Annotated in this window: 40 protein-coding genes, 2 tRNA genes and 5 pseudogenes (2 of these 47 cut by a window edge); 31 read left to right on the forward strand and 16 right to left on the reverse strand. The window is 61.0% G+C overall.

What is annotated here, in order from left to right:
* Both feoB and AC15MQ_RS16575 read right to left on the reverse strand, forming a co-directional pair.
* A protein-coding gene (feoB, locus tag AC15MQ_RS16570) for a ferrous iron transporter B (protein WP_483080716.1) crosses the window boundary here: on the reverse strand, window positions 1-1,590 show its 5' portion. The gene continues 318 nt to the left of window position 1, outside the view; only the first 1,590 of its 1,908 coding nucleotides appear in the window; its start codon is at window positions 1,588-1,590; its stop codon lies off the left edge, out of view.
* Window positions 1,587-1,883: a FeoA family protein gene (locus AC15MQ_RS16575; protein WP_332337450.1), complete on the reverse strand. Its 297-nt coding sequence runs from the start codon at window positions 1,881-1,883 to the stop codon at window positions 1,587-1,589. The genes feoB and AC15MQ_RS16575 overlap by 4 nt, the downstream gene beginning before the upstream one ends.
* A gap of 360 nt (window positions 1,884-2,243) precedes the next feature.
* On the opposite strand from AC15MQ_RS16575, the gene aceE reads away from it, so the two are divergent.
* From aceE to AC15MQ_RS16615, 8 genes are all read left to right on the forward strand, one after another.
* Complete coding sequence (gene aceE, locus AC15MQ_RS16580) at window positions 2,244-4,937, forward strand: pyruvate dehydrogenase (acetyl-transferring), homodimeric type (RefSeq protein ID WP_483080717.1); 2,694 nt, start codon at window positions 2,244-2,246, stop codon at window positions 4,935-4,937.
* Between the two features lie 12 nt (window positions 4,938-4,949).
* Complete coding sequence (gene aceF, locus AC15MQ_RS16585) at window positions 4,950-6,581, forward strand: dihydrolipoyllysine-residue acetyltransferase (RefSeq protein WP_483080718.1); 1,632 nt, start codon at window positions 4,950-4,952, stop codon at window positions 6,579-6,581.
* Between the two features lie 16 nt (window positions 6,582-6,597).
* Complete coding sequence (gene lpdA / locus AC15MQ_RS16590) at window positions 6,598-8,337, forward strand: dihydrolipoyl dehydrogenase (protein ID WP_483080719.1); 1,740 nt, start codon at window positions 6,598-6,600, stop codon at window positions 8,335-8,337.
* 533 nt (window positions 8,338-8,870) lie between these two features.
* Entirely contained in the window at window positions 8,871-9,071 is a 201-nt protein-coding gene (locus AC15MQ_RS16595; RefSeq protein ID WP_350496672.1) for a hypothetical protein, read from the forward strand.
* Window positions 9,072-9,083: 12 nt separating this feature from the next.
* Window positions 9,084-11,849: an ATP-binding protein gene (locus AC15MQ_RS16600; protein ID WP_483080720.1), complete on the forward strand. Its 2,766-nt coding sequence runs from the start codon at window positions 9,084-9,086 to the stop codon at window positions 11,847-11,849.
* A 131-nt stretch (window positions 11,850-11,980) separates the two neighbouring features.
* The gene (locus AC15MQ_RS16605) at window positions 11,981-12,349 is read left to right on the forward strand and encodes a response regulator transcription factor (protein ID WP_287652328.1); all 369 of its coding nucleotides are present in this window, start codon (window positions 11,981-11,983) and stop codon (window positions 12,347-12,349) included.
* 3 nt (window positions 12,350-12,352) lie between these two features.
* Window positions 12,353-14,554: a 3'-5' exonuclease gene (locus AC15MQ_RS16610; RefSeq protein WP_483080721.1), complete on the forward strand. Its 2,202-nt coding sequence runs from the start codon at window positions 12,353-12,355 to the stop codon at window positions 14,552-14,554.
* The gene (locus AC15MQ_RS16615; RefSeq protein ID WP_483080722.1) at window positions 14,535-15,998 is read left to right on the forward strand and encodes a DUF294 nucleotidyltransferase-like domain-containing protein; all 1,464 of its coding nucleotides are present in this window, start codon (window positions 14,535-14,537) and stop codon (window positions 15,996-15,998) included. The genes AC15MQ_RS16610 and AC15MQ_RS16615 overlap by 20 nt, the downstream gene beginning before the upstream one ends.
* Before the next feature lie 53 nt (window positions 15,999-16,051).
* Here the strand turns inward: AC15MQ_RS16615 and AC15MQ_RS16620 are convergent, their stop codons facing one another.
* Both AC15MQ_RS16620 and AC15MQ_RS16625 read right to left on the reverse strand, forming a co-directional pair.
* Window positions 16,052-16,477 carry an acyl-CoA thioesterase gene (locus tag AC15MQ_RS16620; RefSeq protein ID WP_287652325.1) on the reverse strand — a complete coding sequence of 142 codons (426 nt, stop codon included), beginning with the start codon at window positions 16,475-16,477 and terminating at the stop codon, window positions 16,052-16,054.
* Between the two features lie 158 nt (window positions 16,478-16,635).
* A complete protein-coding gene (locus tag AC15MQ_RS16625) occupies window positions 16,636-16,815 on the reverse strand; it encodes a hypothetical protein (protein WP_287652324.1) in 180 nt (59 codons plus the stop codon).
* 115 nt (window positions 16,816-16,930) lie between these two features.
* On the opposite strand from AC15MQ_RS16625, the gene gcvA reads away from it, so the two are divergent.
* On the forward strand, window positions 16,931-17,887 hold the full coding sequence (gcvA, locus tag AC15MQ_RS16630; RefSeq protein WP_287652323.1) for a transcriptional regulator GcvA: 957 nt from the start codon (window positions 16,931-16,933) through the stop codon (window positions 17,885-17,887).
* Between the two features lie 142 nt (window positions 17,888-18,029).
* Here the strand turns inward: gcvA and AC15MQ_RS16635 are convergent, their stop codons facing one another.
* Entirely contained in the window at window positions 18,030-18,533 is a 504-nt protein-coding gene (locus tag AC15MQ_RS16635) for a phasin family protein (protein WP_483080723.1), read from the reverse strand.
* A gap of 308 nt (window positions 18,534-18,841) precedes the next feature.
* Here AC15MQ_RS16635 and AC15MQ_RS16640 point away from each other — a divergent pair, with 308 nt between their 5' ends.
* The 6 genes and pseudogenes from AC15MQ_RS16640 to AC15MQ_RS16665 all read left to right on the forward strand — a co-directional run.
* Window positions 18,842-20,263, forward strand: a complete 1,422-nt coding sequence (locus AC15MQ_RS16640) for a wax ester/triacylglycerol synthase family O-acyltransferase (protein ID WP_287652321.1) — start codon at window positions 18,842-18,844, stop codon at window positions 20,261-20,263.
* 402 nt (window positions 20,264-20,665) lie between these two features.
* Window positions 20,666-21,982, forward strand: coding sequence for a replication-associated recombination protein A (locus tag AC15MQ_RS16645; RefSeq protein ID WP_483080724.1), 1,317 nt, complete (start codon window positions 20,666-20,668; stop codon window positions 21,980-21,982).
* A 48-nt stretch (window positions 21,983-22,030) separates the two neighbouring features.
* A complete protein-coding gene (gene serS, locus AC15MQ_RS16650; RefSeq protein WP_483080725.1) occupies window positions 22,031-23,314 on the forward strand; it encodes a serine--tRNA ligase in 1,284 nt (427 codons plus the stop codon).
* 137 nt (window positions 23,315-23,451) lie between these two features.
* Window positions 23,452-23,541, forward strand: a tRNA-Ser gene (locus tag AC15MQ_RS16655).
* A 270-nt stretch (window positions 23,542-23,811) separates the two neighbouring features.
* A complete protein-coding gene (locus AC15MQ_RS16660; protein ID WP_483080830.1) occupies window positions 23,812-25,311 on the forward strand; it encodes a type I restriction-modification system subunit M in 1,500 nt (499 codons plus the stop codon).
* Window positions 25,308-26,381, forward strand: a pseudogene (locus AC15MQ_RS16665) (type I restriction-modification system subunit M); the annotation flags it as partial. The gene AC15MQ_RS16660 and the pseudogene AC15MQ_RS16665, both read left to right, overlap by 4 nt.
* A gap of 13 nt (window positions 26,382-26,394) precedes the next feature.
* Here the strand turns inward: AC15MQ_RS16665 and AC15MQ_RS16670 are convergent.
* Window positions 26,395-28,026, reverse strand: coding sequence for a transposase (locus AC15MQ_RS16670; RefSeq protein WP_483080726.1), 1,632 nt, complete (start codon window positions 28,024-28,026; stop codon window positions 26,395-26,397).
* Between the two features lie 83 nt (window positions 28,027-28,109).
* Between AC15MQ_RS16670 and AC15MQ_RS16675 the strand changes: the two are divergent.
* From AC15MQ_RS16675 to AC15MQ_RS16685, 3 genes and pseudogenes are all read left to right on the forward strand, one after another.
* Window positions 28,110-28,475, forward strand: a pseudogene (locus AC15MQ_RS16675) (N-6 DNA methylase); the annotation flags it as partial.
* 646 nt (window positions 28,476-29,121) lie between these two features.
* A complete protein-coding gene (locus AC15MQ_RS16680) occupies window positions 29,122-29,703 on the forward strand; it encodes a hypothetical protein (RefSeq protein WP_483080727.1) in 582 nt (193 codons plus the stop codon).
* Window positions 29,704-29,758: 55 nt separating this feature from the next.
* Complete coding sequence (locus AC15MQ_RS16685; RefSeq protein ID WP_483080728.1) at window positions 29,759-30,871, forward strand: phage major capsid protein; 1,113 nt, start codon at window positions 29,759-29,761, stop codon at window positions 30,869-30,871.
* Window positions 30,872-30,997: 126 nt separating this feature from the next.
* Here the strand turns inward: AC15MQ_RS16685 and istB are convergent, their stop codons facing one another.
* The 4 genes from istB to AC15MQ_RS16705 all read right to left on the reverse strand — a co-directional run bounded on the left by istB (window position 30,998) and on the right by AC15MQ_RS16705 (window position 34,841).
* On the reverse strand, window positions 30,998-31,744 hold the full coding sequence (istB, locus tag AC15MQ_RS16690) for an IS21-like element helper ATPase IstB (RefSeq protein WP_287664040.1): 747 nt from the start codon (window positions 31,742-31,744) through the stop codon (window positions 30,998-31,000).
* Window positions 31,731-33,221 (reverse strand): IS21 family transposase, encoded by a 1,491-nt coding sequence (istA, locus tag AC15MQ_RS16695; RefSeq protein WP_324522577.1) that lies wholly within the window; start codon window positions 33,219-33,221, stop codon window positions 31,731-31,733. Before istA ends, istB begins: the two co-directional genes overlap by 14 nt.
* Entirely contained in the window at window positions 33,218-33,583 is a 366-nt protein-coding gene (locus AC15MQ_RS16700) for a hypothetical protein (protein ID WP_324568620.1), read from the reverse strand. Before AC15MQ_RS16700 ends, istA begins: the two co-directional genes overlap by 4 nt.
* Window positions 33,584-34,214: 631 nt before the next feature.
* Window positions 34,215-34,841 carry a hypothetical protein gene (locus tag AC15MQ_RS16705; RefSeq protein ID WP_483080729.1) on the reverse strand — a complete coding sequence of 209 codons (627 nt, stop codon included), beginning with the start codon at window positions 34,839-34,841 and terminating at the stop codon, window positions 34,215-34,217.
* Here AC15MQ_RS16705 and AC15MQ_RS16710 point away from each other — a divergent pair.
* Together AC15MQ_RS16710 and AC15MQ_RS16715 are read left to right on the forward strand one after the other, a co-directional pair.
* Entirely contained in the window at window positions 34,840-35,169 is a 330-nt protein-coding gene (locus AC15MQ_RS16710; RefSeq protein WP_483080730.1) for a DUF6794 domain-containing protein, read from the forward strand. The two genes, AC15MQ_RS16705 and AC15MQ_RS16710, sit on opposite strands and share 2 nt — an antisense overlap.
* Before the next feature lie 229 nt (window positions 35,170-35,398).
* A pseudogene (locus AC15MQ_RS16715) lies at window positions 35,399-35,741 on the forward strand (transposase); the annotation flags it as partial.
* 157 nt (window positions 35,742-35,898) lie between these two features.
* Here the strand turns inward: AC15MQ_RS16715 and AC15MQ_RS16720 are convergent.
* Window positions 35,899-37,287: an IS1380 family transposase gene (locus tag AC15MQ_RS16720; RefSeq protein ID WP_483080831.1), complete on the reverse strand. Its 1,389-nt coding sequence runs from the start codon at window positions 37,285-37,287 to the stop codon at window positions 35,899-35,901.
* 296 nt (window positions 37,288-37,583) lie between these two features.
* Between AC15MQ_RS16720 and AC15MQ_RS16725 the strand changes: the two genes are divergently transcribed.
* Complete coding sequence (locus AC15MQ_RS16725; protein WP_483080731.1) at window positions 37,584-38,723, forward strand: AAA family ATPase; 1,140 nt, start codon at window positions 37,584-37,586, stop codon at window positions 38,721-38,723.
* A gap of 284 nt (window positions 38,724-39,007) precedes the next feature.
* Here AC15MQ_RS16725 and AC15MQ_RS16730 read toward each other — a convergent pair whose 3' ends face one another.
* Together AC15MQ_RS16730 and AC15MQ_RS16735 are read right to left on the reverse strand one after the other, a co-directional pair.
* On the reverse strand, window positions 39,008-39,526 hold the full coding sequence (locus tag AC15MQ_RS16730) for an IS630 family transposase (RefSeq protein WP_287652176.1): 519 nt from the start codon (window positions 39,524-39,526) through the stop codon (window positions 39,008-39,010).
* A gap of 37 nt (window positions 39,527-39,563) precedes the next feature.
* Window positions 39,564-40,010: a helix-turn-helix domain-containing protein gene (locus AC15MQ_RS16735; RefSeq protein ID WP_287652175.1), complete on the reverse strand. Its 447-nt coding sequence runs from the start codon at window positions 40,008-40,010 to the stop codon at window positions 39,564-39,566.
* A 1,088-nt stretch (window positions 40,011-41,098) separates the two neighbouring features.
* On the opposite strand from AC15MQ_RS16735, the gene AC15MQ_RS16740 reads away from it, so the two are divergent.
* Window positions 41,099-41,575, forward strand: coding sequence for a hypothetical protein (locus AC15MQ_RS16740; RefSeq protein ID WP_483080732.1), 477 nt, complete (start codon window positions 41,099-41,101; stop codon window positions 41,573-41,575).
* A gap of 1,224 nt (window positions 41,576-42,799) precedes the next feature.
* Here AC15MQ_RS16740 and AC15MQ_RS16745 read toward each other — a convergent pair.
* Together AC15MQ_RS16745 and AC15MQ_RS16750 are read right to left on the reverse strand one after the other, a co-directional pair.
* Window positions 42,800-43,720, reverse strand: a complete 921-nt coding sequence (locus AC15MQ_RS16745) for a hypothetical protein (protein WP_483080733.1) — start codon at window positions 43,718-43,720, stop codon at window positions 42,800-42,802.
* Window positions 43,721-43,982: 262 nt separating this feature from the next.
* Window positions 43,983-44,570 (reverse strand): BRO-N domain-containing protein, encoded by a 588-nt coding sequence (locus AC15MQ_RS16750; RefSeq protein WP_483080734.1) that lies wholly within the window; start codon window positions 44,568-44,570, stop codon window positions 43,983-43,985.
* A 311-nt stretch (window positions 44,571-44,881) separates the two neighbouring features.
* Here AC15MQ_RS16750 and AC15MQ_RS16755 point away from each other — a divergent pair.
* From AC15MQ_RS16755 to AC15MQ_RS16780, 6 genes and pseudogenes are all read left to right on the forward strand, one after another.
* A pseudogene (locus AC15MQ_RS16755) lies at window positions 44,882-45,082 on the forward strand (DUF4124 domain-containing protein); the annotation flags it as partial.
* An 18-nt stretch (window positions 45,083-45,100) separates the two neighbouring features.
* Window positions 45,101-45,490: a hypothetical protein gene (locus AC15MQ_RS16760; protein WP_483080836.1), complete on the forward strand. Its 390-nt coding sequence runs from the start codon at window positions 45,101-45,103 to the stop codon at window positions 45,488-45,490.
* Window positions 45,491-45,621: 131 nt separating this feature from the next.
* A tRNA-Ser gene (locus AC15MQ_RS16765) sits at window positions 45,622-45,728 on the forward strand.
* A 621-nt stretch (window positions 45,729-46,349) separates the two neighbouring features.
* Entirely contained in the window at window positions 46,350-47,684 is a 1,335-nt protein-coding gene (gltA, locus tag AC15MQ_RS16770; RefSeq protein WP_483080735.1) for a citrate synthase, read from the forward strand.
* Between the two features lie 512 nt (window positions 47,685-48,196).
* Window positions 48,197-48,445, forward strand: a pseudogene (locus AC15MQ_RS16775) (transposase); the annotation flags it as partial.
* Between the two features lie 637 nt (window positions 48,446-49,082).
* Window positions 49,083-49,817: a c-type cytochrome gene (locus AC15MQ_RS16780; RefSeq protein WP_483080736.1), complete on the forward strand. Its 735-nt coding sequence runs from the start codon at window positions 49,083-49,085 to the stop codon at window positions 49,815-49,817.
* Window positions 49,818-50,009: 192 nt separating this feature from the next.
* Here AC15MQ_RS16780 and AC15MQ_RS16785 read toward each other — a convergent pair whose 3' ends face one another.
* Window positions 50,010-51,065, reverse strand: coding sequence for an NAD(P)-dependent alcohol dehydrogenase (locus AC15MQ_RS16785; RefSeq protein WP_287654398.1), 1,056 nt, complete (start codon window positions 51,063-51,065; stop codon window positions 50,010-50,012).
* 256 nt (window positions 51,066-51,321) lie between these two features.
* On the opposite strand from AC15MQ_RS16785, the gene AC15MQ_RS16790 reads away from it, so the two are divergent.
* The 3 genes in view from AC15MQ_RS16790 to AC15MQ_RS16800 are tightly spaced (at most 15 nt apart) and all read left to right on the forward strand, a layout consistent with a single transcriptional unit that may run on beyond the window.
* Window positions 51,322-54,267, forward strand: a complete 2,946-nt coding sequence (locus AC15MQ_RS16790; RefSeq protein ID WP_483080737.1) for a transporter substrate-binding domain-containing protein — start codon at window positions 51,322-51,324, stop codon at window positions 54,265-54,267.
* 15 nt (window positions 54,268-54,282) lie between these two features.
* The gene (locus tag AC15MQ_RS16795) at window positions 54,283-55,548 is read left to right on the forward strand and encodes a metallophosphoesterase family protein (RefSeq protein WP_483080738.1); all 1,266 of its coding nucleotides are present in this window, start codon (window positions 54,283-54,285) and stop codon (window positions 55,546-55,548) included.
* Window positions 55,545-57,671: the 5' portion of an AAA family ATPase gene (locus tag AC15MQ_RS16800; protein WP_483080739.1), read on the forward strand. It continues 1,383 nt past the right edge of the window; only the first 2,127 of its 3,510 coding nucleotides appear in the window; the start codon lies at window positions 55,545-55,547; its stop codon lies off the right edge, out of view. Before AC15MQ_RS16795 ends, AC15MQ_RS16800 begins: the two co-directional genes overlap by 4 nt.

Consider the following 57,671-nt stretch of genomic DNA (forward strand, 5'->3'; position numbering starts at 1 on the left):
GCTGATCTGCCAGTTGAAGCCGATCGGTTCGAACACCACCGCCAGCGCCTGTCCCAGCATGCCCGCCAGGCTGTACTCGATCGCCGGTCCGGTGGCGCCTTCCGGTGGTGCGGGAAAGCTTGCCAGAAGCCACAGCAGGATCGTGAGAATGAGGATGATGCCGCCAACCCGCTTGAGGAAGATCGCCACCCGTTGCCAGACGCCGAGGCCGACGTTGAGCGGCGTCGGCCAGTGATAATTGGGCAGTTCCATCATCAGCGGACGGACCTCGCGTCCCGCCGCGGTGAAGCGCTTCAGCCCCCAGGCGACAGCCAGGGCGCCGACGATGCCGGCAAGGTACAAAGACAGCAACACCAGCCCCTGCAGTTCCAGCATCCCATAAACTTCACGCTGCGGCACGAATGCGCCGATCAGCAGCGCGTATACCGGTAGCCTTGCCGAACAGGTCATCAGCGGTGCGATCATGATGGTGACCAGGCGATCACGCGGGTTGGCGATGGTGCGCGCGGCCATGATGCCGGGGATGGCACAGGCAAAGCTCGACAGCAAGGGGATGAACGAGCGGCCGCTGAGCCCCACGCCGCCCATCAGGCGGTCGAGCAGGAACGCTGCGCGCGGCAGATAGCCGGACTCTTCGAGCAGGAGAATGAAGAAATAGAGAATCACGATCTGCGGCAGGAACACCAGGACCCCGCCGGCACCGGCGATCACGCCGTCCACGATCAAGCTCCTGATCCACGTGTCCGGCAAGGCCGCACCGATCGCCTGGCCCAGCCCGGAGGTGGCTGCCTTGATCAGGTTCATCGGTGTTTCGGCCCAGGCGAAGACCAACTGGAACACCAGGAACAGGATTGACGCCAGTAGCAGCGGCCCGATGATCGGATGCAGGACGACCCGGTCGATGCGGTCGCTCGGCGTGTGCGGCACGATCTCGTCCAGACCCAGATTCTGCAGGATCTGGCGCACCGCGACATGGTCGGACTGGTTGCTGTGGGGATCGCCGATGGGGGCCGCATGGCCCGGGATGGGCGTGTCCGCCGTGGCGCGGCGCCAGGTCTGCTGATCGTCGAACAGCGCCAGCAGGGGTTCCGCGCCCGTGTGCCTGATCGCGACGGTGCTCACCACCGGCATGCCCAGTTCGGCGGACAGCCTTTCCGGTACGATCCTGAGTCCGCGTTTCTCGGCCAGGTCGGTCATGTTGAGGGCGACCACGCAGGGCAGGCCGAGACGCTTCACGGCCAGTGCCAGTCGCAGATTGCGCCGCAGATTGGTGGCGTCAACGACACAGACCACGAGGTCCGGGCGCTTTTCGCCGGCGGCACGGCCGAACAGGACGTCACAGGTCACCCGCTCGTCAGGCGAACGCGGATACAGGCTGTAGGCTCCCGGCAGATCGAGGACACGCAGCGTCCTGCCGGCGGGGGTCGTGAGCCGCCCTTCCTTGCGTTCCACCGTAACCCCGGCGTAGTTGGCGACCTTCTGCCGACTACCGGTGAGCAGGTTGAAGAGGGCGGTCTTGCCGCAGTTTGGGTTGCCCACCAAAGCGAGCAGGGGCCCGCTCGGGTGGAAGTGAATGACGGCCTCGTTCATGCCACGATCTCCTGGGTGTCCGTCTGGTCTACCGGGGTGACTCCGATGCAGGCCGCCTCGGCTCTTCGCAAGGCGAAGGTGGACTGGGCGACGCGCACCACCAGCGGGTCGCCGCCAGGTAGGCCGCGGGCCATCAGCATCACCCGTTCGCCGACGATGAAACCGATTTCCTCCAGCCAGCGTGCCCATTCCGGCGCGGCAGTTGGGGGCTGAACGTACTGCACGGCAAGCGCCTCACCGATCGATGCCAAATCGAGCGTCCGGACGGAACATGCCTTGCTGGTGTCTGTCACATCAGTCAACTCAATCTCCTGAAGGGGTTTGCTCGCAAAGGCGCTTCGCAATCCGTAAGCCGCGGGCAATGCCGCGATGTGTCAGGGCTTCCGGGCAGCGACAGCCCAACTGCCGATCAGCTTTTGTTGCGAACGATTCTTATTGTACACAAGAAATCCTGCGACTGGCAAAGAGTCTCGTGCATGAATTGGTTGCCGGATATTGCACGATATAAAATTAGATTTTACAATGCGAGATAAGCTTGCTTGCTGCACTGCGGTACCGCGTAGGGCAGCAACGTATTACCCTCGTTGCTGGCGCAAAAACTGCGCGCAGCACAACTTTTCATTTCACGATTCTGCAGATCAGGAGACAAATTCATGGCAGCTCTGCCCGAAAACGCGCTGTCGGCCAGCATCAGCGATGCGGACCCCCAAGAAACCCAGGAATGGCAGGACGCGCTTAGCGGCGTGATCGACCAGGAAGGTCCCGATCGTGCCCACTTTCTGATCGAAGGCCTGATTGCACAGGCGCGCCAGGAGGGGATCGACATCCCCTACAGCGCCACTACCGAATACGTCAACACCATTCCAGTCGAGCGGCAACCGAAATATCCCGGCAACGCGGACATGGAAATCAGGATTCACAACTACATCCGCTGGAACGCCATGGCGATGGTCGTGCGCGCCAACAAGAACAGCAACGTCGGCGGCCATATCGCCTCCTTCGCCTCGGCGGCGGCCCTTTACGATGTCGGCTTTTCCTGGTTCTGGCATGCCCCCTCGGAACAGCATGGCGGCGACCTGATCTTTTTCCAGGGGCACTCGGTCCCCGGGGTCTATGCGCGTGCTCACCTGCTCGGGCGCCTGACCGACGAGCAGATGGACTGCTTCCGCCAGGAAGTCGACGGCAAGGGCATCTCGTCCTACCCGCACCCCTGGCTGATGCCGGATTTCTGGCAGTTTCCGACGGTATCGATGGGTCTCGGCCCGCTGCAGGCCATCTATAGCGCCCGCTTCATGAAATACCTCGACAGCCGGGGTTTCATTGAAGCCAGGGACCGCAAGGTCTGGGCCTTCCTTGGTGACGGCGAGACGGACGAGGTCGAATCCCTGGGTGCCATCGGCATGGCGGCGCGCGAGAGGCTCGATAATCTGATCTTCGTGATCAACTGCAATCTGCAGCGCCTTGACGGCCCGGTGCGTGGCAACGGCAAGATCATTCAGGAGCTCGAAGGCACTTTTCGCGGTGCTGGCTGGAACGTCATCAAGCTGATCTGGGGAACCAACTGGGACACGCTTTTCCTGCGCGACAAGAAAGGCATCCTCAAGCAGCGGATGATGGCTGCCCTCGACGGCGAATACCAGACCTTCAAGGCCAAGGACGGGGCCTACGTGCGCGAGCACTTCTTCAACACGCCGGAACTCAAGGCGCTCGTCGCCGACTGGACCGACGACCAGGTCTGGGCGCTGAACCGTGGCGGCCACGACATCTTCAAGATTTTCAGCGCCTACAAGAGCGCGGTCGAGCATCAAGGCCAGCCGACCCTGATCCTGGCCAAGACCATCAAGGGCTTCGGCATGGGCCAGGCAGGCGAAGCGATGAACATCTCGCATCAGCAAAAGAAACTCGATTACGAAGCGATCAAGCGTTTTCGTGACCGTTTCAACCTGCCGGTGCGCGACGATCAGGTCGAGGAACTGCCCTACCTCAAGTTCGCCGAAGGCTCGCCCGAACTCACCTACATGCGCCAGCGGCGAATGGACCTCGGCGGTTACCTGCCGAAGCGTCGACGTACCGCGCCGGCGCTGGAGGTGCCGGCACTGGCTGCCTTCGATGCGCTGCTCAAGGCCTCGGGCGAGGGGCGCGAGGTGTCCACGACCATGGCCATCGTCCGTTTCCTCAACATCCTACTCAAGGACAAGAAGGTCGGCCGGCACGTCGTCCCGATCGTTCCCGATGAATCACGCACCTTCGGGATGGAGGGTCTGTTCCGCCAGATCGGCATCTGGAATCAGGAAGGCCAGAAATACGTTCCGGAAGACCACGACCAGTTGATGTTCTACAAGGAGTCGAAAGACGGCCAGGTCCTCCAGGAAGGGATCAACGAGGCCGGTGCGATGAGCGACTGGATCGCCGCCGCGACGGCATATTCGGTGCATGGCGTGCAGATGATCCCGTTCTACATCTGTTACTCGATGTTCGGCCTGCAACGCACGATGGACCTTTGCTGGGCGGCCGCCGATCAGCGCTCGCGTGGCTTCCTGATCGGCGGCACCGCCGGCCGGACGACACTAAACGGCGAAGGCCTGCAGCACGAAGACGGCCATTCGCTGGTGCTCTCCAGCCTGATTCCGAACTGCCTGAGCTACGATCCGACCTTCTCCTTCGAAATCGCCGTGATCATGCAGGAAGGCATGCGCCGGATGTATCAGGAACAGGAGGACATCTTCTATTACGTCACCGTGATGAACGAGAACTACGAGCATCCGGAAATGCCGGTCGACGCTGCGGCCGACATCCTCAAGGGGATGTACCTGTTGCGCCGCGGCCATTCGTCGGACACCAATCCGGCTGCGCCGCGCGTACAGTTGCTCGGTTCCGGGACGATCTTCCGTGAAGTGATCGCCGCTGCCGAGTTGCTCAAGAACGACTGGGGCATCGATGCCGACCTATGGGGTTGCCCGAGCTTCACCGAACTGGCGCGCAACGGCAACGACGTCCAGCGCTGGAACATGCTCAACCCGATCGCCAAGCCGAAGCTGTCGCACGTTGAAAGCTGCCTCGGCGACACGCGCGGCCCGATCGTCGCGGCGACCGACTACGTGCGCATGTACGCCGAGCAGATCCGTCCATTCCTCAACCGTCGCTACGTGACGCTGGGCACCGACGGCTTTGGTCGCTCGGACACGCGCGCGAAGTTGCGCCATTTCTTCGAGGTCGATCGCCGCTGGGTCACCGTGGCCGCCCTGAAGGCTCTCGCCGACGACGGCACGATCGAGCGCGGCAAGGTCGCCGAGGCGATCGCCCGTTACGGCATCGACGTGAACAAACCTAACCCGACGACGGTTTAAGGGAGCCCTCTGATGAGTCAATTGATCGAAGTAACAGTCCCCGACATTGGTGATTACACCGACGTGCCGGTGATCGACATCTGCGTCATCGTCGGCGACGTGGTCAAGGTCGATGATGCGCTGGTGACCCTGGAATCTGACAAGGCGACGATGGATGTGCCGTCTTCGGCAGCCGGGGTGGTCAGGGAAATCCGCGTCGCACTCGGCGAAAGGATTTCCGCAGGCGCCGTCGTCGTCGTCCTCGAAGCATCCGAGCAGGCTGCCGCGACGCCGGTCGCCGCCGCCCCCCTTGCCGCCCCAGTTGCGGCGCCAGCGCCGGCTGTTGCCGCGGCAGTTCCGGTGGCAGTCCCTGCTGGTGGAGCGGTCGAGGTCAAGGTGCCCGACATTGGTGACTATCACGATGTTCCGGTGATCGACGTGTGTGTCAAGGTTGGCGATACGGTCAAGGTCGATGACGCGTTGGTCACGCTCGAATCCGACAAGGCAACGATGGATGTGCCCTCGTCGGTGGCCGGGGTGGTCCGCGAGATCAGGGTCAAGCTTGGCGACAAGGTCTCCGAGGGCGCAGTAGTCGTCGTCGTTGACAGCGGTGGTGGCTCTGCTGTCGTTGCCGCTGTTCCCGCTGCCGCCGCGCCGGTCGCGCCGGTCGCGGCGGAACCGGTGGTCGCCAGTGTTCCGGTGCCGGCGGTGCCAGCTGCGACGCCGGGTGTTGGCCTGGCCCCCGGCGCCCGGACGCATGCCAGCCCGTCGGTGCGCCTGCTGGCCCGCGAACTCGGCGTCGATCTCAACAAGGTCACGGCCAGCGGACCAAAAGGCCGCATCCTCAAGGAAGACGTCACGGCTTACGTCAAGGGTGTCATGACCGCCGTCCCGGCGGTCGCCGTGGCTGCCGCACCCTCGCTCGGCGGCGGTCTCGACCTGCTGCCCTGGCCGAAGGTCGACTTCGCCAAATTCGGCGCCGTCGAAATCAAGCCTCTGGCGCGGATCAAGAAGATCTCCGCGCAGAACCTGGCGCGTAACTGGGTGATGATTCCCGCGGTCACCTATCACGAAGACGCCGACATTACCGACCTGGAAGCCTTCCGCGTGGCGATGAACAAGGAGAACGAGAAGTCGGGACTCAAGATCACCATGCTGGCTTTCCTGATCAAGGCCTGCACGGTGGCCCTGAAGAAGTTCCCCGAGTTCAACAGTTCGCTGGATGGCGACAACCTGGTGCTCAAGCAGTATTACCATGTCGCCTTCGCGGCCGACACGCCAAATGGCCTGGTGGTGCCGGTGATCAAGAACGCCGACCAGAAATCGGTGGCCCAACTGGCCATCGAAAGTGGTGATCTGGCCAGGAAGGCGCGCGACGGCAAGCTTTCGCCGGCCGAGATGTCCGGGGCCTGCTTCACCATTTCCAGCGTCGGCGGCATCGGCGGCACGCACTTCTCGCCGATCGTCAATGCGCCCGAGGTGGCCATCCTCGGGGTCAGCAAGTCGGTCATGAAGCCGGTCTGGAACGGCGCAGCCTTCGCGCCGCGCCTGATCCTGCCGATGTCGCTATCCGCCGACCACCGCGTCATCGACGGCGCACTGGCAACCCGCTTCAACGTCTTTGTCGCGCAACTCCTCGCCGACATGCGGCGCGTGCTGCTCTGATCGGGAGAAGAAAATCATGAGCCAGATCATTGAAGCAAAAGTGCCCGACATCGGCGACTATCACGATGTCCCGGTCATCGACGTGTGTGTCCAGGCCGGCGACACGGTCAGGATCGATGACGCCCTGATCACCCTCGAATCCGACAAGGCGACGATGGACGTCCCGAGCAGCGTCGCCGGCGTGGTCAAGGAGGTGAAGGTCAAACTCGGCGACAAACTCTCCGAGGGCGCGGTGGTTGCCCTGATCGAGAGCGGTGGGACTGCCGAGGCAACCGCCACGCCAGTAGCTGCCGGCGCGCCGCCGGCAAGCGCCGCCCCGGCGTCGCAGGCAGCGGCGCCGATCACCGGCAGTGCCGACCTCGAATGCGAGATGCTGGTTCTCGGCGCCGGACCGGGGGGCTACTCGGCGGCTTTCCGCAGTGCCGACCTGGGGATGCAGACGGTGCTCGTCGAGCGTTACGCGACGCTCGGTGGCGTCTGCCTGAACGTCGGCTGCATCCCCTCGAAAGCGCTGCTGCACATCGCCGGCGTAATGGAAGAAGCGCAGCACATGGGCGATTGCGGCGTCAGCTTCGCTGCCCCGAGCATCGATCTCGACAAGCTGCGTGCCCACAAGGACAAGGTCGTCGGCAAACTGACCGGCGGTCTTGCCGGGATGGCCAAGGGGCGCAAGGTCCAGGTCGTGCAGGGCGTCGGCCAGTTCCTGGACCCGAACCATCTCGAAGTCGCGCTGGCGGACGGTGGCAGGAAAGTCATCAGGTTCGGGAAAGCGATCATCGCTGCCGGTTCGCAACCGATCGCGCTACCGTTCATGCCCGACGACCCGCGCGTCGTCGACTCGACCGGTGCCCTCGAACTGCGGCAGATCCCGCCGCGCATGCTGGTCGTCGGTGGCGGCATCATCGGCCTCGAAATGGCCAGCGTCTATTCGGCGCTCGGTTCGCGCATCACCGTCGTCGAACTCGGGGCGGTACTGATGCCCGGGGCCGACCGCGATCTGGTGAAGGTCTGGGAAAAGAAGAACGCCCATCGTTTCGACCGCATCCTGCTCAACACCGGCGTCGTCGCCGCTGCGGCCAGTGCCGATGGCATCGAAGTCACCTACAGCAGCGACGAAAAAGAGCGCTTCGATCTCGTGCTGGTGGCCGTCGGTCGCTCGCCCAACGGTCGCAAGCTCGCTGCCGAGAAGGCCGGCGTCGCGGTCAATCAGCGCGGCTTCATTCCGGTCGATACGCAGTTGCGCACCAACGTTCCGCACATTTTTGCGATCGGCGACATCGTCGGGCAACCGATGCTCGCGCACAAAGGGGTGCACGAAGCGCACGTCGCCGCCGAAGCCGCGCACGGCGGCAAGCGCTGCTTCGACGCCCTGCAGATCCCGTCGGTCGCCTACACCGACCCGGAAATCGCCTGGGCCGGCAAGACCGAAGAGCAATGCCGGGCCGAGGGGATCACCTACGGCAAGAGCGTCTTCCCCTGGGCGGCTTCGGGGAGAGCCCTGGCCAATGGCCGTGAGGAGGGCTTCACCAAGCTGATCTTCGATGAAACGACGCATCGCATCATCGGCGGCAGCATCGTCGGTACCGACGCCGGCGATCTGATCGGCGAAGTCTGCCTGGCGATCGAAATGGGCTGCGACGCCACCGACATCGGCCACACCATCCACCCGCACCCGACGCTGGGCGAGTCGGTGGGGATGGCGGCGGAAGTCTATGAGGGCGTGTGTACCGATCTGCCGGCGGTCAAGAAGAGGTAGGCAACGACGCCGTTGGCCGCAAGCGACGCCGCCGCACGTGCAGTTCGGTGGCGTTTTTTTGCGGCGTAGCTTGCTCTGCATCGCTTCTTCTCGAAGATTAGCACGAGGTCGGTGGGTCGTCGGGTTGCCATTTGAGGCTCCCGACGATATCGACGAACACAACGCCGAGGTCGCCAGACTCTTTCAGCGGAGGACTTGTCTGGAACCACTTGCTTCCATTATCAACAGTAAAATCCAGCCACACTGTTCGAAGCTGACTCGGTTGTTGAGGGGTTTGGGGTCAAAGGCATTGCGTCGCTCGGGCCGATTGATGACAATGCGGGCGTTGCCCCCGGCCTCGCCAGCGATTTTGTAGCCGGCGTACCCGGAAAAGCGTGGCTGCCGGGAGCGAGCGGAGCGGATCACGGGGGTGGGTTTGTACGCTGACGGGTAACGGCCAGTAATCCCGTTGCTGACGATGGCGGTGTGACGATGGCCATGATCAGGGAGCCGCACGGCTGCCGGGGGCGATCACTTTCGAACGGGAGGGTGACATGCATCGCAGGGTACTCGCTGGTGACCGACTGGTAGCGGCTTTCCTGATTGGCTGCGTGCTGTTCAATTATCCGCTGCTTTCCCTGTTCGATCGGCACACGCAGATCTTCGGCATTCCGCTGGTCTTCGCCTATGTCTTTTTCGCCTGGGCGACCGTGATCGCGGTGATGGCGTGGGCCGTCGAACGTCGTTTCAAATAGGCTGCCCTGACGATGCTTGAAGCGCCAGTCGTCATCGCCGTCTCGCTGTGCTATCTCGGCTTGCTGTTTGCCGTAGCCTGGTGGGGTGACAAGCGCGCCGACCAGGGCAAGTCGATCATTGCCAGCCCGACCATCTACGCCCTGTCGATGGCCGTTTACTGCACGACCTGGACCTTTTATGGCAGTGTCGGGCGCGCCGCGGTATCGGGAATCGGTTTTCTGCCGGTCTACCTGGGTCCAACGCTGGTCATGGCACTGGGCTGGTTCCTGCTGCTCAAGATGATTCGCATCGTCAAGGCCAACCGCATTACGTCGATTGCCGATTTCATCTCCTCGCGTTACGGCAAGAGCCATCTCCTCGGTGGCCTGGTCACCATCATTGCCGTCGTCGGCATCATTCCGTACATCGCCCTGCAACTCAAGGCGGTCTCCAGCAGCGTCAGCCTGTTGCTCAGCTACCCGGACATCGTGATGCCGGACCGCAGTGCGACGATGTCGGTGGCGGCCGACATGAGCTTCTACATCGCCCTGATCCTGGCGGCGTTCACGATTGTCTTCGGAACCCGGCACCTCGATGCCACCGAACGCCATGAAGGCATGGTGGCGGCGATTGCGCTGGAATCCGGAGTCAAACTGGTGGCCTTCCTGGCCGTCGGCGGGTTCGTTACCTACGGCCTTTACGATGGGTTCGGCGACATCTTCGAGCACATCACCACAAACCCCGAGCTGCGCCATCTGGCGACCGCGATTCCGTCGGGCGCCGGCTATACCGGCTGGTTCTCGCTGATCGTGCTTTCCGGCATGGCGGTTCTCTTCCTGCCGCGCCAGTTTCAGGTCGCGGTGGTTGAAAATGTCAACGAGGCGCACTTGAAGCGTGCCGCCTGGCTGTTTCCACTGTATTTGCTGCTGATCAATATCTTCGTGCTGCCGATCGCGCTTGGCGGGCTGCTGCATTTTGCCGGGCAGGGGGTCGACGCCGATACCTTCGTCCTGACCCTGCCGATGTCGCAGCGCCAGGAGGGGCTGGCGCTGTTGGTGTTCATCGGTGGCCTGTCGGCGGCGACCGGCATGGTGATCGTCGAAACCATTGCCCTGTCGACGATGGTCTGCAACGATCTGGTGATGCCCTTGCTGCTGCGCCACAAGCGAATGGCGATCGAGGAATCGAAGGATCTCTCGGGGGTGCTGCTCAGTATCCGGCGCGGCTCGATCGTGCTGATCCTGCTGCTGGGCTACCTCTACTTTCGGCTCGCCGGCGAAGCGTACGCCCTGGTGGCCATCGGGTTGATCAGTTTCTCGGCGGTGGCCCAGTTTGCCCCGGCGATGATCGGCGGCATGTACTGGCGCGGCGGAACGCGCGGCGGGGCCCTGGCTGGCCTGGCGGCGGGCTTCATGGTCTGGGCCTATACCTTGCTGCTGCCGTCGTTTGCCAAGTCGGGCTGGCTTCCGGACGAGTTCCTGACGCAGGGCCTGTTCGGAATCGAGCTGTTGCGACCCCAGCAACTGTTTGGTCTCGGCGGCTTCGACGAAATCTCCCACTGCCTGTTCTGGAGTTTCTTGGCCAATATCGGCGCGTATGTCGGGGTCTCGCTGCTGCGGCCGCCAATGGTCGCCGAGGCGACCCAGGCGACGGTTTTCGTAGACGCGCTGAAGAATAACGGACCGGTAGGGGCCGCCTTGTGGCGCGGACGCGCGAAAGTCAGCGACCTGCAGGAACTGGTCGGGCGCTTCCTCGGCCCGACACGGGCGCAAACGCTGTTCGTGGCCTATGCGCGCAGGCGAGGTCATGCCGACGGCGTGATGCTCGAAGCCGACGCGCAGTTGGTGCAGTTCGCCGAATCGCTGCTGGCTGGCGCCATCGGCAGTGCGTCGGCGCGTGTCATGGTGGCTTCGGTGGCCAAGGAGGAGCCGCTGAGTATCGAAGAGGTCATGCACATTCTCGACGAAGCATCGCAGTTGCGCACCTACAGCCGCGAACTGGAGCGCAAATCGCGCGAGTTGACGGCAGCCACGCTGGAGTTGCAGGAAGCCAACGAGCGCTTGCAGGAACTTGATCGCGTCAAGGACGACATCATGTCCTCGGTGACGCACGAGCTGCGTACGCCGCTGACATCGATCCGCGCCTTTTCGGAATTGCTGCGCGACGATCCCAGGATGCACCTGGCGGATCGCGAGCGTTTTCTCGGGCTGATCGTCAGCGAGGCCGAGCGACTGACGCGATTGATCAATCAGACCCTCGATCTGGCGAAGATCGAATCGGGACGCGCCGACTGGAATGGCTGCGAGCTCGACCTCAAGGAGGTCATCGAGCAGTCGATTGCCGCGACCAGTCAACTGTTTCGTGAGAAAGGAGCGGACGTGGAACTCGATCTGCCCGATAATCCGCCGTTGATTCTTGCAGATCGCGATCGACTGATTCAGGTGATGTTGAATCTGCTTTCGAACGCGGTAAAGTTCCTGGCGCCAGGAAGCGGTCGTGTTCGTGTCGCGCTGCAGCGGCTGGCGGATGGACTCGAAGTCAGTGTGGCCGACAATGGGCCCGGCATTCGTGCGGAAGATCAGCAACTGATTTTCGAGAAGTTTCGCCAGGTCGGCGATACGATGACCGCCAAGCCTGCGGGTACCGGTCTCGGGCTGCCGATCAGTCGGCGTATCGTCGAACACTTTGGCGGCAAGCTGTGGGTGGAAAGCGTCCCGGGGGAGGGGGCGACCTTCCGCTTCACCTTGCCATTCGCGCCGGTACGGGAGACGGCAGTCGCCGTGGCCGAGGGCGCGTAGATGAATTGCCGCGGAAACTGAGTCAGTGACTCATCCGGTTGCCGGGGTTGGGGAGGGGTCACGACGCGCATGCTCCGTGCACTGCTGGAGTTGCGACTGTTGGGCGTAGTTCATTCACGATCGGAGTGTTGATGAGCAAAAAAATACTGATTGCCGACGACGAGCAGAATATTGTCATCTCGATCGAATTTCTTCTGCGTCGCGAGGGCTTTGCGGTGCTGGTTGCCGGAGACGGAGAAGAGGCTCTGGCGAAGGTGCGTGCCGAACGACCGGATCTCGTTCTCCTCGACGTCATGATGCCGAGGATGAACGGCTTCGATGTCTGTCAGGCCTTGCGTGCCGATCCCGACTTGAGTGGCACGCGCATCCTGATGCTGACGGCCAAGGGGCGCGACACGGAAGTGAGCAAGGGGCTCGGGCTTGGCGCCGATGGCTACATGACCAAGCCTTTCTCCACCAAGGAACTGCTCGCCGAAGTGCGCAAGCTCCTCGGAATGTAGCCGATGAAACCCAACCGACGGCTATTGCTTGCCGTTGCCGCTGCCTGCCTGTTCGTGCTGGTGGTGGTGGTCGGGACAGCGGCCCTGATGCTGGCCAGTGAAGCCGACGCCAGCGGCGGCGGCAGGACTCCCGAAGAGAGAATCGTCGCTCTCGTCGTGCTGACCCTGGCGGCGTGTGCCGTGAGTTGCTGGGTGATCTACAGCCTGTACGGGCTCTACGTCAGTGCCCCATTGCGGATGGCGGAAGAACTGGCGGCCACGGCTGCGCATCGTGGTCTCCGGTTGTTGGGCGAGTATGGCGCAGAGGAACTGCGAGTCCTGGTTCAGGCCGCCAATCAAGTGCTGGCGGTACGCGACGCACTGGAAGTGGATGTCGCCGAGCGCATACGCCAGGCGCGTGCTTCCCTCGAGGAAGAGCGCAGCCGCCTGGCGGCGTTGATGGCTGACCTCAGCCAGAGTGTCGTGGTCTGCAACCTCGATGGCCGGGTACTCCTTTATAACCAGCGGGCCAGGCAGGAACTTTCGAGCGGTACGGATGGCGGGAATGCCGAATTGCTGGGTCTTGGACGTTCGATTTACACGGTTTTTGACCGGGCACTGATCGAGCATGCGCTCGAACGCCTGCAGCAAGCCAGTCGCGAGGGAACGGAGGCGGCGGATAGCCGGAGGCTGCTCGGATCGGCGCAGTTCGTTACGGCGACGCGCGCGGGTCGCCTGTTGCGCGCGCACATGTCGCCGGTGCTTGGTGCCGAGGGTCCGCACCATGCCCGCGTTGGCGCTGTTTCGATCACCGGATTCGTGCTCGTGCTCGAAGACGTCACCAGTACCAACGAGCGGCACGCGCGCCGCGATGCGCTGATTCAGTCGCTGATCGAAGGTGGTCGCGGACCCCTGGGCAGCATCCGCGCCGCAGGCGAAATGCTCTCCGACTTTTCCGACATGCCTGGCCAGCAACGCGACCGTTTTCTGGGCGTCATCCGCGACGAGGCGCGGGCATTGTCGGCACAGTTCGAGAACGCGGCGGCGGCCTTCTCGAACGATTTGCGCGAGCGCTGGTTGCTGGAAGAGATTCTGGGTGCCGAGCTCGTCGCCGTTGCCGCCCGGCGAATCGGCGAGCGGCGTGCCAGCGAACGTCGCGCGCTGGCGGTGAAGAGCGAGAACATCGATGAGGACCTGTGGCTGCGGGTGGACAGCTTCGGACTTCTGCAAGCCTTGCGCTATCTGGCCCTGCGCTTGCAGGACGAGTACGAGGTGCGCGAGGTGCGGCTGTCGCTGACGCGCAGCGGGTCTTTGGCGCAGCTCGATCTGTCATGGCTGGGCACGTTCATGAACAACGAGACGGCGATGAGCTGGTTGCAGGATCCGATGACTAGCGGAGGCGAAATATCTCCGCTGAGCGTCGTCGATGTGATTGAGCGCTGTAACGGCGACATCTGGTTTCAGCGCGAGCGGGTGTCACATCGCGCTTTCTTTCGGACGATGTTGCCGGCCGCCGAGGCGCCGAAGGATCTGCCGCATGCGATCATGGCGGCACCGGAGGGCGAACGTCCCGAGTTCTATGATTTCGATATCTTCCTGTGGTCGGCCGCGAGCCACGAACTCGACGACCGGCCTCTTGTGGAACTGTCCTACACCGTATTCGATACCGAAACGACCGGCCTGTTGCCGTCCGAAGGCGACGAAATCATCCAGATCGGCGCGACACGCATCGTCAATCGTCGACTGCTGCGCCATGAGTGTCTCGATCAACTCGTAGACCCGCGCCGTCCACTTTCGCCGCAGTCAATCGCCATCCACGGCATCACCCCGGATCTGCTGGTCGGGCAGCCGCAGATCGAGATTGTCCTGCCGAAGTTCCATGCCTTTTGCGCAGACACGGTTCTGGTCGGGCACAACGCCGCTTTCGACATGCGCTTCCTGCAACTGAAGGAGGAACAGACCGGGGTGCGTTTCGAGCAACCAGTGCTCGACACCTTCCTGCTTTCGGCCGTAATCCACCCCAACCAGACCAGCCATCGCCTGGAAGCGATCGCCGAACGTCTCGGGGTGTCGGTGTTCGGGCGCCACACGGCGCTTGGCGATGCGATGGTGACTGGCGAAGTGTTCCTGAAGATGCTGCCCCTGCTCGCCGAGATGGGCATCACGACCTTGCGGCAGGCACGTGAAGCCAGTCAGCGGACCTTCCATGCCCGACTCAAATACTGAGTCGGCAACGCGGGCGGCAGCGTTCTCGCCGTATGTCGCGCTGCGCAGTCTGGTGCGCGGGCGAGCGCTCACGGTCGGTCCAGCGGTCAGCGTGCGCGAGGCGCTGCTGCTGCTCGACCGCATGCGGGCAGACGCCGTGGTGGTGCTCGATGAGAGCACCCGGGTACCGCTGGGCATCATGACCCTGCCGGACGTGGTGCGCCGCATTGCCATCGAGGGCGGCGATCTGCAGGCACCGATCGCCGCGGTGATGACCAGTGGCCTGATTACCGTGCCGGCTGACGGCACCGTTCATCAGGCCAGCGTGGTGATGGTCAGGCGCGGCGTGCGCCATCTGGTCCTCACTGAAGCCGACGGCAGTTACTTCGATCTCATCTCGCAGAGCGATCTGTATACGCTGCCGGGCGCGCAGAGCACAGACCTGGTGCAGGCGATCCTGGCGGCACGCGATCTGCGTACGCTGGTTGGCCTGGCGAGCGAAGTCCGTCGCTTTGTTGTCCGCTTGGTCGCCGAGCGAGTGAATGCCGAAGCGCTCTGCCATCGTCTTTCGTCGCTCAACGATTTGCTGACGCTGCAGGTCATCGAACTGGTTGCCGGCCAGTTCGATCTCCCTTACGTACCCTGGTGCTGGCTGGTGTTTGGCTCGGAAGGCAGGCTTGAGCAGACGCTGGCCACCGACCAGGACAACGGGCTGATCTTTGCCGCCGAATCGGATGCACAGGCGAGCAGCCTGCGCACGGCGTTCCTGCCCTTTGCCCGGGCAGTCAATGAGGCGCTCGATGCTTGTGGTTTCCCGCTGTGCAAAGGCAACATCATGGCCAGCAACCCGCAGTGGTGTCTATCCACCAGTGAGTGGCGGAGCGCCTTTTCCGGCTGGCTGGAATCACCACAACCCGAGGCGCTCCTCAATTCGAGCATCTTTTTCGACTTTCGCGCGCTTTATGGGCAGGAGTCGCTGGCCAATGAATTGCGTGCCTGGTTGCTGGCCAGAGCGTCCTCGTATCCGATCTTCCTGCGCGCGATGGTCGAGAACACGCTCAACTGGGAGTCGCCGCTCAACTGGTGGAATGGCTTCCGCTATGATCGGGACAAGGCGTTTCCACATACCATCGATCTCAAGAAGCACGGCTCGCGACCCTTCGTAGACGCTGCACGCATCCACGCCCTGGCAAGCCGGATACCGGATACCAATACGGTCGAGCGGCTACGCGTCAGCGGCGAGAAGATGGGGATGGCAGCGGAGGAGTTGGCGGCGCTGATCGACGCCTTTCATCACATTCAGCGTCTCCGGCTTGAGCACCAGATGCGCAGCGGCGCCGGATCCGACTGTAACCGAATTGATCCCGACGATCTGCACGAACTGGACCGCCTGATCCTGAAGGAATCGTTAAAGCAGGTCCAGAATTTGCAGCGGCGACTGGCGCGTGCGCATGCGCCGGCTTAGGCGGCGTTTCCGTCAGTTCCAGTAGCCTTGCAGAGGGGCTTGTCGCCGGTCCTTCAGGATGTTGCGCGCGTGCGAAAGTTCTCGGGTATGGCCGCCGCCTTGCGTGCCCCGTAATCGTAGAAAACGATGCCGGTCTTGCCGCGTGCGACCTCGCGTTGACTCGATTTCTCACGCATGCACCAGAGCAGGTCGCAGCCCTTGCTGCCGAAATCCCGGGCCGTCATCTGGGCGACCATCACCTCGCCGTGAAACGCTTCCGACTTGTACTGCAGCGCGGCGTCCGCAATGACGATGCCCAGTCCTTCGACATCCAGTTCGGTATACCCGAGCGACTGGAAGAAACGCGCGCGCGCCTCGGAAACCACGGCCAACAGCGCTGCGTTGTCGAGGTGACCGGCGTAATTCATGTGGCTCAGATAGAGCGTGATTTCGGTGGAAAAGGCAAAGTTCTCGGGCAGATCGATCTGGATTCTGGGCATGGTCTAGCCTGTATCGGAGGATTGCAGAGGAAATGTTGCTCGCGTATGGGGTTCCGGAAGGCAGAACCAGCGACGCTGCTCGATTGTCCTCTCTTTTGATGCAAGCGGCGGCGGGCCGATCCGTTGGGGGCTGCCCTGGACGACTCGTATCGGCGTTTTCAGTGGTTCGCGGTGGGCGACATCAGCAGAGCATGCAGGAACCTGTCGGTCCACTTTGCCAGCCAGGCCAGCGCCTTGCGGAGGCTGACGGCTGTGACTTCGCCGGCGGCGATGCTGCGCTGGTAACGCGCGCGTTCAACGATCATCATGATTTCTTCGCGTTTGAGGTCGGTATTCATTTGCTTCTTCCTTGGGTTGTTCTCGGTCCCCGAGAGTGCATCGTTACTTTATTTCCTGGAGGACGTGCGGGCAAATGATCAATTGTCAGCCGATGCGTGAGAATATCTCATCCATATGACTTACCGCCTGCCCCCTCTCAACGCTCTGCGTGCCTTCGAAGCGGCGGCTCGCCACCTCAGTTTCAAGGACGCCGGCGAGGAGCTTTCCGTGACGCCCACAGCCATCAGTCACCAGATCCGGGGCCTTGAGGAGTATCTGGGCTTTTACCTTTTCCGCCGACTGACGCGGGCGCTGGAACTGACGCGCGAGGGCCGGGCGATGCTGCCGAAAGTGCGCGAGGGTCTGGAGTGCTTTGCCGCGGCGATCGAGAACACGCGACAGCACGATGCCGGTGGGCGCCTGCTGGTGACCTCGCCGCCAGCGTTCGCCAACCGCTGGTTGATCCGCCACCTGCCTGCTTTCACCGCTGCTCATCCGGAGATACAACTGCACATGGCGGCGTCGCTGGACACCATCGATGCGCGCGATGTTTCCGGCGTATCGGGACTGGAGGGGATCGACGTTCGTGACGACGAAGCCGAGGTATTCATCCGATTCGGCCACGGTCAGTACGACGGTTGCCGCGTCGATCGTCTGTTCGCTCCAGCCTATGCCGTGGTATGCAGTCCGCGGCTACTGTTGGGGATGCGACCGCTCAACGAACCCGGCGACCTGCGCCGACACAACCTTCTGCATGACGAATCGATCATGGAGTTGCTGGATCGCCCGACCTGGGCCGAATGGCTGCAGGTGGCCGGGGTCAGCGGCATCAATCCGGATACCGGTACGCATTTCAGCGATCCTGGGCTGGTCCTTTCGGCAGCAATCGACGGTGTGGGGGTGGCGATCGCCTCGAAGCCGCTGATCGAAGCCGAGGTCACGGCTGGACGACTGGTGGTGCCTTTCGACATCGTCATCCGCCGCACACAGGCCTACTACCTGGTAGCGCCGGAAGCCATTGCCGATCGGCCGATCGTCAACACCTTCCGGCGGTGGTTGCGCAGCGAGGCGGCGACCGTGGCCGAGGAATGACCCGGTGCCGGTCGCCCTTCTGCCGCGTGAACCGATGCGCGCCGGGCCAGCGCTGCAGTGCGTTGCGGCCGGCGTGATGCCTGTTCGGTCGGGGGCCGCGGAGCGGCCTCGCATCGCCCTCCCTGTCCGTGGATGAGGGTCGTCAGGCAGCGGAGGCCATCATCGGCGATGCATCAGCCGCCGCCGGTTTCGCTTCCGGCTTGGCTGCCACCCTGGCTGCCGGCTTGCTCGATGGTTTGCTCAATGACTTGGCGATCGGTTTGGCCTTGCCTCCGGTCAAGCTACGCACCTCGGCACTCAGTTGAATCACACGCATGGTGAGCAGTTCGACATCGCGCTTGCTGGCCACGACAAGGAAATCCAGTGGCCGAATGAGGCGTTCCTTGACCAGTTCCTCTCCGCGCTGGAATTTGCCGCTGGCGCTGCTCAGCAACTCGGCCGATTTCTCCGCGATCTGCTGGCGCGCCTTTGGTTCGAAGGCCTTGCCCTGTTGTACCAGGGTTTCAAGGGTCCGCGCGCCGCTTTTGCAGGCCAGCGAATAGGCGCCAAGGCCAAAAAGCCAGAATTTGCGTGCAGATTCCAACGGTTTCGTCAGCAACTGCTCGTTGCCAACCCGATCGACCAACGCTGTGAGTGTCTTGCTCATTTGTTTCTCCTTTATCCGACTGGATCTGAAAGGTCTTGCGGCTGCTTGAGCAGCCACCGAAAGCAAGTCTATCGACAAGCTCTAGAGGACACACACTAAAAGCCTGAGTGTTTTCCTCTAGAACGTCGCTCGTGCGATGCGGTATCCTTACGACACTGTGGCAGCAGAGCCTGCGATCGTCGGCAGCTGGAGTGGTGGACGACTGCGCCGCGCGTGCCGCACGCCCCGACGGGGTGCAAGGCAGTTCCCGGCGTGGGCGTGCAGGCGTCCGTTGGCAGCACAACACACGCAGGACGAAAGGAACGCGGATGCACAAACTCTCCTTGCTGGATGTCGCTTTCTTCATCGCCGAGTCGGAAGCGAGCCCGAAGCATGTGGGTGGCCTGATGATCTGCAAGCGCCCGCCCAGATCGAAGCCCGGTTTCGCGGCCGATCTGTACCGGGAGTTTCTCACCTTCACCGACGTTCAGGCGCCTTTCAACCGCTTGATCCACTTTTCGCTGACGGCCATGCCCACCTGGCGGGACTGCGAGTCGGTTGACCTGCAGAAGCACGTGTTCTATCACAAGCTGCCGCGTGGCAAGAACGGCCGGCCGGAACTGTACCGTTTGGTAGCGGACCTGCATCAGCCGATGCTCGATCGGTCGAGGCCGCTGTGGGAGATGCATGTCATCGACGGACTCAGCGAAGGGCGTTTTGCGGTATACGTCAAGACGCATCATGCCAGCGCCGACGGCGTGACCATGATGCGCTGGGCCGTCGATTCGCTGTCCCCGCGGGCCGACGATCTGGAACTGAAACCGATCTGGTCGATCAGGCATGCGCTTGGCCACCGCAGCGAGAAGCGGCTCAACGAGAAAATGGCGCAGTCGCTGCTGGCCAACCTGGCTGGGGCCGGCAAGCGTGTGCTGGGGATTGGGCGGCTCTCGGCGATGCTGTTGCTGGAAAGCATCAAACTCACCAAGAATGCCATTTCGCTGCCATTCGTGGCCGATGGCAATACGCCCTTGACCGGACAGGTCACGGCCGGTCGCCAGTTTGCGACGGCCAGCGTGAGCATGGACCGGGTCAACCTGATCCGTACCAGGACCCGGTCGACGCTGAACCATGTCGCGCTGACGTGCCTGGACGGCGCCTTGCGCCGCTACCTGCGCGATGAGGGCGTCGACCTGCAGCGGCCGATCACGATTCAGATGCCGGTCAACCTGCGCAAGGAGGGCGACCAGGGTGCCGGCAACAAGATCGGGATCATCCAGGTCGAACTTTCGCCGCCGACCGATGATCCCTATGTCCGCCTGCGCAACATCGGCTTCTCGCTGCGCAATGTGCGCACTATGATCGACAGTGTCGCTCCCGAGGCGATCGAGTCCTACACGCTGATTACCGGTGTGGTCGGACAACTCGCGGAAATGCTGAAGCTCAGCAATCACCTGCCGCCGACGGGCAACACGCTGGTCTCGAACGTGCCGGGTCCGCGTGAATACCTCTATATCAAGGGCGCCCGCCTTGAGGAACTGCATCCAATCAGTACCCTGCCGGCCGGCAACCTGCTCAACATCACTTTGTTCAGCTACGCCGGGCAACTGTTCTTCGGTTTGATTGCGACTGACGAACTGCCGAATCTCGAGCGTCTGAGCGCCTACGTGGCTGAAGCGTTTACCGAACTCGAGCAGTCCGTCCTCGACGCACACCAACCCCATACCACTGGTCGGGTACCCCGTGAAACATGAGCAAAAAAAGACCGGGCATTGCACCCGGTCTAATGCTCGGATTTCTTTTTTTCGCAGGGTTCGAGGCGACCCTGCTTGAACTTCCACTACGTCGTTGGCACCCGTTCCACCGGTGCCAACCCGAGCAGGACACCCGCGACGAGGTGCCGTTTGTTACCTACCAGAAGAAAATGCCCATTTCCAAGCGTTGCATTGTGAAGCGATGGGCGAACGATACCTTGGGCCGACGCGCTCGTCCGTGCGTAATGTCACGGTCACGGTCAATGCGATGGATCGCGGCGCCGTCGGCTTTCCCAGGCGTGGACCACGGCGAAAAGGAAGGGCAACAGCGATTAACATGCCGGCCGTTGGCTGCCCAGGCACGAACCAACGGGCTGTCCCCGCCGATTGACGAGAACCGGGATGTCTGACCTTTTTGCCGAGAGGCCTGCGGACGCACCCCTTGCCGAGCGGCTGCGGCCGAGAAGTTTGGCCGAAGTGATCGGGCAGGAACATCTGCTCGGTCCGGGAAAGCCGCTGGCGATGGCATTCGCCTCGGGGCAGTTGCACAGCATGATCCTGTGGGGGCCGCCGGGGGTGGGCAAGACAACCCTGGCGCGCCTGATGGCGGATGCCTTTGCTGCCGATTTCATTGCCCTCTCTGCGGTATTCTCCGGTGTCAAGGACATCCGTGAGGCCGTGGCACGCGCCGAAATGACGCGCGCTCACCATGGCCGACGAACGATTCTCTTCGTCGATGAAGTGCATCGTTTCAACAAGGCCCAGCAGGACGCTTTTTTGCCTTATGTCGAGGCCGGGCTGCTGACTTTTGTCGGTGCGACGACAGAAAACCCGTCGTTCGAGGTCAATTCGGCGCTGCTCTCGCGGGCTTCGGTGTACGTGCTGCACCCGCTCTCGGCGGTTGAAATGGCGCGCCTCTTCGAACGGGTTTGCGGGCAGATACTGCCGGACCTGAACTTCGACGACGATGCGCGTGCGCGCCTGATTGGCCTTGCCGACGGCGACGCCCGGCGGCTGCTCAACCTCATCGAACAGATCGGTACGGCCACTGCGACTGCGCAGGTGCGCAGCGTCGACGGGGCTTTCATTGAGCGATCCCTGGCGCAGAGCCTGCGTCGCTTCGACAAGGGCGGCGATGCCTTCCACGACCAGATTTCGGCCTTGCACAAGGCGGTTCGCGGATCCTCGCCGGATGCCGCGTTGTACTGGTTCTGCCGCATGCTCGACGGTGGTGCCGATCCACGTTATCTGGCGCGTCGCATCGTGCGCATGGCCTGGGAAGACATCGGCCTTGCCGACCCGCGTGCAGCACGGATCGCACTCGACGCGGCCGAAACCTTCGAACGTCTCGGCTCTCCCGAAGGCGAACTGGCACTTGCCGATGCGGTGGTGTACATGGCCATGGCCGCCAAGTCGAACGCGGCCTACCTCGCGTATAATGCCGCGCGCAGCTTCGTCAGTGGAGATGGGTCGCGGCCCGTGCCGGTCCATCTGCGTAACGCGCCGACACGGTTGATGAAAAACCTGGGTTACGGGGCAAACTACCGCTACGCCCACGACGAGGCCGATGCCTATGCGGCCGGCGAGAACTATTTTCCGGAAGGCATGCCGGCGATCGAGTGGTATCGGCCGGTCGCGCGTGGCCTCGAAATCCGCATTGGCGAGAAGCTGGCGCAGTTGCGTGAGCTCGATCGTCAGGCAAGGGACAAGAAGGACTAGGCGGCAGCTTGGCGGGGCGCCGCGAATTCGCCAAACTGAGGACCAGGCATGCTCGACATACAACTGCTGCGCAACAACCTTGATGCGATTGCCGAAAGACTGGCAACGCGCGGCTTCACGCTTGACCGATCGACCTTCCAGCAGCTCGAAAACGAGCGCAAGTTCTTGCAGACGCGCACGCAGGAGTTGCAGGCCGGGCGCAACAGCCTCTCCAGACAAGTCGGCATGCTCAAGGGCCGCGGCGAAGATGCCGCGGCCGTCATGGAGCAGGTGGCGGCGATCAAGAACGAGCTCGAAGCCAATGCGGTTCGCCTGGTTGAGTTGCTCAAGGAACTCGATGCGTTTCTGGCGGTGCTTCCAAATCTGCCGCAAGTCAGCGTTCCGGTGGGCCGATCGGACGTCGACAACGTCGAGGTGAAACGCTGGGGCGCGCCGCGCAGCTTTGGCTTCGCGGTGAAGGATCACGTTGACCTCGGCGAGGCCTTGGGCCAGCTTGATTTCGCTACTGCCGCGAAGATCGCCGGCACGCGTTTTTCGCTGATGAAGGGGCAGCTTGCCCGTTTGCATCGCGTGCTCGCGCAGTTCATGCTCGATACGCATACCGCGCGGCATGGCTACACCGAAGTCTATGCGCCCTATCTGGTCAACGCGGCCAGCCTACTGGGTACCGGGCAGTTGCCGAAGTTCGAGGAGGACTTGTTCAAGGTCCTGCGCGCCGACGCCGATCCGTTGTACCTGATTCCCACGGCCGAGGTTCCGGTCACCAACATCGTGCGCGACGCCATTCTCACGGCGGCGGAGTTGCCGCTGAAGTTCGTCTGTCACACCCCGTGTTTTCGCTCGGAAGCGGGATCATACGGTCGAGACACGCGCGGCATGATCCGCCAGCACCAGTTCGACAAGGTAGAGCTGGTGCAGATCGTGGCCGCCGGGGATTCGCTGGCGGCGCACGAAGAACTCACCGGACATGCCGAAGCCATTCTCGAAATGCTCGATCTGCCTTATCGGCGCGTGGCGTTATGTACCGGCGACATCGGCTTCTCATCAGCCAAGACCTATGACCTCGAGGTCTGGCTGCCGGCACAGAAAGCTTACCGCGAGATCTCCTCATGCTCCAACTTCGAGGCATTTCAGGCCAGGCGCATGCAGGCGCGTTACCGCAACGAGCGCAACAAAACCGAACTGGTGCATACCCTCAATGGTTCCGGACTTGCCGTCGGGCGCACCCTGGTGGCGGTGATGGAAAATTTCCAGAACACCGACGGCAGCATCAGTGTTCCACCTGTACTGCGTCCTTATTTGAATGGCACGGATCGTATCAGCATTGACTGAGCAAGGCGTGAGCTGCTCCTTGTCCATTGTTGGCCGCGGTGGGGAGTGATGCGGTGTCGTCAGAGGGGGGCTTTTCGCAAGGAAAATGTTGCCACCGTGCATGCTCCCGCCAGGTTGTGCTAATATTCGCGCCCGACGGAGAGGTGGCAGAGTGGCCGAATGTACCTGACTCGAAATCAGGCGTAGGTGTGAGCCTACCGCGGGTTCGAATCCCGCCCTCTCCGCCAGGACACCGGCTGCAAACGCTCTGCAGCTAAAACGAACACCCCGCTTAACGCCTTGTTTTGCGGGGTTTTTCGTTTCTACCTCCTGACTTCGCAAATTTGGTACGGATTTTTCAAGTGATTGTATTTGCTTGACAAAATATGGGTGGTGGGCGGATTTTGTGATGGCGTATGCTTTGGTTTTGTGGGGTACGCCATCGCGAAATGAGGCTCATCTGGTACGCCTTTGTAATGGGATAATGGCCCCATCACGAGAACAATAAATGGCGAATGATGGCGCAGAAACAGACGGTTACCGTTGAGCAACTCGAATCCCATCTCTGGGAGTCTGCCAACATCCTGCGCGGCCCGGTGGACGCGGCCGACTTCAAGACCTACATCTTCCCGCTGCTGTTCTTCAAGCGCATCTGCGACGTCTGGGATGACGAGTACCAGTTGCTCGTCGACGAGACCGGCGATGAGCAACTGGCCTGGTTCCCTGAGTCGCACCGGTTCCAGATCCCGGAGGGCTGCCATTGGAACGACGTGCGTACCAAGGCCACGAACGTCGGCGCTGCGATTCAGCGCGCCATGCGCGAGATCGAGAAGGCCAACCCCGACACGCTGTACGGCGTGTTCGGCGACGCACAGTGGTCCAACAAGGAGCGCCTGTCCGACGCGCTGCTCAAGGACCTGATCGAGCATTTTTCCAAGCTGCCGCTGAGCAACCACGACGTCACGTCCGATCTGCTAGGCGATGCCTACGAGTACCTGATCAAGAAGTTCGCGGACGCCACCAACAAGAAGGCCGGCGAGTTCTACACGCCGCGCAGCGTGGTGCGGTTGATGATCGACATGCTCGACCCGAAGGAGGCCGAGACCATCTACGACCCCGCCTGCGGCACCGGCGGCATGCTGCTGGCCGCCGTGCAGCACGTCAAGGAACAGCACGGCGACGTGAAGCGCCTCTGGGGAAAGCTGTATGGCCAGGAGAAGAACCTGACCACCTCGTCCATCGCCCGCATGAACCTTTTCCTGCACGGCATCGAGGACTTTCAGGTTGTGCGTGGCGACACGCTGCGCAACCCGGCCTTTTTCGACGGCGACCGGCTCGCCAGCTTTGACTGCGTGATCGCCAATCCGCCGTTCTCGCTGGAGAAGTGGGGCGAAGACCTGTGGCTGAACGACCCCTTCGGCCGCAACTTTGCCGGCCTGCCGCCTTCGTCCAGCGGGGACTTTGCCTGGGTGCAGCACATGGTCAAATCTATGGCGGAAGTCACCGCGCGAATGGCCGTGGTGTTGCCCCAGGGCGCGCTGTTCCGCAAAGGCGCCGAGGGCAACATCCGGCAAAAGCTGCTGGAGATGGATCTGATCGAGGCAGTGATCGGGCTGGCACCCAACCTGTTCTATGGCACCGGGCTTGCCGCGTGCATTCTGGTGCTACGCAAGCGCAAGCCTGCTGCACGCAGAAGGAGAGTGCTGATTGCCGACGCCTCGCGACTGTTCCGGCGTGGCCGTGCGCAGAACTATCTGGAGCCTGAGCACGCGCTGGCGATTGAGCGCTGGTTCGAGAAGTTCGAGGATGTGCAGGATGCCGTTCGTGTCGTCAGCCTCGACGAGATCAAGGCCGAGGACTGGACGCTGAACATCTCGCGCTATGTGCTGCCCCCGTTGCAGGAAGACATCCCGCCGCTCTCCGAAGCCATTGCGGCCTTCAAGGCGGCGCTGACCCGCTGTCGCGAGGCCGAAGACCGCCTTGCGAGCGTGATGGAAGAAGGCGGGTGGCTGAAATGAGCAGGATCACCCAACAAGAGCTTGAATCGTACCTCTGGAGTGCTGCCGTCCTGCTGCGCGGGCTGATCGATGCCGGCGACTACAAGCAGTTCATCTTCCCGCTGCTCTTCTTCAAGCGCGTCTCCGACATCTGGGACGAGGAATATCAGGTCGCCCTCGCCGATGCCGCTGGCGATCTCTCCTTCGCCAAGTTCGCCGAGAATCACCGCTTCCAGATTCCCGAAGGGGCGCACTGGAACGATGTCAGGCAGAAACCCAAGAATGTCGGGCTGGCCATTCAGACCGCACTGCGCCAACTGGAAGCTGCCAATCCGGATCTCCTGGCCGGCATCTTCGGCGATTCGCCCTGGACCAACCGTGAGCGCCTGCCCGACGAGACCCTCAAGAACCTCCTCGAGCATTTCTCGACCCAGATACTGTCGGTGGCCAACGTGCCCGAGGACGAACTCGGCAACGCCTACGAATTCCTGATCAAGAAGTTTGCTGACGACTCCGGCCACACCGCCGCTGAGTTTTACACCAACCGCACCGTCGTCCATCTGATGACGCAACTCCACGCCCCGCAGGCTGGCGAGTCGATCTATGACCCCACATGCGGCACCGGCGGCATGCTCATCTCGGCACTGGTCGAAGTGAAGCGCAGCGGCGGCGAATACCGCACGCTCAGGCTTTACGGGCAGGAGCGCAACCTCATTACTTCCGGCATCGCGCGGATGAACCTGTTCCTGCACGGTGTCGAAGACTTCCAGATCATCCGCGGTGACACGCTGGCCGACCCGAGGCACATCGAGGGTGACCGGCTCCGCAAGTTCGATGTGGTTCTCGCCAATCCACCGTACTCGATCAAGCAGTGGGATCGCGCGGCGTGGGAGCAGGACAAGTGGGGCCGGAACTTCCTCGGCACGCCACCACAGGGGCGGGCCGATTACGCCTTTCAGCAGCACATCCTGGCCAGCCTGAGCGGCCAGGGTCGTTGCGCCGTCCTCTGGCCGCACGGCGTGCTGTTTCGCAACGAAGAGCAAGGTATGCGCACCAAGATGGTCGAACAGGATTGGGTCGAGGCAGTGATCCTAAATTCCTCTGTTAACCCGCGGCAAGTGCGAGACTTGGGGGAGCCACAGGCGTAGGAGGAGATGCTTTCGGTCTAGCGTTGATGATTTTGTCGACGACGTAGCGGACAAGCGCCGGCCAGCGGCCAGCTTTTGGCAACTGAGGCGCACTTGCCAGAACATGGTCAAGACCCTTGCGGACATTGACGATCATCGCCTTGATTTGGTCCCCCGCCGCATGGGAGAGCGTGAGCAGCAAGCGAGACTGGCCGGCGTGCTCGGTCAGGCGGCCCACCCCGGCGAGCAACATCGGGCGACTGGTGATCGCTTCCAGGCGTGTCTTCGGATGCGCCAGGCGAACATACCAACTCCACCAGTTGTAGATCAGCGCCACCGCTCGCGCCGAGAGGTTGCAGCGCTCCAGGTCCTGCGTGGTGTAGCCGCCCCAGCCCCATTGATTTTTCAGTTCGTCGAAGCCATTTTCACAATCGGCCCGATCCCGATACAACTGGCCCATGGCTTCTGTCGAGTAGTCCGCGTTCGTGACCAGGACGGCGTATTCCCAGAGTTTGGCCCTCTCCGAATGGTCGAGGAACTGCAACTCGGGCTGGGTGCTCTCGTTGCTCGCTTCGGCGACCAGGCTGGACTTGACGCGTCGCCGTAGCACCACAACACGCCGCGCGCGAGTCCAGCCCGCCAATTGGAGTTCGGCTTCCACCGCGTCAAAACCCTGGCCGACACCCTGCCAGTCGCTGCGCCGCCAGAGCCGCTCGATCAGGCGCTTGACCCCAGCCGTTTGCTTGAGCTTGAAGAGATAGCGCTGCCCTATCTCTTCCATCTCGGCCATCATGCCTTCATTGCCGAAGGCGATGTCGCCGCGCACCAGGACGGGACGTTCCTCAACAGCGAGTCGTTCGAGCAGCAGGCGTAGCCGGGGCCGGCTATATTTCCCGGCAATGGCTTTGCCGCCTTGCTCTTCCACATCAAGCACCAAACGCAGATTGCCGATCCAGTAGGTGTGCAGTGTATGACTGGGCCGTCCCGGTTTCGTGGGGTTGTATCCGACCTCGGCGCCCGCCTGGTGGCCGTAGAGCAATTTGATGGTCGTGTCGACGTCGAGAATCCAGGGCGTACGGAGCGCTTCGCGGCTGCTCTCCGAAAGCGCCGTGTCCATCCATGCCGTACTCTTTGCCAGTTGCGCCGCCCGGGCAGCACGCGCTTCGCCGCGGCACGGCTTGGCTTGGTTCGGCGCCAGATGCGCCAGGGCGCGGCGCAGACTTTCATCGCTGATGATCTTGTTCATGCCGAGAATCTGCGGCGCGACCTCGTCGCCGCGTAGCCCGGTCACATGCGCATACCGCCGCTGGCCATCCAGTATCGACAACATCCAGGTGCCGAGAACGTCGACCGACTCGGGTGCGTTGGAGCTGGTGTAGGCCATCGGACACCCCCCCAGCCAACGGGTGAATAGGCCCGAGACTTCGAGGAATTCGGCAAAGAACGGCAACTGCCCCAGGGCCGTGGCACTTCCCCCTTCGTCCCAGCGAACGTGGAATCGCCCACCAAGCGTCGCCACACGCATCTCCAGCGCCGTCTGCTCGATCTCTTGCAAGGCACCATCCACCGCCTTGACCAGCTCTTTTCGCTCGAAATCCAACTCACCCATTGGGTGACCCTCCCGATTCGCCGGAAACCCTCACCAGCACTCAGTTTGCAGCAATTCTTGCTCTTTCAACTGAGGAAAATAGGGTGATTGGTCTTGGCTCGAACCTGTTCTACAACTCGCCAATGGAAGCCTGTGTCGTCGTCTGCAACCGGCGTAAACCTGCGGCGCGCAAAGGCAAGGTGTTGTTCATCGACGCCCTGCATGCGGTGACGCGGGAACGAGCGCAGAGCTTCCTGAAGGCCGAGCATCAGCAACGCATCCTGCAAGCGTACCAAACCTTTGCCGATGTGGCGGGCTTTGCAAGGGTGGTGAGCGTGGCGGAAATCATCGCCAACGCCGGCAATCTCTCGATTCCGCTGTACGTGAAGAAAGTGTCGGTAAGCGGCGAGTGCGAAGGGCAGTCGGTGAGTTTGCCAGCGACCTGGGAGAAGTGGCAAAGCGAACCGCGCCGTTCCACCATGGCTCGCGCCTCACGTCGAACGTTAAATATCTGCTTTTCTGACTGACATTTCTTGCCGTAACGCTCCGTTGAACCCCACCCCGTTCTAAACCGACCCGCCAGTCATCCCCACCCCAGCCGCCCCCAGGCGGCTTTTTTGTGCCCCTCGAACCCGCCTCGCGCGGGTACGTCACTCCAGGTGGCGAGGTCGGCTGATCGGTGTCTGGCAGGCGCATTTCGACTACTCGCAGGATATTGCCGCCGAAGGCATCCAGCCGACGCCGATCTCGGCAGGCAAGTACAAGGTCGAGGGCAATCCGTATGCGCCGCTCGACGAGGAAGCGCAGGGCTTCATGTAGTCTCGCGTGGATGACCCTACGCCAGCTTCACCAAGACGGTGGCGCGTGGGTTCGATGAGGTGGTCAGGAAGATGCGGCACGACGCCAAGGCCAGCGCCCGATCGAAGGCAAGCCGTCTCGCCTATGCGCAACGGGCAATCGAGATTCTGCAATAATAGGGGGCTGCGATTGAAGTCTGTTTGGTTGGATGGCTGAGTAGTGCGCGCGAACATGCAGGTCTTTAGTGGTTCATTTTTCGTCAATTTCGGAGGGACGATGTACGCTGATCTAAGATACTTGGTTGCCTGCGTCTCCATAATGGCTACCCTTGCCTATGCTGAGAACCCAAGCAAAATTGATGCGCCTGACATCAAGGTGGGCGATCGATGGGTGTACAACGAAATCGATTTGTACAAAAAGGAAAAAACCGGAACGATGACGCTGCAGGTGGTATCCAAGAGCCGGGACGAGGTTCGTGCTACGGTGACCACCGCTTCTGGAACCCGGGAAGACGTCTTTGACGGTGAATGGAACTCACGCATCCGTGACGGAAGAACCTATACGCCGTTCTATCCCTCCTACGCTTTCCCACTGGAGGTTGGCAAGACCTGGACAGCGAAGGTGACGTATCCGAACAGAACTCGCGACGGCGAAAATCGAGTTGAGACGACGGGTATTGTCGTCGGTTGGGAATCGATCACCGTCCCAGCGGGGACATTCAACGCACTAAAGATTCGGCATGATGGCCGCTGGCAAAACGTCCGCACGTTAAAAACGAACAGCGGGATTAGTACTACCACCATCTGGTACGTTCCAGAGGTACGACGTTACGTGAAGTACGAGTACGACGATGGGTATAACAAGGAAGGTAACGAACTCGCAGAGTACAAGCTGAACTGACCTGAAACAACCCTTCGGGCATCCCCACCCCAAGCCGCCTCCGGGCGGTTTTTTTGTGCCCCTCGAACCCGCCTCGCGCGGGTTTTTGTTTTTGGAGAATCACATGAGTAAGCAACTGCGCGAGCTTCAGGCTCGCAAGACCACCCTGGTCAAGGAAGCCCGCAGCTTGACCGACCGCGCCGCTTCGGAGAACCGCGACCTCACCGACGAAGAAGTGAGCGCCTTCGACGCCCTGCGCGTTCGTATCGACGCCGCCTCGGCGGCCATCGACCGCGAAGCCGCCCTGATCGCCGACGAAGCCCGCATCGGCATCCAGAGTGCCATCGGCCCGATCGTCACCGACCACCGCGAAGCCGATCCCCGGCGCGGCTTTGGTTCCCTCGGCGAATTCATGCAGGCCGTTTATCAGGCCGACAAGCCCGGCCAGTCGATCGACGCCCGCTTGCTCGTCGGCGGCATCAGCGCCGCAGCCCCCAGCAACTTCAGCAACGAAGCCTCGGGCCAGGACGGCGGCTTTCTCGTGCCGCCGCAGTTCTCGCAGGACATCTTCAAGCTGTCGCTCGGTGAGGACTCGCTCCTGCCGCTCACCGACAACGTCGAGATCAGCGGCAACAGCATGGCGTTTCCGAAGGACGAGACCACGCCCTGGGGTACGAACGGCATCCGCGCCTACTGGCAGGGCGAAGCCGCCACGGCCCTCCCCACCAAGCCGGTGCTCGGCCTCGCCACCCTGCGCCTGAAGAAACTGATGGCGCTGGTCCCCACCACCGACGAACTGCTCGACGACGCCAACGCGCTGACGAGCTACCTGCCGGAGAAGGTGGCGCTGTCGATTCGCTGGAAAGCCAACGAGTCGATTCTCTTCGGCGCCGGCAACGGCATCCCGGTCGGCTGCATGAACGGTGGTGCGATCGTCACGGTCGCCAAGGAATCCGGCCAGGCGACGCAGACGCTGGTGGCGCAGAACCTCGCCAAGATGATCGCGCGCCTGCCGCCCGGGTCCTTCACCCACGCGGTGTGGATCGTGAACAACGACGTCCTGCCGGCGCTCTTCACCCTGACGCTCGGCAACTACCCGATCTATCTGCCGGTCGGGCAGTCGGTCGGCGGCATCCAGGGCTCGCCCTACGGCACGCTCCTGGGCCGCCCGGTGTCCGCGCCGACGTGAATCTGGTTCAAATTCGCCGGCTTGAAAGTGGAGCGCTGACGGGGACGTGAAGGGGGTGGCTGGCGCAAGGCGAAAGCCGCCGGCGACGGGGAGTCGGCGGCGGCGGAAGTTGAGGTGGAGAGGAGATCAGGCGTCGGTCTGATCGCGCATGCGGTAGCTGCGCCCGTCGATGACGACCGATTCGGCGTGGTGGAGCAAGCGGTCGAGCAAGGCCGAGGTCAAGGTGCTGTCGTTGTTGAAGATCTCGGGCCACTGCTTGAAGGCACGATTCGTCGTAATGACCGTCGAGCCTCGTTCGTAGCGCTGGCTGATCACTTGGAACAAGCCGTCGGCGCCGAACTTGTCGATCGGCAAATACCCCAACTCGTCGACCACCAGGAGCGAAGGTTTCATCAAGCGCGCCATTTCACGCTTGATCCCGCCGGTGGCCTGCGCCGCCGCCAGGGCATTGACGATATCGACGGCGCTGGTGAAGAGCGCCATCCGGCCTTGCAGGCAAGCCGCATACGCCAGGGCGACCGCAAGGTGGGTCTTGCCGACGCCGACGCCGCCCAGAAGAATCACGTTGCCGTGCTGAGGCAAGAACTCCAGGCGGAACAAATGCTGCACCTGTGCCCGGTTGATCTTCTTCGGCCAACTCCAATCGAAGCCATCGAGCGTCTTGATCCCCGGCAGGCGCGCCGCCTTTACCCGGCGAGCGACCAGCGCCTCATCGCGGCGCGCCACCTCGCCGACGACCAATTGCTCCAGGAAGCGGCCATGCGGCCACGACTCGCGGGCCGCCTCGGCCATCAGGGTTTGGTGATGTTGCGCGAAATACGGCAACTGCAGACGCCCCAGATGTTTCGCCAGCAAGGCATCAGTCATGGCCATCGGAACCTCCGTCGTCGTGACCGCGAGCGAAATCCGAATAGGCCGACAAGTCGGCCGGCGGCAACTCCAACTCGAGCACATCCTGACGGCGCATCAGCACAAGCGGACTGGCCTCCGGCAACTGTCGGGAGCGCGCCTCGATCAGATGCGCCACGTACTCGCTGCTGAACGCCTCGAACGCGAGGGCATCGGTCAGCGCCCGCACCACCGCGTCGTCGCCGTAGATCTCGGCCAGTGCCACGATCTTGCGCACATGCACGAGCGCATGGCCGCGTCGCTCCAGCAGGCCCGCGTGATAGCGCACCGCCAGCGGCGTCAGGGCAAAGAAACGCCGCAGCACCTGCGCATCGCGGGCATGGCGGCGCTGCGCCACCAGGACTTTCGGATGATCGGGATCCTCGATGTCGCGGTGTCGCTCGAAGGAGCGGGCATGGCGCGCGATCAAGTCCTCGCCGTGGTAAATGCACACGCGATCCGGATAGGCCTTGACGGTGACCTGGGCGCCGGCAAAGCGCGCCGGCACCGAATAGCGGTTGGCCTCGAAGTTCACCCGGAACTGGCGGGTGGCGCGCAGCGTCAGCACCCGGCCGACATCGAACGGACGGGGATTGACCGCGTGCAGATGCGCTCGCTCATCGGCCCACAGATCGGTCGGCCGGCGATGCGTTTCCCGATGCACCCGGACATTGGCGACCGATTCCAGCCAGACCTGCGCCGCCTGACCCAGTGCGGCAAAGTCCGGCAACTCCAGACCGGACAGGAAGTTGCCCTTGACATAGCCGACACCGCGTTCGACGCGCCCCTTCTCGTTGCCCTTCGCCACCGCGCAAGCCACCGGCTCGAAGCCGTAGTGGCGGGCGAAATCGAGATAGCGCGGATTGAACTGCGCCGCTTCGCCGCGCCTGTGCTGGAGCACCGCGCAGCGCAGATTGTCGACCATCACCTTCCTTGGCACGCCGAGCGCATGGAAGCCATTGACATGCGCCGCGAGGAATTGCTCCATCGTCTGCGACAGCGTGAATTCGACGTACATCTTCCGGCTGTACGCCAGCACCATGACGAAGAAGGACAGGCGCCGCCGGGTATCGCCGACGGCGATCGTCCCGAATTCGCCCCAGTCGACCTGGGCGGCCTCGCCCGGAGCAAAGGCGAGCGTCAGAAAGGCTTCCCGCGGACGCGGGCGGATGGCCCGTACATAATCCTTGACGATGCTGATGCCGCCGCCGTAACCGTTGTCGCACAGCCGCTGAAAGACTTGCTGCGCCGACAGCGGATGGGCGTCGAGCCAGCCGACGATGCGGCCCTTGAAGGGATCGAGCTTGCTCGATCGGCGGACCGCTTGCCGCGGCGCGTAGGGGCGTCCGATCCAGTGGCGTACGGTCTTGACGTCGAGGCCCAGCGAAACCGCGAGTTGGGCGGCAGTCAGGTGTTTCGCAACGCCATCGCCAATGGCGGCCCAGGTCGCGTAGTCGATCATGGACGCCCTCCAAGAATGGCATGCAGACGCTCGATGCGGGCGGCAACGGGCACCGACTCGGGCAGGCTGAGCACTTGGGTGAGCGGCGGGTCGTAGGCGATCAGGTCGAGGGCGATGAGCTCCCGGCGGGCCTGGGCCAGCCGTCGCAGGTCCAGCTTCAGGCGCCGGGACAGGCTCGCGTCGCTGTAATAGCTCAAGCCATGGGCATCGGCGGCGGTGACGAGAAACAGATACAGCGCCCAGGCACAGACGTCAGCCTTCTCGATGGTGTGCTCCCGCACCAGGCGGTGGTCGAGCCAGCTGAAATGCTCGGGCACTTGGCGCAGGCGTTCCGGGTTCAAGACCCGCTTGGTCGTACTCATGGTTTCCTCCTCGGATGTCGAGCCCGAGTTGTAGCAAGCGCGACAGGGCCGAGGCGATGTCCTCTTGTAACGCACTGCCCCAGATGTGGGCAATTAGCCCCACGAGAACAATGGGTTGCGCATTCAAGAGATCTTGTAACGGTGCCGCCGGAGCGTTACAAGATGTCTGCGCCGGCAGTGCGGGCGGCGTCGGTTCTGACGCTGGCGGTGGGGTGATTGCGGCAGCGGCCGCCGTGATCCAGTCGTCTTGTACCGGCTCCGGCGGCAACCGCGTTCGTCGGCTGTACCCGGGATGGGCTGCCCGCCACGCCTTGACCCGGGCCACCGATTCCGGTCCCCGGTGGTAGTCCCGGTTCTCCGGCTTGGCCAGCCAGTTCGCTTGGCTGGCCCGCTTGCTGGTTGCCTTGCACGCCACCGCCGTGCAGTAACGCTGGTGTCGCGCGTTGCGCGCGTCAGCCGTGAATGGCTCGCCGCAGTTCAGGCACGTCCGCTTCTCCGTCTTCCCCATCTCGTGTCTCTCGCCAAGTCGCAACCCCGGCTAATACACGATCCCGGAAGAACACCGAAGAACACCCAAACAGCGAAGAAGACCCCAGATGCGAAACCGACCAACCCGGAAGAAAATCCAGTTTCATGTCGTCAGGTTTGAACCGGTTTCAGATTGGCCGCGACACACAAAGCCGGCGCGTCCCTCGGGACCGGGGGCTTTGCGCACGCCAATCGCGTTGCACACCGGACGGGTCTTGGTGAAGTTCCTGCGCTGGGCCTGATAGCCGGCGCTCTTGCGTAGGTTGTACAGATGCGAGACGGACAGCGTGGCCAGGCGCTCATAGCGGGGATCGCCATAGTCCCGGTAAGCCCGTTGCAGAAGGTGCGCAATGGCCGGCCCGCAGACGTCTTCATGAGCCTGGTCCATCTCGACGAGCAACGCCACATCGAGGGCGGTGTATTTGCGCGCAAAGGGCGCAGCAGGGGCACGGTAGCGTTTGGCCAAGGGGACCGCAGCCAGGCGGTTACGCTGCCACCGGGTGACCAGACGCGTGACCTGCGCCCGACTGTAGCCACTGGTGTGCTGCAGGTACCTCAGCAGTACACCACGCTCGCGCTTCTTGCGACCGGGGTAGTCAAAGCGGGTGAGCACGCGACTGATGTGCTCATACCGCTCGCTATCGCCGCCTGCCGCCGAAAACTCTATCGAGGTGCTGGCGCTGAGAAACGCCTCGATCTGCTCGATCGTCGTCAGCCGTGCTTCGTTCATGTGGATCACCATCCTTGCGATGATCAACCCACACCTCATTTCCCCCCCAATTTCTATTCTTCAGGCTCATCCCTGGTTGGAAAGACGCCCCTCGTTCAGGCTCATACCACGTTGGACAAGGCTCGCTCTGGCGGAGTCGGAGCTGATCGGGCTACACTTCGGCCTGGGCGCCTGGATTCGGAACAACCTGGGGCTGTGGAAGGGGAACGACGTGCTGATGCAGGCCATCAGGGAGCGTGACCAGGCGATTCACCCTGACGATGTGTCGATGGTGATCATCGCGGCGGTCTGGGAGAGGCTGCGGGAAATGGTGCCGAAGGTGCATTGAGATGTGTGGCTCCTTACGGACATCAAGAGACGCAGCGGCAGCAAAAAATCGCCCGGTGCGAACGGCGGCTAGCTGATCCGGAATCCCCCCACTTGGCACAGCTATCTCTTGGCCCAGCCCTTGGCCCTTGCTGCCGTTCAACGTGTTCAGCTATCAGTCCCTTTCGTTCAGCCAGAGGTAGGATGCCTGCCACTCAGGACCAGATTACGGCGAACGAGGCGGCAATGAAGGCTTCACCCTCATGGCGATTGCTCAGTGGGCCAGCGATAACCTTGCACCGGGCTCCACGGTGCTATCTGACAGCCTCGCCTGCTTTAGTACCGTCACTGAGCTGGCTGTGCGCGTCAACCCACTGTCGTGGCCGGGCGAAAGCCCAAGGATCTGACTGAGCTCACCTGGATAAACACATTCCTTGGCAATCTCATGACCAGTCTTTCCGGCTGCTACCACGAGTTTGCTTTCCGGAAGTTGACGACTCGATATCTCGTGATTTTTCCTACCGCTTCAATCGTCGGTTCGACCTCACTAGCCCGAACCAGCGGCTGTTGGTGGCCACATCCCACTTAGCCTGAATATTGCATGAATTTTCTTATCGGCTCTGTTCCTCGCGCCACTGCGATTTTTTGATTTTTAGGCGAGGGCTGCCCTTCCCCCACTGGCGGGGTGAAGCGTGAGAATGAGTGGATGGCCGGGGTGGGTGGCAGCGTCTCGTGCGCCAGACGTTCCGGGTCATGGAGAGGCGGACATCGCGGACCTCCGGTTAGACGAATAGAGTCGCTGACAGACCAAGGCCAGAAGCGCCTTGACCGGGCAATTACTGGGCAGATGCAGCAACACGCGGTCTTTGTACTGCTTGACTCGGGTGGCGATCTTGAACAGGGTGAGCATGATGGTCGTGGGTTCGGCGGTAGCCAGCCTCGTGCCTTGCAACGCCAGGCAGCGCAATTGCTGGTGTAAGACATAGGCCGCGGCCGCCAGCAACAGGCGTGCGGAGTTAGCGAGGAAAGACGACGCCGAGGTCCGGTCGGATTTCAGATCGTCCTTCACTTGCTTGATCAAATTCTCTGCCTGACCACGGGCACAGTAGTCCTGTTGGTAGAGCGTGCGGGACGAGGGGCCGCGCAAGGTGGTGACCACGAAGCGCTGATTGTCTTTGGCCGGCGATTGGCCACTACTCCCCAGGATTTCGGCCTTGAGCACCACCCGGAAGGCTTGCGGCCAAGACCCGGCCGCATACTCAAAGTCACCGAAAAACCGCACCGCGTCCACCGGAGGCCCCAGGCCTTGAGCGGCCAGCGACTGATGCAGGGCGAGGTGGCCACGCGCGTTCTTCATCAAACCCTCGGCTTGGCGCAACAGGACGGCATTGCCGCCCAGTCCGAAGAGGAAATCAGCATTCCCATCGGCCAGGATCAACAGCATCAGTTCGGGATTGGAGAAATGACCGTCGCCCCGCAGCAGGACATGGGTGTTTGGCCAGTGGCGGCGTAACAAGCGCAGCACCCGCTTCATGATCATCGCGTTCTCGGCGCCAGTCGGGCGTCTGCCGGGGCGTAGGACGGCGGTCACCAAGGCGCCGGAATGGGCCTCGAACACCAGCAAGGGCAAATAGCAATGGCTGTGGTAATGATGGTTGTAGCAGGAAAGCTCCTGTTGGCCATAAGTGGCATCATCGGTGTGGTCGAGATCCAGCGTGATCGTGAGGGGGGCCTCCGAGTAACCGGCGATGAACTGCTCGACCAAGGCGTGCGCCATCCGGTAGATATCGCTGCGCCGTAGCGCCCCTTCCAGACGGGACAAGGTGGCGCCGCAGGCCAAGGGGTTGTCGGTATCCAGAGGCGCACGCCCCGTGATCAGCTTGAACAGTGGATCATGCCGTAGGGTGTTCGCGTCATTGCCGTCTTCATAACCCGAGGCGATCTGAAAAACCCGCTGCATCAGCAAAGCGCGGAGCGAGTGGGTGATGTAACGCGCGTCACGGGCATCCACAATGGCCCCGGTCAGGCGATCAATCAGGCCAATGCGGCGATCAACGGCGCCCAGCATCAAGGTGCCCAGATCTGAGGACATCTCTCCGCCGGTGAAGTCGGCGCGAACCGTCAAGCCCGCAACAGGCAGAAATTGGAGGGGTTTCGGGCGGAATCGGAAGGGTTCCGGGGGAAAATCAACAGCAGGGCGAGTGTCGAGAGCGATTTTTTACGGACTGTTTGAGAGAAAACAAGCACTCTATCATACGGTTATCGCATTTATCGCCCTGTCTATGCACAATCCAGGGTAGCTCCCTAGCCTCAACGCGCGATTCGGGCGGCTGACCTTCGTCGCTAATCAGGACGAACAAAGAGAGGCAAAACCTATTGCTAAATTGTAAATTTTGTCACATAATGACATAAATATACATTAAGCGAGGAAAAATTATGCTTCTTAACTTCTGTTTTCAAAATTTCTTTTCTTTCAATGAAGGCGCAAATATTTCGTTTCAAGTAACCGATGGTTGTCCTGAGGAAATATCCCAAAGAAATGGCGTAGTAGAAATTATTGGAATTAAAGGTGCTAATGGTTCTGGCAAAACAAACATCCTTAGAGCATTTTCTTTTTTATCCGATTTCTGTGTTCACTCCTTCACTAAGGAAACTGAAAAAGCTCTTGGAGTTAAGTCATTTCTGGGCAGCAAGAAACCTGCCGAATTTCTCATTGAGTTTGTATTTAACGGAGTCAATTATAGTTATCAACTTCGCGTAGATAATAATAGGGTCCACAATGAATCACTGCACCGTCGCCTCAAGAGGAAAACACGTCTATTCGAGCGACAAGATGACGAGGTTATTTTTGCAACTGATGAGTTTTCAGCCCTAAAGTCAATAAAGCTTCGATCTAACGCCTCGATAATTGCGATTGCCCATCATCACGAAATTGAATTAACCGAAGGTGTTTATGAATACCTTCGGCACTGGGTTAGTAACGTTACATTCCGAGGTCTTATCGAAAGCGGTCCCAGCATATATGGTGTCGCAAAAGCGTTAAATGACGACAAAGAATCTTTGAATTTTATAAAAAGCTTTATCGCTGACTGTGACAGTGGTATCTCAGACATTGTCATCCAAGATGTTGTCAAAGAGGATGGGGACAGGGTCTATGTCCCTGCCTTCATTCATGAGCACAACGGAAAAAGGCACAAGGTTTCTCACATCACTGAATCAAGTGGCACGAAAACTCTTTTCAAGTATCTCTTGCTTTACAAGATGGTTATTGAAAATGGCGGCCTATTGATTCTTGACGAGTTTGATATCAACTTGCATCCGCACATTCTTCCGAAACTTTTAAATCTCTTTAGTGACCACACCTTCAATACTAAAGGCGCGCAATTGATTTTCTCAACGCATAACAGTGAAGTCCTTGACTGGCTGGGGAGATATAGGTGCTATCTGGTCAACAAGGAGAACAATGAAAGCTATGCTTACCGCTTAGATGAAATTCCCGGCGATGTCTTAAGAAACGACCGACCCATAACCCCGATTTACAACCGGGGTGACATCGGAGGAGTTCCAAAGGTATGACTTTCACGAACTCAAGGCAAAAGGCATTTCTTGAAAACTTTCCAGACGTATGCTTTGACTCCGAAAATTGCAATCACGCATCCCGTTCGAAATTAAACTTCTCATACTTCGACTGCTCACAAAATGCTAGCCAAGACTTCTGTTCTTGGAGTCATGAGCAATTACATAAATTGCTCCGAAAATTTGTGGAGTATGGAAAGCAGCCGCTCGCATACTGGATGACTCAATGAGTCGGGAAAGGAGGTCGAAAGATACTTGAAGTGTATGATGGATTCCCTAAGCGCCTAGCAAAAAGTCATTCGATAATGAGAGCCGAAACCGTCCAGAATTTTGTCGACGTCAGCCTCAAGCCCGGCAGAGTTCCGTGCTTTGAAGGCCATCCACTCGTACTTCATTTTGTGCCAGAGCTTCTCGATGCGGTTCAGTTCCGGACTGTAGGGTGGCAGGAAGTAAAGCGTGAGGCCCTTCTCTTTCAGCAGGGCCAACAGGGGCTGGATTTCCTTCGCTTTGTGGATGGAAGCATTGTCCAGAATCACCGTCAGGGGTCTGCCGACGCTTTCCAGGAGGAGACCGAGGAAGCCGCCAAAAAGAGCTGCGGTCGTTGTCTCCCAGAACTTGGCCGTGAACAATTCACCCGTCGAGATCAACGCGGCCATCACATTCAGACGCTTTCCCCGCGCGGCCGTGATGAGGTGCACCTCTCCTGTCTCGGTCCAGGCGCTCCGATTGGGCTGGGTCTGCACAAAGCCGGCTTCATCCATATACGATAAAGTGAGTTCGCCAAGCTTTGTTTTTTCAAGCAATTCATCTATTTCTACCTGGGCTGCTCGAAATTTCGCCTCATCCCGTTTTTTTTAGACTGTGCCGGGTCCTTTTCCAGACATAGTTCTTCTCTTTCAAGGCCGCCTGAACCACTCCCACCGAAACCTGTACGCCATGTTCCTCTGACAGGCGGTCCCTCAACTGGGGGGCCGTACAGGCCTCAGCCGTCGCCCAGGCGCAGAGTACCTGCTGATACGTTTCCGATAGTTTGCGAGGGGCACCACTGCGCGGCAGGTCGCGCAGCCCGATGAACCCCCTGGCCAGCCAGGCATCCCTGTGGTTGGCTACGGTTTCCTTGTGGAGCTTCTGCTGTTTCGCCACTCCGTCAAGGGACCCTCCTTCAGCCAGGAGAAGTACGGTCCGGGCTCGCCGGCGTTCGCGCCAGTCACTGCCTCGCTCCTCTACCTGCGTCAGTTGCTGGCGCTCTTGTGCTGTGAGGGTGAACTTTTTGGCTCTGCGGGACATGGCGAGGCATTCCGGAGGTTGGAGCGGACAGTATGCAGGCATACTGGCTTAACTCGAAAAATTTATCTGGAAGCGCTTAAGCGCTCTGATTTTCAACACCCCAGACACATCCCAAAAAATGTTCGATGGGCGCGCTTTCGCGTCGAAGACGACATGCGAGTTATAGGGTTTATAATCCCCACAGAACTCGCGGGAAAAACATCAAGCAGCAGTATGAAGTACGTATATTGTGTAAACACGTTCTATGTTGTTTTCCTGGATGATAAGCATTGTTTTTATAAGACGTAATGACCACAATATCAAATAAGCATTTCAGAAAAATCTGCTTTTCCAATCTTTACGTATAACGTTATTAGTCAGTGCTTCCCAGCCTGAATGGTCGACAATTTCTCAATGTGTACGCATAGCTTATCGGCCATCGGCGGTATAGCCATTTAATGGCTGAAGTGCGACGCACTAGATCATCGGCAGCTTTGGCGGACAAAGAGTCACTCTCTTGAAATCCGTGGGTTGCAGCTTCCTGTTCAGCAAGCTGTCAGAAAACTTGCATCTGTCATCAGGCTGTTATGGGTCGGTTGCGACAATTTATCGAGACCCGCCCAACCGGACCGCTCACCAATGACTCAGCGCCTCCGCCTCGCCGTCACCGACCCGGTCATCCTGATGTTCTCCCGGCGCCAGGTCGAAACCGGGGACCTCGCTGAGTCGTTGTCGCTCTGGGCGGCCGGCCGCGGCTGACGAGATGATCGCCTACAAGGTGTGCCGGGCGGTCAATTCGTCTCGGGGTGAGTCGGCGACGTTTGTGGAGGCGGTGTGAGGAGCGCTTGCGACCGGGGAAGGACGGTGAAGGAGTGCACATGATGTCCGTGCCAACACGTTAGGGCGGCGACGGCTTGACCCGAATTGCGGGACGCCTACAATGCCACGAGTCCCGTCGTCGAGGCGCTTCGGTCCCACGAGATTCATCTGTTGCGGACACGCCAGCAGTTGCCCCCGTCGCTTTCGGCGCGGCCGATAAGCGCTGTTCGTTTTCCGCCTCTTCTGCGCTCACCCGGGGCTTGCTGCGCAACCACCATATGGAGAATACAATGTCCGAATCGCTCATAGTCGCAATGGTCATTCTCATCGGAGTGTTCGTCGTCATGATCGTCACGATTGTGCGGTCCGGGCATGAGGCAGCAATCCAGATGTGGGGAGTAATGGGCGCTCTCACCGGTGTTGCCTTCGGTGCGATAACTACTTACTACTTCACGGACCAAGTTCACAAGCGCGAAGTCGCAGCGATTAGAGCTGACGCCACGCTCAAGCAACTTGCTCTTGATAGCGCGGCGACCAAGGCCTCCGATGCCCAATCATTACTTTCACCCTTCGTTTCTGCTTTCAGTGGGAAGGCACAAACTAGCACAACCTTGCCGGCCAGTTTCAAGTACGCTGCGGCGCTCCCAGAGGCAGACCGAGATGACATCGCGGTGCGATTCCAGAAGGTCATGGATCTGCTTTTACAGGTCATAGCACTTGAAGCACAGCTACCTAACTCAGCTACAAACGCCCCGGAAAAGAAGTGATCTATGACCCGACGGCTAACAAATAGGGATAGATCGTGCGAACCCACGAGCTGAACCCAGCACCCAACCGATTCTGCGGCACAAGCGGCGCCGGCCGGCTGCCTCACACCTCGCCGAACCTGCTGGGGAACTGCGTAATCGAGAGCATCGAGGGTGATCGGTGACGGTGGCGAGCGAGGGAGACACGATGGACCAACCGACAGATCAACGAACGCCGGGCGAGAAACGCGCCTCGCTTCTGATATGGCTTGCCGTGGCGGGGGCGGCGGTTACCGCCATCCTGGTGGCGCGGTACCTGGAGGGGGCGGGGTGAGGAGTGGCGGTGCCAGTCCAAGCCTCCCCTCTTTGCCGGCAATGTTGGAACTGTTTCCCCCCGATTCCGTCTGATTTACAGCGGTTTTTGTAGTTTGGCGACCCACACGCGGGTGCCGTGTTGCAGAAGTCGGCGCCAGCGCTAAACTCTCGGTGCCTCGACGTTCGGATTCACCGACTGGATGGTGGGTTGTTGTGACTTCAAGAATCGCCAAGTCGGTGGGATAACCTTGTTGTCGAGGTGGACGCGACATCACTTTTCGATCGGCGTGACGGTCGGCTTAGAAGGAGGATGAAAGTCATGAGGAATATGGCTCGCTGCGTCGGCCTTGCTGTCGGCGCTTTGATGTTTGTGTCGGTCGCGGCCCCTGTCTACGCTGGTGGGGCTAATTCGTCGGGCCCATACGACCCTTACCCTGACAATGTTGGCGCCCCGTCGGGCAACGGCAATGGGAGCGGCAACGCGTACGGAAAGCCAGCCGCCGGCACGGTTGGCAATGCTGATGCGAAAAACCCGCCTGGTCAGCTTCCTGGTCCATGGGATTCGAACAACGGGTACGAATGCGATGGCAACAGCGGCATTGCCGAGGGCAACCCGGCGCACAGCGTCTGCGACGAGTTGAAGTAGCATCACTTTTCTTGGACACCCTTTCGTCACGCAAGTTGATGACGTGAGGGTGTCCGGTGCGGTCCCGTCACGGCGCCGTACCGTCGCAGGTGGGCGGAGTGACGCCGGCTCATCGCAGAAGCGGCGGTCGGTGGAACGTTTGGCGCCAGGCGCAGCTGGTCAAGACCTCTCTGGACGGTTGATGTGCGGTGGTACGGTCTGGCGGCTGCGGAGATGACCTCTGTCGGGAGAGGGGAAGAATCGCTGACCGCTGAAGGCCGGCGTAGAGCGGTCGTCATCCTCCCTCAAAGGCAGATATAGGCGTACACGGGATATCCTGGGCCGCACCACCTTCCTGGACAGACATTCACACGCACCCTGCCGCTGGCGCACCTCATATCCGGTGCGGTCAGTGCAGGATTCGGCCCCCAGCAACCACAGACCTGCATACCATAACCCGGAGGAAACCCGGTTGGCTGCGGCGTGAACCCTGGCTGCGGACTGCTGCCATGCATCTGCGCCCAAATCACGTTCGTTATGTTGTTTGCCTTCGCGTCGGCGGCACGCTCGAAGTCGTGAATGTCATGCACGTTGACTCGCCCAGTTCTTGCGATGTCAACGCCAACCTTCAGAATGTATTCAGCTAAGAAGGTTCGCTTGCCCCGCTTTTGGCATTGCCCGAGGTGCTCCAACTCGTGAAGCGTATGGTGAAGTTCCGCCTTGTCCTGCCACAAGTTTCCATGACCATTAAAAAACACGCGATCACAGAAGGCCAAGGATACCCCAGTACCTGTGTCGATATCATCGGCATAAGTGACAGAGCGAAGATCAAAATCGTAGTACCGTTGAGCCAAGGCAATGAATTCTGGAGAGAAAGGCCGCGTTCGACCTTCGGACTGACGATACAGGCCATCAATATATGCTTGGGCGGGGAGCGCAAGCGGTGCAGAGACTATTTCATTGGCGCACCGCGAAACATTTCTCATACACTCCTCGATTGCGGCGGGAGTCTTGCCCAGTTCGCGCGCGAGATTGCCAACAAATCTGTTGGTTTCGCGCTTGGTGTTCTCACCTACCTGCCCTATGGTGCCGCCAATCTTTGGCAAGCAAACACAGGCCCCAAGTACGCACTGTTCGTACTGGTCGTCCGGACACGCATAGGCGATTTGCCAGCACGCTAGTGTGACGAGAACATGGGCAAACCCTCTCAGAGCGGCATGAAGCATTTGGCTGGTTCCTTTCTTCAGATGTGTGGTAGTGCTGTGCGGTGGCCCTACAATTCTAGCTGACTGAGCGGCGCAAGAAATCACATCTATCTGCCGGGCAGAGAACATGGCGTACAGTCGGTAGTGCATTCGCGGCGAGTAATGCTCATTTGGCTCAAGCGCTTGTGAGTCAGACTCTTGAGCATTGTGGACTAGACGGCGGAGGTTCTTCGTCAACCTTGCGGATACCCGCCCGTGCCGCAGCCGTAGCGGGTGCCCCCACTCAAATCGATACTCGATTCGCTCGACTCCCCATTTTGCCGGCGAGCCGATCGGCGCAAGCATGCACCACCTCAACCAGGAGCTTCCCGTCGATCAGGAATCCCGGATCCCGGATCAGCTCGGGCAGCTCTTCCATCTTCAGGAAGAACCGTTCCGGGTCGATCGGTGTCACCCGCTCGCGACCCTCGTGGTCGAAGGTGATCAGCCAGCGGCGGTTGAGGAGAGACGGGGCAGGGAGCGTGGCGGTGGCGGCTTCGTAGCGGCCGGTCTTGCGGATGGCGGGCAGGACTTCTGACGTGACCCACTTCTTGAAGCGCTTGGCTTCGGGCTTGCGGCAGCCAAGGACGAGCGAGTAAAGGCCGGACTCGTTGATGATGGCCATTTCCTGCTCCCCGGATGGGGTGTGCACTGAACGCACACCCTTTTCGTCATCGTCTAGGCGGCGGGTCTGCGTGCGATGTATCCCAAGAGCGTCGCAGACATCAACACCGACGAACCAAGGCTGGTCATCGATCAGAAGGGTACGGACAGAGTGAGAATCGAAGGAGAAAACAGCAGGCGCGGGCGCGCTGGTGGTGAGTGTGCTCATGGCGGTGCTCCAAGCAAGCGGTGGCGGTTGCCCGCCTACCCGACGCCAATCGGGGTGGGCGAGCACGTGCAGGTTGGCGTACCGGGCTTGGACCGGCGAGGGTTTCCCCTCCCTGCACGGCTCGCCCATAGGGCTTGCCATGCGACGGACGAAAAAATACCGCACTGGTGGCGGCTGTCCGCCAAGCTCAGAGACGCCAATCTCGCATCGCTGATCTGCAGCGACGAGCAAATCTTGTTCCGTTGCTGACGACATGTCAAGGGGTGTATCTTCTGGCTTATACCCGTCAACCAACAAGAAGAAAGCTCAAGATGATCCAGGATTCTCCGCGTTCGAAGTTCTCTGCCCTCGTTGCGTTTGTTTTGGCGGCTACATTGCCCTTCGCGGCTATTGGACAGACGTACAAGTGCAAGACACCGACAGGAGGAACCACTTTCTCTGACGTCCCCTGCCCAGCGGGGATGCGCCAAGAGCAGGTCGCACCAAGGGATGCGCCGGCGTACTCGGCGCCACAGGACAGCAACGCTCGAATGCTGACCGCCAAGGTGGCCGAGGCCCTTGGGTCCGGAGATTTCGGCAGGGCCAAGGGTTTGGCGGTCACTACAGAGCATTGGCAGATGATCTCCAATGCCGAGAACGGTTTGCGTCAACCTACCACGGGCAGAACGGATGCCGATCTGCGAGCCGAGTCGAAGAATAGCCGAGAATGCAAGGAGGCGCAGCGAAGCTACGACGTTGAGGCCAGTTCGATCCGCAAGGATGGTGCGCAGATCAATGCCGCCAAGCGCATGATGTACTCGGCGTGCGGGATGAACGAGCCAACGGTTATCGAAAACAAGACGGTGATCAACGATAGACCCGCGGCGAGGCGCACGACGTTCTGCACCCCGACCGGGGGCGGAAATATGGTCTGCAATTAGCCGTTTCTCAGTAACCAACCCTGAATTCAAATGGATTAAGACCATTCCATAATGCATAAAATCATTTCCGCAACCCCACGACAAACCAACGCAAATACTGGGTTGCGGCGGTGCAAAATATTCATGGTTGCGGAAATGAATCTGGCGCAACCCATTGAAATTAAAAGAACTTGCCAGAGACTCGAAATCAGGCGTAGGTGTGAGCCTACCGCGGGTTCGAATCCCGCCCTCTCCGCCAGTACACCGGCTGCAAACGCTCTGCAGCCAAAACGAACACCCCGCTCAACGCCTTGTTTTGCGGGGTTTTTCGTTTATACCTCCTGCTTCGCCTACCCAACAAATGTCATATCAGACGCATTTTGGCGTCTTACGGGGCGTTTATCTCGAAACCTCCTGACTTCGGAAATTTGGTACGGATTTTTCAAGCTGTTGTTTAGATGTACGTTTTTAGGGCTGCGGGCGTGTTTCGTGTTGGCTTATGCTTTGGTTCCGTGAGGTACGCCATCGCGAAATGTCTGGTGGGTGATCGGTAATCGACGGGCTATTCCCGCCGTGCAAGGTCACGATGTAAGATGACCGTTCCTGCTCCCACCGTTGCGGGCATTCGCTCTTCTACACGAAGGCTAAATCGTTGTTCATCCGGGTCGGGGGCCATTCAGGGGCCTGGCGCCAAGTTCAAGATTGACGCCGCTTGCAGGGGGTGCATATACTCTCCGTGGCGCCACGCGACTTGTTGTGCCTGGCGAGATTCTGCACACAGGGAAGATCTGTCGGGCGGACGCAGCAAGGGTCGACTCACCTTCCGGGCTGAGTCCGTTCTACCGAATGATGACGAGTTGCACGCAGGAAGGGGGCCAAAATGAAACGCGCACTTCCCGATCTGACGATCACTCCGCCGGTAGAGGGCGAGAAAGTGACCATTGTCTTTCATGCAGACGGGAGGCAATACGATCTTCCCGTTCTTGGAGGTACCCACGGTCCCAAGGTCATTGACGTCCGGCCGCTCTACGCAGAGACGGGCTACTTCACCTACGACCCGGGGTTCATGTCGACCGCGAGCTGCGATTCGGCGATCACCTTCATCGACGGCGAACGCGGCATCCTTCTGCATCGCGGATACCCCATCGAAGAACTTGCGGCCCATGCCGACTTCCTCGAAGTCTGTTATCTCCTCCTCTACGGGAAGCTACCTACGCAATCAGAACTCAAGCAATTCGACGATCTGATTGGCCACCACACCATGGTCCACGAGCAGTTCAAGCGGTTATTCGAGGGCTTCCGCCGGGATGCACACCCGATGGCAGTGATGGTGGGCACCGTCGGAGCGCTGAGCGCTTTCTATCATGACAAGATCGACATCACGGATCCCGAAGCCCGGATGGTGGCAACGCACCGCCTCATCGCCAAGATGCCGACCATCTGCGCAATGGCGTTCAAGTACTCGCTCGGGCAACCCTTCCTGTACCCTCGCAACGGGTTGGGATACGCCTCAAATTTCCTCCGGATGGCTTTTGGCATACCCGCACAGGAATATGTGGTGAGCCCTGTGCTGGCACGCGCCATCAACCGTTTTCTGGTGCTGCACGCCGATCACGAGCAGAACGCCTCCACGGCGACGGTGCGCATTGCCGGCTCGAGTCATGCCAATCCTTATGCATGCGTCGCCGCCGGAATCACGGCACTTTGGGGGCCGGACCACGGTGGCGCAAACGAGGCGGTGGTGAACATGCTCGAGGAGATCGGGAGCAAGGACCGTATCCCCATCTACATCAAGCGTGCCAAGGACAAGAGCGATCCTTTCCGGCTTACCGGCTTCGGTCACCGGGTTTACAAGAATTACGACCCACGTGCGGCGATCCTGCGCGAATCCTGCTACGAGGTACTCGCGGAACTGGGCAAGAATGAAGAACCGTTGTTCGCGCTGGCCCTCGAACTTGAGCGCATTGCCCTTGATGACGATTACTTCGTCCAGCGCAAGCTGTTTCCCAACGTCGACTTCTACTCGGGCATCATGCTGCGGGCCATTGGTTTCCCCAAAGCGATGTTTCCGTCTCTCTTCGCGCTTGGCCGCACGATCGGCTGGATCGCTCAATGGAAAGAGATGATCGAGGCGCCGGATCAACATATCGCTCGGCCAAGACAGCGTTACACCGGTCATCCGATTCGGCCCTATTTACCCCTCGCGGAGCGCTGATACTCAGGCACGCAGTGGTACTGGGTTGCGGCCTGGCCCGGCCGGCTTGCCCGGCCCCAAACCAACTCCTGACGTGCACTTTATCGCAGGCTCATGCCTGGGCTCGCCGTGGGTGTCAATGACCGCACCAGCCAAGTCCTGCGGATGGGTTCAGTCTATCGACATTCGCCAGCAGCGCTCCCTAAAGTCTGCCGCCCCAGGGACCATTTCTCTCGAAACCTCCGGACTTCGCAAATTTGGTACGTATTTTTTCAAGCGGTTGTTTTTGCTTGACTATTTGACGGTCTTTGGCGGGTTTTGTGTTGGCGTATGCTTTGGTTTCTTGACGTACGCCAACGCGAAAAGAGGCTCATCTGGTGCGCTCTTGTAATGGGATAATGCGGCATTATGGAGCAGCCACCCCAACCTCCTGGGGGCCGTCCCGGCGCCGACGCTTTTTCCGGCAAGCGCATCCTGTGAGCCCGGCCACGGATACACTGGTGCACACGACATACCCCCCGTGAGCCCCTGCGATGAGTCTCCATTTCCTGCTGAAAGCCGAAGCCCGGACGCGGTCCCTGGTGGAAGTCCTGGGCATGAGCGACGATGATGCCTTTTCCCTGTTCCGGCGCGTGCGCTGGGGCGATGGGGACGAAGTGATCTGCCCGCACTGCGGGCTGGTGCACCGGCACTACTTCCGGCCGGCGCGCCAGATTTGGCGCTGTGTAGGCTGCCAGGAGGATTTCTCCGTCACGTCCGGAACGATTTTCGCCTTCCACAAGCACCATGTGCTGGCATTCCCCCGGCCGGAAGAAGCGGTTCCGCGTCCGGTGCTCCTTGGCGCGGAGCGTCCGCAGGTCGATTTCCGGGGAAAACAGCTTGAGGGTCGCGTCCAGATGGGCCAGATCAGTTGCCAGTCGCCCCATTTCCTTCCTGTGCTGCTCGATAAGCCCGTCCATCTCGGCACGCTTGGTTACCAGGGCCGTCACCACGTGGCTCTCTGCCATGAAAAATGCTCCTGTTCGTCGAAAACAAGTGCATTTTGGCTGAGCCGACGGCTAGGCGCTGGGGGTGGTTGCTACATAATGCCGGGAATTGCTGTTAGTGGATGCTCTGACGCGGGCGCAACGAATCTACACTGAGGGTGGCGGTATCGGTCTGTTCGTTGATGTCATCGATCAGCAGGCAGCGACCTGCTACCAGCGCTTCGGTTTCGTGGCATCACCGGATAACCCACGGTTGCTCTTCCTGTCGGCAAGGGGGATGGTGTGAGTTGGTGAGTGATGGACGGCGATCCGCCGTAACAGAACAAGAAAGGGTGCCGATCACCCTCACTGGCTTCCGGTTTGGCGCGAGATTCAACAGGCGGGCTGCCTGCCGACTGGCAACCGGCAATTTTCGAACAACATGGAGTGGGCAATGAAGAATCTGGTTCTGGCGCTTTTGTTGGCGATGCAGGCCGTGGTGCTTGCGCATGCCGAGCCTTCTGCACCTCGCGCTACGGGGATCGGGATCAAGGATTACCCCTGGCAGGCGCTGGCGGGCGAAAAGAACGAAGCGCTGGAGCGCAAGGGCAGCAGAAAGCGCGGTGCGGTCCTCTACGCGCTGTGTCGCAGTTGCCACCTGCCGTCGGGGGGTGGCCGTTCGGACGGCAGCATCCCTCAGATCGCGGGCCAGCACAGCAGCGTGCTGATCAAGCAGATGGCCGACATCCGCGCCGGTTTGCGGGACAATCCAACGATGTACCCGTTTGCGGCGGCACTGACCGATCCGCAGGATCTGGCCGATCTCGCCGCCTATCTCGAAGGGCTGTGCATCCCTCTCGAGCATGGCCAGTACGAGGCTCAAGACGCCGTCAAGCAAGTGGCGAACGGCAGAGAGCTTTACAAAAAGGAGTGCAGGGCATGCCACGGGCCCAGCGGTGAAGGCTCCAGGCACAAGCGCTATCCGGTGATCGCAGGGCAGCACTATGCATACCTGCTGCACCAGATGACCCAGATCCGCGACGGCCAGCGCCGCAACGCCGATCCCGAAATGGTCAGGATCATCAGCAAGTACAACGACGATCAACTGCTCGCGATTTCGGCTTACCAGTCGAGCCTGGTGATGCCTGGTAAAACGTGCAAGGCCAAGGCGCCGGCCATGCGGCAGTAGGCACGCGGTTTTCGGTGCGTCGACGCTCGATCAGAGACCTGCTTCCGGTGGTGAAGCGCGGGTCGATCACCTTGAGGCAACCCTGTCGCGCATCTTTCAGCAGTTGATCGCCCCGCAGACAGAACCGGCAGCGATGGCGACGATAACCTTGGTCACTGCGCCCCCCTTTGTCGAGAAGGCCAGGGCTGGCGCTCAGGATTTCAGCGAAGACATGTCGATCACAAAGCGATACTTCACGTCACTCTTCAGCATGCGCTGGTAGGCGGCATCGATGTCCTGAATCTTGATGACCTCGACATCCGAGATGATGCCGTGCTGTCCACAGAAGTCGAGCAGTTCCTGGGTCTCGGCAATGCCGCCGATGACTGAACCGGCCACCGACTTGCGGCCGAGGATCAGCGGGATGGTGCTCAGGAATGGCTCCAGGCCACCCACGTATCCGACGAGTACCAGCGTTCCGTTGAGTTTCAGTGTGGGCAGATAGGGATTGACATCATGTACGTAAGGCACCGTGTCGATAACCAGATCGAAGCGTCCTTTGACGGCTGCCATCTGTGCTTCATCGGTGGAGAGCACGATATGGTCGGCCCCCAGCCGGCGTGCGTCCTGCTCCTTGCCTGGCGAACGGGTGAATAACGTGACCTCGGCGCCAAGGGCTCTGGCCAGTTTCAGTCCCATGTGACCCAGACCGCCCAGGCCGGTAATCGCCACCTTGCTGCCCTTGCCGACCTGCCAATGCCGCAGCGGCGACCACATGGTGATTCCGGCGCACAGCAGCGGCGCAGCACCAGCCAGGTCCAAACCATCCGGAACCTTGACGACGAACTTCTCGGAGGCCACGATCTTCTCCGAGTAGCCGCCGTAGGTGGGTCGCTGGTCGTGGCGGTCGTGCGAGGCGTACGTCAGGGTATGGCCGGCTTCGCAGTATTGTTCCAGCCCTTGCTTGCAGGGGTCGCACTGCCGGCAGGAATCGACCATGCACCCGATGCCGACATGATCGCCCGGCTTGAAGCGGGTGACATCGGTGCCGGTGCTGATTACGCGCCCAATGATTTCATGGCCGGGAACCAGGGGATAGAAACTCCAGCCCCAATCATCGCGCACCATGTGCAGGTCGGAGTGGCATACCCCGCAGTTCACTATCTCGACCATAACGTCATCAGGACGTGGATCACGGCGCTCGAACCGGAAGGGAGCCAGGGTATCCTTTGCTGATTGTGCGGCATAGCCCAGTACGTTCATCGTCATCTCGTTTCTCCAGCTCTGATTGGCAAATAGTCGGGCGCTTCTTGCTTGGTTGCCTGTCGTTGTGGCTTGCCCCGCCCAGATGCCTTCAATGTAGTGTTTCTGGATGCATTTGAAAAGCAGGTAGAATTTGCATGAGCTTGAAGCACTTCCGGATAGATCATCGTCTGTCGGACTGGACTTGCAGCAGATGCAGCGGCCGGTTCACCTTCCTTGCCGGACTGGCTGGCTGGACATGTACCGTTTGGGATCGCCAGAGATGCTTATGGACGTATCGACACCCATGCAGAGGTTGGCGCTGGCAACCCGGCTGGTGTTTCTGATATTCATGAGTTGCCTATTCGCCGGCCTTCTGCTCACGCCAACAACAGGCAGAGCGGCCGATTCCGCGCGAATTGCCCTGAGCACCGCCGAGCGCGCCTGGCTGACGGCCCATCCGGACCTTACGTTTTGCTATACCGATGCCTTCCCGCCTGGCCTCTATCTGGACAAGAACCAGCAGCCCGTGGGCTATGTTCCCGACCTCTACAGGCTGCTCAGCGAACGTCTCGGCACCTCGATCAGGATACGGGTTGTCCCGTGGCACAAGGCGATCGCCGATGCCAAGGCGCAGCGTTGCACGGGCCTGGCGATGGTCAGAAAGCTCGCTGTCTGGCGGGAGGATTTTCTTCTCAGCGACAAGGTGGGGTCCAACTACCTGTTCCTCTACGCGCGCAGCGACCAGGCCGCACCGGCGCGGCAGTTGAGCGAGTTGCACGGCAAGAAGGTCGCCTACCTCAAGGGCGAAGCGATGTCGCAGGATTTGCTGCGCCAGCATCCCGGGATTTCAGGGTTGCCCCACGAACGGATCGAGGGCGCGATTGCGGCTCTGATGAGTGGCCAGGTGGAGGCCATCATCGGTTCAATGGGTGTTGAACTTGAGCGTCGGAAAAACAGCAATCTCGGCTACAAACTCACCGCCCAGATCATCGAAAGCAAGGCCGATACGGTGATTGCGGTACGCAAGGATTGGCCGGAACTGGTCGCTCTCCTGAACAAGGCACTCGGCGACCTGAGCGAAGCGCAGCAACTGGCCTTGTCCCGCCGCTGGTACGGCGACTTCACGATGGATGCGACGGCCAGGATCGGTCTGAGCGATGCCGAAAAGTCCTGGCTGGCGCAGGGGCAAACGGTCAGGGTACGCATCAGCGACTGGCCACCCTACATGTTCACAAAGCCGGTGCCTTCGGGCATCGCCATCGATTATCTCGATCTCATCGCCAGGCATTTGGGCTTCCGGGTCGAGTACGTTTCAGACACCAGCAGTTGGACGGAAGCTGTGGAGGACGTGCGGGGCAAACGCCAGCACTATGACCTGCTACTGACGATGAGTCGCACGCCACGACGGGAACAGGAATTTGCGTTGACCGGCGATTACCTTACCTCGCCGTGGGTCGTCTTCGCCCGCAAAGGCAGCCCTTTCATCAGCGGTCCCGAAGGGCTTGCCGGAAAGACCGTGGCGGTGGAGAAGGGCTACGCGATCGCCGAAAGACTCCAGTCGGATTTCCCGGCGATCCGAATGCTCGAGGTCAACCGTTCGGCGGACGCCCTGCAAGCCGTCGCCACCGGTCAGGCGGACGCCTACGTGGGCAATCTGACCGTTGGCAGCTACCTGGTCAGGGAGCAGCAGCTCGACAACCTGATGGTGGTCGCCCCGACGCCATTCGGAAACCATTCCAACGCCATGGCCGTGCGTGGCGACTGGCCTGAACTGGCGGCGCTGATCGACAAGGGATTCGCCGCCCTGAGCGCGGAAGAGCGAAACGTCATTGCCCAGAAATGGGGGAGCGTGGAGTTTGAGCCACGCGTCAATTACACGCTGATCCTGTGGGTCGTCGTGATCGGCGGTCTGATCCTTATGGTCGTGCTCTATTGGAACTGGACGCTGCGCATCGAGCGCACCAGGACGCAGCGTTTTCTGGAAGAATCGATCCATGCCAAGCGTGTTGCCGAAGCGGCAACCGATGCAGCCGAAGTTGCCAGGAATGTTGCCGTGGCCGCCAATCGTGCCAAGAGCACCTTCCTCGCCAACATGAGCCACGAGATCCGAACCCCAATGAATGGCATTCTGGGTATGGTGCACCTCCTGCGACGTGATGGCCTAACCCGGAAGCAACTGGAACGTCTCGACAAGATTGCCACGTCGACCCAGCATCTCCTGTCCGTGATCAACAACATTCTCGACATTTCAAAGATCGAGGCCGGCAAGCTGGACCTGGAGGAAGCGCCGTTAACCGTCGACAGCCTGCTAAGCAATGTCAGTTCGATTCTCGACGAAAGCGTCAGGGCCAGGAACATCCGCCTGACGGTCAGTAGCGATCCATTACCATCGCACTTGATGGGCGACGCGACGCGATTGCAGCAGGCATTGCTGAACTACGCGAGCAACGCCGTCAAGTTTACGGACACGGGTACCGTAACGCTGCACATCGGCAAGCAGGAGGAGACCGCGGAAGCGGTAGTGGTGCGCTTCGAGGTCAAGGATACCGGCATTGGCATTGCGCCCGAAGCATTGCCCCGACTCTTCAGCGCCTTCGAGCAGGCCGACAATTCGACGACCAGGAAGTATGGTGGTACCGGCCTTGGGCTGGCCATCACGCGGCGGCTGGCCGAATTGATGGGCGGTGAGGCGGGCGTCGAGAGTACGCCGGGGAGCGGCAGCACCTTTTGGTTTACGGCGAGGCTGCGCAAGGGGACTGGGGTAATTGCCGCCCGACCGGCACCGGGCGAAGACGCCGAGGCGCTCGTCCAGAAGCGCTTCGCTGGATGTCGTACCCTGGTCGTCGATGACGAGTTCTTGAACAGGGAAATCGCCAGGACATTGCTGGAGGATATCGGTCTCCTGGTTGATACCGCCGAGGATGGCGAGAAGGCGGTGGTCATGGCCAGGCAAACGGTCTATGCGGCGATTTTCATGGATGTGCAGATGCCGAATGCAAACGGGTTGACAGCGACTCGGCAGATACGTGAAATACCCGCACACCGGCAGACACCCATCATCGCCATGACCGCGAATGCCTTTGCCGAGGACAAGGCCCGCTGCCTGGACGCCGGAATGAATGACGTCCTGCTCAAGCCCTTTGAACCCACTCTGCTCTTTGAAATCCTGTTGAAATGGCTGACGTCATCCCTGATCCAGGACGCGTCTGGGCGTAAGAATTGCTGATCCACAGGAGGGTCAATGCGCTTCATCCACTGCGCTGACATCCATCTCGACAGTCCGCTGCGCGGTCTCGAACTTTATGACGGGGCTCCGGCGGAGGCGATGCGGGACGCCACGCGCAGGGCTTTCGCCAATATCGTCGATCTTGCCGTCGAGCACGCGGTGGCCTTCGTCATCATCGCCGGTGACGTCTTCGATGGCGACTGGCCTGACTTCAATACCGGATTGTTCTTCGCCGCACAACTGCGGCGACTGGCTGAAGCGGACATCCGGGTCTTCCTGATCTACGGCAACCATGACGCGCTCAGCAAGTTGACCAAATCGGTGCCCTTGCCGGAAACGGTCAGCGTATTTCCCGCCAGTCACCCGACCACCGTCGTCGATGAGCGACTCGGTATCGCCATCCACGGTCAGAGCTTCGCGACCGAGGCAGTGACGGCGGACCTCGCGGCGGGGTACCCGCCGCCACGCGGCGGATTATTGAATGTGGGCGTGCTGCATACCGCGCTCGCGGGGCGCGTCGGGCACCAGCCCTACGCGCCGACGACCATCGATCGACTGAACTGCAAGGGTTACGACTATTGGGCACTCGGTCATGTCCATACGCGGGAAATTGTTCAGCAGCTTCCGTGGATCGTCTTTCCAGGAAACACCCAGGGAAGGCACGCCCGCGAAACCGGTCCCAAGGGCTGCATGCTGGTCGACGCCGAACCGGCGTTCGGCATTCGCGCGGTCGAGTTCGTGGCCACCGACGTCGCGCGCTGGCAACACCTTAACATCGACATCGCGGCTTTCACGACCGAGGACGACCTGCACGCGGCCGTGCAATCCGCCGTGCGGGTCGCGCAAACGGTAGCGGAGGACCGGATCCTTGCCCTGCGCCTGACGCTTGGCGGTCGGGGCTCCTTGCATGGCCGGCTCGTAGCCGGTCGGGAGTCGCTGCGGGCACAACTTGCCGCCTCGGTCGGCGAAGCGTCGGCGGGCATGGCCTGGCTGGAGAAAGTGCGTCTCAAGGTCAGTGCGCCGCTCGATCTCGCCCGGCTCGCAAGGCGTGACGATCCCATTGGCTTGCTGATTCGATCACTCGACGCGCTGGCGGCCGATCCCGATGCGCTGCAGAGTCTGGCCGACGGCGTGTTGGCCGATCTAGGCCAGAAGCTGCCAGCCGAACTGCGCGGATGCCACGGCGACTGGGCGCTGGATTCCAGGGAGGCGCTGTCCGACGCTCTCGCCAGCGCCAGAGAACGCCTGCTGGCTGCAACTTCCGCAGAGGACGGCGCGTGAAGATCGACCAGCTCGACCTCAAGGCGTACGGCCACTTCACCGGTCAACGCCTCGATTTCCGCGGCAGTGCCAGGCTGCATATCATTTGCGGGCCAAACGAGGCCGGCAAGACCACGCTTTGGCGGGCGATCAACGGTGCTCTCTTCGGAGTTCCCGAGCAGACCCGAGACGGCCACCGGCATGGCAAACCAAAGCTGCGGGTGGGGGTGGTCCTCACGTCTTCCGCTGGTGAACAACTGGCCGTCATGCGCCGCAAGGGGCGCGTCAACACCCTGCTCAGCTACAATCCGACGAGTGGCGACGAGTTGTCGGAGGCCGTTCCGGAGGAGCGCCTGCGCGAATGGCTGGGTGGCCTCAGCCAGGGGCTCTTTCTGGCGATGTTCAGCCTCGATCACGAAGCCCTGGTGCGCGGTGGCGAAGCGCTGGCGCAAGGCAAGGGGGATGCCGGCGAAAGCCTCTTCGAGGCTGGCGCCGGCCTCGGTTCGATCCGTACACTGCGGGCAAGGCTCGACCGCGAGGCCGAAACCTTGTTCAAGCCGCGCGCGTCCACCTCGGTCATCTACCGCACGCTGTCGCAATACGAAGCGTCTCGCAAGCAGGCGAAGGACGCTGCCGTGCGTCCGGCCGAGTGGAGTTCCAGAAAGGCTGCACTGGCGACGGCGGAAAGCGAATACGCAGCGGCCAGGGCCGAGCAGGCGCGCCTGCTCAAGGATGCTCGCCGACTGGAGCGGCTGGCGGCGATTCTTCCGGATGTGGCCGCCCTCGAACTGGCGCAGCAGCGCCTGGCTGAACGGGCCGATGTGCCTATGCTTCCACCTTCTGCTCCTGCCGAGCGGGTGGCGGCGGTCACCAAGCAGAACGCCGGCGTTGAGGCCGAGCGGATGGCTTCGCAACGTTGGCGGCAGCACCAGGCTGAACTCGAGGCGATCGAGATCAACGACGCCGTGCTGGCCGATGCGGAATCCGTCGAGGCGCTCCAGCACGCGACCGGCACCTACCGTGAGGCGAGCATGCAGCTCGCCAAGGCAGCATTCGGCATCGAAAGGGCGCGCGGCGAGTTTGCTGCCATCGTCAGGCAGATCGCCGGTGAACAATGGCCAGAACAGCCGTTGCAATGGCTTCCGGATCCGACCGGTGTGGCGCGGATTCGGGCCTTGATCACTGCCGGCGCGATGCTCAAGGCGACTCACCGGGCATGCCTCAAGACTTTCGGCGAGAAGCAGTTCGAGCTGCAGCAGCTCGACGCGGAAATCCTCGGCCTTGGGAGCGAAGCCTGCTCGGGGGATCTGGGGGCCTTTCTCGACTCGATCGCCGATCATGGCGATCCCGAAGCTGGGGCGCAACAACTCGAAGACGAAGCGACGGCGGCAGAAGTGCAGCTCAACAGCGAAGCCGGAGTCCTGAAAATGGCTTCCGCCGAGGCGGTGGCGAGAACCACGATCCCGCTCGAAGCGGAAGTCCAGTTGCTCAAGTCGGAGGACGAAGAGCTGCGTCGTCGGACGCGCTCGATTCGGGAGGCGATGGAAAAGATCGAGAACGATCTTGCCGCCTTGCGCGGCGAAATCAAGGGCCTGGAGATCCGTGGCGAGGTGCCGACCAAGACCGCACTGGCGCTTGAGCGCGAGAAGCGGGACCTGCTTTGGCTGGGTATTCGCCGCCACTTCATGCCATTAGCGGGTGAATCGCTGGCAGCGGAGCCGCCGCCGTCGAGCGAACCCTACGAACACGCCGTGACTCGTGCCGACACTACCGCCGACGGCCTCTTTGCCGATGCCGAGCGCGTGACCCGCTACGCTGAATTTCGTGTCCGCGAAACCCAGATGCAGAGCGCACTCGATCTGGAAAAAGGCCGGGCGGCGTCGGTTGGCAAGGACCGGGAGGATCTCGAACGGCGCTGGGGCGAACTGATCGGTGTGCATGGCTGGCCTCCTCTGAAACTCAGCGAAGGGGCGCCATGGATCGCCAGGCGCGAGGCCTTTCTGCAACGCCGCAATGCCTGGCAGGCCACGCGGCAGGAGGCAGAGCAAAGGCGCCGGCGTGCGCGTGAGATCCGTAGCCGACTCAGCGAAATTTATGGCCTGATGAAGCGGCCGGTCCCGGCACCCGGCGAGCGGCTTTCGGAA

It is taken from the genome of Candidatus Accumulibacter propinquus (assembly GCF_056856495.1).

Excerpts from the sequence above, each read along its gene's own strand:
- aceE (WP_483080717.1), top strand. The coding sequence starts at position 2,244 with ATGGCAGCTCTGCCCGAAAACGCGCTGTCGGCCAGCATCAGCGATGCG.
- aceF (WP_483080718.1), top strand. The coding sequence starts at position 4,950 with ATGAGTCAATTGATCGAAGTAACAGTCCCCGACATTGGTGATTACACC.
- lpdA (WP_483080719.1), top strand. The coding sequence starts at position 6,598 with ATGAGCCAGATCATTGAAGCAAAAGTGCCCGACATCGGCGACTATCAC.
- AC15MQ_RS16595 (WP_350496672.1), top strand. The coding sequence starts at position 8,871 with ATGCATCGCAGGGTACTCGCTGGTGACCGACTGGTAGCGGCTTTCCTG.
- AC15MQ_RS16600 (WP_483080720.1), top strand. The coding sequence starts at position 9,084 with ATGCTTGAAGCGCCAGTCGTCATCGCCGTCTCGCTGTGCTATCTCGGC.
- AC15MQ_RS16605 (WP_287652328.1), top strand. The coding sequence starts at position 11,981 with ATGAGCAAAAAAATACTGATTGCCGACGACGAGCAGAATATTGTCATC.
- AC15MQ_RS16610 (WP_483080721.1), top strand. The coding sequence starts at position 12,353 with ATGAAACCCAACCGACGGCTATTGCTTGCCGTTGCCGCTGCCTGCCTG.
- AC15MQ_RS16615 (WP_483080722.1), top strand. The coding sequence starts at position 14,535 with ATGCCCGACTCAAATACTGAGTCGGCAACGCGGGCGGCAGCGTTCTCG.
- AC15MQ_RS16620 (WP_287652325.1), bottom strand. The coding sequence starts at position 16,477 with ATGCCCAGAATCCAGATCGATCTGCCCGAGAACTTTGCCTTTTCCACC.
- AC15MQ_RS16625 (WP_287652324.1), bottom strand. The coding sequence starts at position 16,815 with ATGAATACCGACCTCAAACGCGAAGAAATCATGATGATCGTTGAACGC.
- gcvA (WP_287652323.1), top strand. The coding sequence starts at position 16,931 with ATGACTTACCGCCTGCCCCCTCTCAACGCTCTGCGTGCCTTCGAAGCG.
- AC15MQ_RS16635 (WP_483080723.1), bottom strand. The coding sequence starts at position 18,533 with ATGAGCAAGACACTCACAGCGTTGGTCGATCGGGTTGGCAACGAGCAG.
- AC15MQ_RS16640 (WP_287652321.1), top strand. The coding sequence starts at position 18,842 with ATGCACAAACTCTCCTTGCTGGATGTCGCTTTCTTCATCGCCGAGTCG.
- AC15MQ_RS16645 (WP_483080724.1), top strand. The coding sequence starts at position 20,666 with ATGTCTGACCTTTTTGCCGAGAGGCCTGCGGACGCACCCCTTGCCGAG.
- serS (WP_483080725.1), top strand. The coding sequence starts at position 22,031 with ATGCTCGACATACAACTGCTGCGCAACAACCTTGATGCGATTGCCGAA.
- AC15MQ_RS16660 (WP_483080830.1), top strand. The coding sequence starts at position 23,812 with ATGGCGCAGAAACAGACGGTTACCGTTGAGCAACTCGAATCCCATCTC.
- AC15MQ_RS16670 (WP_483080726.1), bottom strand. The coding sequence starts at position 28,026 with ATGGGTGAGTTGGATTTCGAGCGAAAAGAGCTGGTCAAGGCGGTGGAT.
- AC15MQ_RS16680 (WP_483080727.1), top strand. The coding sequence starts at position 29,122 with ATGGCTACCCTTGCCTATGCTGAGAACCCAAGCAAAATTGATGCGCCT.
- istB (WP_287664040.1), bottom strand. The coding sequence starts at position 31,744 with ATGGCCATGACTGATGCCTTGCTGGCGAAACATCTGGGGCGTCTGCAG.
- istA (WP_324522577.1), bottom strand. The coding sequence starts at position 33,221 with ATGATCGACTACGCGACCTGGGCCGCCATTGGCGATGGCGTTGCGAAA.
- AC15MQ_RS16700 (WP_324568620.1), bottom strand. The coding sequence starts at position 33,583 with ATGAGTACGACCAAGCGGGTCTTGAACCCGGAACGCCTGCGCCAAGTG.
- AC15MQ_RS16710 (WP_483080730.1), top strand. The coding sequence starts at position 34,840 with ATGTGGATCACCATCCTTGCGATGATCAACCCACACCTCATTTCCCCC.
- AC15MQ_RS16705 (WP_483080729.1), bottom strand. The coding sequence starts at position 34,841 with ATGAACGAAGCACGGCTGACGACGATCGAGCAGATCGAGGCGTTTCTC.
- AC15MQ_RS16725 (WP_483080731.1), top strand. The coding sequence starts at position 37,584 with ATGCTTCTTAACTTCTGTTTTCAAAATTTCTTTTCTTTCAATGAAGGC.
- AC15MQ_RS16735 (WP_287652175.1), bottom strand. The coding sequence starts at position 40,010 with ATGTCCCGCAGAGCCAAAAAGTTCACCCTCACAGCACAAGAGCGCCAG.
- AC15MQ_RS16740 (WP_483080732.1), top strand. The coding sequence starts at position 41,099 with ATGTCCGAATCGCTCATAGTCGCAATGGTCATTCTCATCGGAGTGTTC.
- AC15MQ_RS16745 (WP_483080733.1), bottom strand. The coding sequence starts at position 43,720 with ATGCTTCATGCCGCTCTGAGAGGGTTTGCCCATGTTCTCGTCACACTA.
- AC15MQ_RS16750 (WP_483080734.1), bottom strand. The coding sequence starts at position 44,570 with ATGAGCACACTCACCACCAGCGCGCCCGCGCCTGCTGTTTTCTCCTTC.
- AC15MQ_RS16760 (WP_483080836.1), top strand. The coding sequence starts at position 45,101 with ATGCTGACCGCCAAGGTGGCCGAGGCCCTTGGGTCCGGAGATTTCGGC.
- gltA (WP_483080735.1), top strand. The coding sequence starts at position 46,350 with ATGAAACGCGCACTTCCCGATCTGACGATCACTCCGCCGGTAGAGGGC.
- AC15MQ_RS16780 (WP_483080736.1), top strand. The coding sequence starts at position 49,083 with ATGAAGAATCTGGTTCTGGCGCTTTTGTTGGCGATGCAGGCCGTGGTG.
- AC15MQ_RS16785 (WP_287654398.1), bottom strand. The coding sequence starts at position 51,065 with ATGACGATGAACGTACTGGGCTATGCCGCACAATCAGCAAAGGATACC.
- AC15MQ_RS16790 (WP_483080737.1), top strand. The coding sequence starts at position 51,322 with ATGCTTATGGACGTATCGACACCCATGCAGAGGTTGGCGCTGGCAACC.
- AC15MQ_RS16795 (WP_483080738.1), top strand. The coding sequence starts at position 54,283 with ATGCGCTTCATCCACTGCGCTGACATCCATCTCGACAGTCCGCTGCGC.